Genomic DNA, 54,731 nt, shown 5'->3' with positions numbered 1-54,731 from the left:
CATTTCAGGATCGACGTTCCCCGTCGGTTCGTCGGCGACCAGCAGTTGCGGGCGCGCGATCACCGCGCGCGCGATCGCGACGCGCTGTTGCTCGCCGCCCGACAGTGTCGCCGGGTGCGCCTCGGCGCGGTCACCCAGGCCGATCCAGCTCAACATTTCGCCGACTGGCCCCGACAGATCGTCTTCGCCGACCCCCGCGATCCGCAGCGGCAGCGCGATATTGTCGCGTGCCGACAGATGCGGGATCAGGCGGAAATCCTGAAACACCACCCCGATCCGGCGGCGAAAGCCGGGCAGGCGCTGGCGCGGCATGCTCACCAGATCTTCGCCGAACAGCCGGACGATGCCGCGGCTTGGTCGCTGCGCGAGGTAGAGCATCTTGAGCAGCGAGGTCTTGCCCGCGCCAGAGGCGCCGGTCAGGAAATAGAAGCTGCCCGGTTGCAGGTTGAAGCTGATGTCGCTCAGCACTTCGGCATCGGGGCCATAACGCAGGCCCACGCCGTCGAATTCGACCATCGCGCCACCGGGGCGCGGAGCGGCGGCGTCGGTCATGGCGTCACGCGCACGCGGTTCGGCGCGGGAAGCGTGGGACATAATCGGGGCGCGGCGGCGCTCATGCCCCGCCTGTTACACGGCTATAGTGTCAGGTAAAGCGGGGAGTGGGCGGCGTGCGACGACGCGGCACTTGCAACACCGCGAATCAGCGTGTTTAGAAGGGGACCATGATCCTCGCCTGCCCGTCCTGCCGCACCCGTTATGTCGTACCCGATACCGCGATCGGGCCGACCGGGCGCACCGTGCGCTGCGCAAGCTGCCGTCACAGCTGGTTTCAGGAGCCCGCGGCGATCGATCCGACCGCTTCGGCGGCCGTCGACGCGCCGGTCGCGGCTCCGGCAAGCGAGCCCGCACCTGCACCCGTTCCTTCCCATCCCGAACGTCCGGTCCCGGTCGCCGAACCTGCGCCGCCGCCGCCGCCCGAAGCCTTTGCCGCCGACCCGGCGCCGCGGGCGGCGCCCCCGGTCGTTGACGAAGCGCCGCTGCCCTTCCGCCGCCCGCGGCGCAATCCGGCGAAGCGCTGGACGCTGATCGCGGCGAGCGCCGCCGTGCTGATGATCGCGGCAACCGCTGGACTCACATATTTCGGCCTGCCCAGCTGGGCGCAAGGCCTAGGGCTTCCCGGCATGGCTGCCGAACCCGACCTGGTGATCGAGCTGCCGCCCAACCAGGACCATCGCGAGCTCGCCGACGGAACGATCTATTTCGCCGCATCGGGGGTGATCATCAACCCGACCGACCGCGAACAACGCGTGCCGCCGATCCTCGCCGAACTGCGCGATGCGCAGGGGACGATCGTCTATAGCTGGACGATCAAGCCGCCGGTGCGGATGCTGCCGCCCAACGAAAAGGTCAATTTCAGCGAAGCAAAGCTCGACATCCCGCGCCGCGCGACGCAGCTGACCGTCAGCTGGGCATTGCCGAAAAGCTAAGTTCTTCCAGAGGTATGGCGTGACGTCGCGGCGTCACAGGCTCAATGCAGCACCCAGCGACAACAGGAAACTGGTCACCGTCGCGACGATGATCGGTGCAAAGCTCCGCCACCCCTGATCGAGCAGCAGGTGCAGCCGCGCCTTCATCGCGGTGGCGACGATTGCGAGCAGGAGGAGTGCCTGCGCGCTGGTCGCCGCGCCATCCTGAACGGATGAGGGGATTTCCACGAGCGAATTGAGCGCGGCGATCGCTAGAAAACCGACGATGAACCACGGCAGCCGCAGCGGGATCTTGCGCGCGCCATCGCCTTCGCCGCGCCGTCCCAGCCACAGCGCCACCAGCATCAGCATCGGCGCGAGCAGCGCGACGCGGGCCAGCTTGACGATCGTCGCCACCTCGCCCGCGGGGGCTGAGAAGGAGAAACCGCCGCCGATCGCCTGCGCGACGTCATGGATTGACGCCCCGATCAGGAAGCCCGCCTGCGCGTCGGTGAGGTGAAGCTCGGCGGCGAGTACGGGATAGAGTGTCATCGCGAACGCGCTGGCGACGGTGATCCCGACCAGGGTCAGCGTGAAGCGCGCCTGGTCGACGCGCTTGTCACCGATCAGCGAATAGAGTGCGAGCGCCGCCGATGCGCCGCAGATCGCGGTGGCGCCGCCCGCCAGCAGCGCCGCGTGGCGGTCCTGCGCGAACAGCCGCGCGGTCGCGACGGTCATGACGATCACCGCGACCATGATCAACACCAGCAGCGCGAAGGGTAGCGGCCCCAGTTCGGCGAGCTGATCGGCGGTGATCCGCGCCCCGACGAGCACGATCCCGATCCGAAGCGCGGTCTGCGACATCAGGTCGAGCCCCGCGTGGGTGCGCCGGTCCTGCGACAGAAAGCTCATCGCGAGGCCGATCAGCAGCCCCATCAGCACCAGCGGCGCCGCATAATGATCGGCGAGCCAAGCGGCGGCGAGCGCCGCGATGGCGGTGACGAGCACCCCGGGCAGATAGTCGCGCCAGCGCCGCCGGACGGGCGGATGCGCTTCGAGCTGCATTTCGCCATACAGGTCGGCGGCCATCGGCCAGCTTCGTTCGGATGATGCGTTCACGCCGCGGTCCCCATGCCCATGGCGCCGCTTCGCACATTGCCGCGCCGCGGTCGATAGGCCATTGCTGCCGGGCCGCGCTCTTGCTAGAGGCCGCGCTCTATTGGCACCCGTAGCTCAGCTGGATAGAGCGCTGCCCTCCGAAGGCAGAGGCCAGGGGTTCGAATCCCTTCGGGTGCGCCATTTCTTGTGATCGCCAGAGAATCCGCCGTTCGTGCCGGTTCATCAAGCGGCGGCGGCGGTCGGTGTGGCTGCTGCGCCGCAACCGTCCTCGGCGTCTTCCATAACGTCGCAGCGCGCACTGGCGACCAGCACCGCTTCGTGCAGTTTTGCGGTAACGATCGCGGCGGTGGCGGGGTCGAGATCGTCGAACCCGACCTCGATCTCGAACATGCCGTCGCACAAACGTGCCGCCAATGTGGCGGGAATCAGCGACCGCTGCGCGAACACGCCGATGATGCGCGGCAGCGTTTGCGGATCGGGATAGGCGACGATCCGGAACTGCCGCGTCACGCCGCGATCCGGCCCGCCGATGCGATCAGCCGCTCGGCGGTTTCGTCGGCAACGGTCGCGGGCGACAGGCCGCGGCGCGAAGCCTCTTCCAGGATGGCGGCGACGCGCGGGCCGATCTGCGCGACCCGGCCTGCCACGCTCGCGGCGCTTTCGCCGAGATATTCCGCCGAAACGCTGATGATCCCGCCGGCGTTGGCGACATAGTCGGGGACATAGGTGATGCCGCGATCGCGCAACATGGCCCCTACCTCGGGGGCTGCGAGCTGGTTGTTGGCGCCGCCGCACACGAGCGTGGCCTTCATCGCCGCGACGGCTGGTTCGTCGAGAACGCTGCCCAGCGCGCAGGGGACAAAGATGTCGCAATCGACCGACGCGATCGCGTCGGCGGCAACGACGCGCGCGCCGAGGATCGTCGCCAGCCGGTCGCGGCGCCCCGGTGCGACATCGGCGATAACCAGCCGCGCCCCCGCATCGGCGAGGCGGCGGCAGAGTTCGCCGCCGACATTGCCCGTCCCCTGCACCGCGACGGTGAGCCCTTTGAGGTTGCAGCCCAGCGCGAAGGCGGCACCCGCCTCGATCGCGCCGAACACGCCCGCGGCGGTCCATGGCGACGGGTCGCCGCCCGCCGCGGCGCCGACCGCGGCCAGCCCCGCGACATGGCCTGTTTCGCGCGCTACGTCCTGCATGTCGGCGACGGTCGTGCCGACATCTTCGGCGGTGACATAGCGTCCGCCCAGCGCCTCGACCGCGCGGCCAAAGGCGGCGAACAGCGCGGCGCGGTCGAACGGGCCGTCGGGGCGGCGGAGCACCGCCTTGGCGCCGCCAAAGGGTAGCCCGGCCATCGCATTCTTGTAACTCATCCCCTCGGCGAGCCGGAAGGCGTCGGTGAACGCCTGGTCCAGGTCGGGATAATGCCACAGGCGGCAGCCCCCCGCGCCCGGGCCAAGCGTCGTCGAATGGACCACGATGACGCCATCAAGCCCGGCACTCCTGTCCTCCAGGCGGACGGTTTCGACCGCGGGCAAACGACCCGAAAATTGCACAACCATGATGGCCTCCTGTTCTGCGCCCGTTATTGCAGACCGGAGCAGGTCAATCTTGCTCGATATTTCGAGTTTTTGGCGCTACGACGGTCAGAGTTTCTCACAATTGAGAAAATTGAGGTTGAAATGACCGATCTAGATCCCTTCGAGAAGAATATCATCCGCGAGCTGCAACGCGATGCCAGCCTGACCACCGCGGAGCTTGCCGAACGCGTCGGGCTGTCGCCGTCGCCCTGCTGGCGCCGCATCGACCGGCTCGAACGCGACGGCTATATCAAGGGGCGCGTCGCGGTCGTCGACCGGCGCAAGGTCGGGCTGCACGCGCATATCTTTGCGCAGGTCAAGCTCAACGCGCACGGCCGCGCCAACCTCGATGAATTCAGCAACGCGATCGCGGCCTTTCCCGAAGTGCTCGGCGCCTATGTGCTGATGGGCAATATGGACTTCATGCTGCGCATCGTCGCGCGGGACATCGATGCCTATGAAGCGTTTTTCTTCGACAAATTGAGCAAGCTGCCCGGAGTGCAGGAAATCAATTCGACCGTGGCGCTGTCCGAAATCAAATCGACGAACGAGCTGCCGATCCTTTGAGCCCGACCCGTTTGACTCGCGCGCGCGGGTGCGCCAGATGCCCCATCGTGCCGATGTCGGCGCCGCGCGAGAGGGAATAGGAGCGGATGTACGACCTGCTGACCGGCCTGTCGGTGATCGAAGCCTCGTCCTTCGTCGCCTCGCCGACCGCCGGGCTCTATTGCGCGCAGATGGGGGCAGAGGTCATCCGCGTCGACCAGATCGGCGGCGGCCCCGATTTTCGGCGCTGGCCGGTGACGGAAAGCAATGACTCGCTGTATTGGGAAAACCTCAACCGCGCCAAGAAATCGGTCGCGCTCGATCTCGGGCGGGGCGAGGGGCGCGAGCTGCTCCAGGCGCTGGTGCGTGCGACGGGCCAGTTCATCACTAATTTCCCGGTCGGGGGCTTTCTGGCGCACGAAGTGCTGGCGGCGGAACGGCCTGACCTGATCACCGTCCGCATCATGGGCTGGGCCGACGGGTCGCCCGCGCTCGACTATACGGTGAACAACAGCGTCGGCTACCCGATGCTCACCGGCACCGGCCCCGAACCGGTCAACCATGTGCTGCCTGCATGGGATTTGCTCAGCGGCGCCTACGCCGCGTTCGCGCTGCTCGCCGCGATCCAGCGGCGGGCTGTTACGGGCAAGGGCGGCGAGGTGCGGGTACCGCTGTCCGATGTCGCGATCGGCACCGTCGCCAATCTCGGCGGGGTGGCCGAAGTGCTGTACAGCGGTGCCAACCGTCCGCGGCTTGGCAATGCGGTTTATGGCCTGTTCGGGCGCGATTTCGTCACCGCGGACGGCCAGCGGACGATGATCGTCGTCGTGACGCCGCGCCAATGGACCAATCTGGTCGCCGCGCTGGAGCTGGGCGATGCGATCGCCGCGATCGAAGCGGCACGCGGAGTCTCCTTTGCGACCGACGACGGGCTGCGCTTCACCCATCGCGACGCGCTCTATCCGCTGTTCGAACGCGCAATCGCTGCTCGCCGCCACGCCGACCTCGCCGCCGCCTTCGACGCGGGCGGGATCGTCCATTCGCCCTATCGTACGATGCTCGATGCCGTGCAGGATCCGGCGCTGGTCGCGGACAATGCGATCTTCGGGCAAGCCGACAACCCCAGCGGTTTTACCTATCCCGCCGCGGGCGCCTTTGCGACCTTGCCGCACGATGCGCGCCAGCCGCCGCGCCCGGCGCCGCGCAACGGCGAACATAGCGAAGAAATTCTGATGGATCGTCTGTCGCTGCCGTCCGGCGAGCTTGCCCGGCTGATCGATGCCGGTATCGTCGGCATTGCCTGAAATCTGGAGAATGACATGACCCTGCGCCGCGCCGCCATTGTTGCCCCGATCCGTACCGCCGTCGGCAAATTCGGCGGTGCGCTCGCCAGCCTCGATGCCGGACAGCTTGGCGCGGTGGTGCTCAAGGCGCTGGTCGAGCGGACGAAGATCGATCCGGCACGCGTCGACGATGTCGTGTTCTCGCAAGGCTATGGCAATGGCGAGGCGCCGAGCATCGGCCATTGGTCGTGGCTCGCCGCGGGCCTGCCGCTCGAGGTGCCGGGCTATCAGCTCGACCGCCGCTGCGGATCGGGGCTGCAGGCGATCGCCAACGCCGCGATGATGGTCCAGACCGGCATGTCCGACGTCGTCGTTGCGGGCGGGGTCGAATCGATGTCGAACGTCGAACATTACAGCATCGATGTGCGCAAGGGGGTGCGCGCCGGCAATCTGGTGCTGCACGACCGGCTGACGCGCGGGCGGTTGATGTCGCAGCCGATCGAGCGTTTCGGGGTGATCAGCGGGATGATCGAGACCGCCGAAAATCTGGCAAAGGATTATGGCATCACGCGCGAGGCCGCCGATGGCTATGCGGTGCGGAGCCATCAGCGCGCCGCGGCGGCATGGGCGAAGGGCCTGTTCGACGACGAGCTGGTCCCGGTCGCGGTGCCGCAGCGCAAGGGCGATCCGGTGATCTTTGCCCATGACGAGGGCTATCGCGCCGACGCGACGCTCGAATCGCTCGGCGCACTGCGCGCGATCGAGGCGAAGACGATCCCGGGCGCGGTGGTGACCGCGGGCAATGCCAGCCAGCAGAATGACGCCGCGGCCGCATGTCTCGTCGTCGCCGAGGACAAGCTCGACGAGCTCGGGCTCGAACCGATCGCCTGGTTTCACAGCTGGGCCGCGGCGGGCTGCGACCCCAGCCGGATGGGGATCGGTCCGGTACCGGCGGTGGAGCGCCTGTTTGCACGCACCGGGCTGGGGTGGAGCGACATTGACCTCGTCGAATTGAACGAAGCGTTCGCGCCGCAGGTGCTCGCAGTGCTGAAGGGCTGGGGGTGGAGCGACGAAGACAGCCGGAACGACATCCTCAACGTCAACGGCTCTGGCATTTCTCTCGGTCATCCGATCGGCGCGACCGGCGGACGGATATTGGCGAATTTGACGCGCGAGCTCGTGCGCCGCGACGGGCGTTACGGGCTGGAGACGATGTGCATCGGCGGCGGGCAGGGCATTGCCGCGATCTTCGAGCGCGCGGTTTGAGCAGCGCATGACCAAGCGCCAGCCGGTCAAATTGAACCAGACCCTTCCTCCTCGTCACCCCGGACTTGATCCGGGGTCCATTGCGACGCCGAAGTCATGGACCCCGGATCAAGTCCGGGGTGACGAAGAAAAAGCGGACGAGCCGTGACGATCTGTGCGGATCTGAACAGCGCAATGGCTGCCGCACAGGCCTATCGGGTGACGGCACAAACCGCGCTCGCCGCACGGCTGGCCGAACGGCCGATCGATCAGGAGCAGCGCGCGGCGCACGGCTTTGCCTGGGTCGCGACGACGGTGGCGGCACTCGAAGCGGTGCAGGGCTGGGTCGAGGCCGGACAAGGCGCCAACCCGCTCGACGCCAAGATCGCGACGCTCGCCTTTGCCGAAGGGATCGGCCAGCTCGTCGGCGGCCTGCCGATGGGGCAGAACGAGATGTTCCGGCCCGCCGACCTTGGCATAGGCCTCGGGGCGCGGACACTCGCTGATGCTTGCGCCGACCTGCTCGACGCCGACCATGCCGCGCTGCGCGCCGAAATCGTGGCGGCGCTGGCGAGTGGCGATTGGCCCAGCGAGACGCTGCATGATGGCGACCTCGATGCGATCCGCGACCAGTTTCGTCGTTTCACCGACGCCGAAATCATACCGCACGCGCATCGCTGGCACCTTGCCAACGACCTGATCCCCGATGAAACGGTCCGCGCGATGGCCGATCTCGGCACCTTCGGCGTCTGCATCCCCGAGGCGTTCGGCGGGCTCGGCCTCTCGAAGCTGGTGATGTGTATCGTCACCGAGGAATTGTCGCGCGGCTGGATCGGCGCCGGGTCGCTCGGCACGCGGTCGGAAATTGCGGGCGAGCTGATCGCGACAGGCGGCACGGATGCGCAGAAGGCGGAATGGCTGCCAAGGATCGCGAGCGGCGAAATTCTGCCCACCGCAGTATTCACCGAACCCGATGTCGGATCGGACCTCGGCTCGCTGCAAACCAAAGCACGGCGCGAGGGCGATCATTGGGTCATCGACGGCGCCAAGACGTGGATAACCCACGCCGCACGATCGGATCTGATGACCCTGCTCGCGCACACCCTACCGGGTGCAAGGGGCTATGCCGGGCTGTCGATGCTGCTTGTCCCAAAGCCGCGCGGGACCGAAGCCGATCCTTTCCCCGCCGACGGGATGTCGGGCAGCGAAATCGAGGTGCTCGGTTATCGTGGCATGCGCGAATATGCGCTGCAATTCGACGCGATGACCGCGCCCGCCGACGCGCTGCTCGGCGGCGAAGAGGGGCAGGGGTTCAAGCAGTTGATGCGGACGTTCGAAGGCGCACGCATCCAGACCGCGGCGCGCGCCGTCGGCGTGGCGCGGCGCGCGCTCGAGCTGGGGCGCGATTATGCCTTGGACCGCAAGCAGTTTGGCCGGGCGATCGTGCAGTTTCCGCGCGTCGCCGACAAGTTGGCGATGAGCCTGGTCGATTTCGTCACCGCGCGCGAACTGAGCTACGCCGCCGCGCGGGCGAAGGACAGCGGCAAGCGCTGCGATATCGAGGCGGGGATGGCAAAGCTGCTCGCCGCGCGCACCGCCTGGTCGAACGCCGACGCCAGCCTGCAGATCCATGGCGGCAACGGCTATGCGCTGGAATATGAAATCAGCCGTGTGCTGTGCGATGCCCGCATCCTCAACATTTTTGAAGGCGCGGCGGAGATTCAGGCGCAGGTGATCGCGCGCGGGCTCGTCGAACGGCGCAACTGACGCCAGGTGCAGGCTATTCGTCAGACATCAAACAATTTGAGCGCAAAAAAATAATTTGCCTTGGGACAGGGGGAGTGCGAAGGGCGCCAATCGCCGCGAAGCGAGTATTTTTGGGGGAAAACTTTCGTTTCGGTCGAGCGTTGCGCGGCCGGATGTTGCCGCCACCAAACTTGATTTCGACTCGTGATGCTCTATTCAAATCCCGTGCACGGCGACCCCGACAATTACATCAGCCTGCTGTCTGTCGCGCAGATTGAAACGCTGCGGCACGTTTATGAGCACAAAAATTCCAAACAAATCGCGCGCCTGATGAATGTTTCGCCGCATACGGTGGACGAAAGGGTACGGCGGTCGCTAAAAAAATTGAATGCTTCCAACAGGATAGAGGCGGCGCGCATTTTGGCGGTTAACGGTGTCTTCGATCATGTTACCCCTTATCAGCCTTTGACATATCAATTGATCGACCTAGGCGACGCACCCGCGCCCCCCGATGCCGAGCCGGGGCGCAGTTCGTTGCGGCGACTGTTCGACATCGGTTCGCCATTTCCGACCGCGTCCCAGCCGGCCAACCGGCATGGGTTGATGGAAAGGATTATCTGGCCAATCTTGATTGCATTCGCGACCATTTTGGCTTTCTCCGCTCTCTATTCGATCCTTGTCGGACTTGGCCGGGTAATGACCTGAGTCCGAACCGAATGCTACGGGGGGGAAACCGGTGGCATTCTTTTTCAAGGAAAAAGAAAATGCTGAATGAACGAGTTTCGGCAGCCAAGAAAATCGCCGCCGACCTGCACCAGGCCGAAGACGCCATCGACGAAGCGATGATCCGTATCGCCCAGCTGGCCGCCACCCTACCCACCGCGCGCCGCGACACCAACATGTCGGCGATCGTCGGCCAGACCGCGATGTCCAAGGTGGCCCATGCGCTCGCCGCCGCCGGCGAAGTCCGCCAGCTGCTCACCGACGCGCATCTCGCGCTGACGGTAACGCAAAAGGAAGTGGGCCTCGGAACGCGCATGTTCGGTGCCGGGGTGAAGCCTCCTGCCGCCAAGCTTGTCGACGAAGGCAGCAACGATCAGGCTAATGCCGAGGTTGCTGTCGTGCCGTTCGCAAAGGCCGTTTGATCATCAGGAAGGGTTAGCAGCCACAATGTGGTCCGTGGCGATCTACTATCTGGTACTGTTCATGACGGTTGCCGTCGCGATCCGACGCGGCGGCCCGTTGGAACGGTGGGCGGCCTATACTGCCCTGATCGCCTCGATCCTTACCAGCGCTCTAGCGCCGTTTCCGGCTTGGACCGATATTGAACTCAATATCTTTGTGATCGACCTGTTGGTTCTGCTCAGCTTCTGGTCCATTGCCTTGAAGACGCAGAATTTCTGGCCCTACTGGATCACCGGGTGGCAATTAATCGCCATTTTCGGTCATCTTCAGAAGTTTATGTTCGCAGAGATACTGGCGCGGCCTTATTGGCTCCTGTCAGCATATGTATCGTACCCGATCCTGCTGTTGATCATCTATGCAGCAAGTTCGTCCAACCGGAACCGTGACGCTACGGCCTGATGTTTGTGGCACCCCAAGGGGTTTCCGCGCATGCAGCAATTTTCGAACCAAGAAGTTGCCGAGCTAAAGTCGCGCATCGACGAGATCCACGAGCTGCTCGCGGGCCGCGGTAGCGAATTGTCGGCGACCCCCACTTATCGTAACGGTGCCGGCGATGCTTCGCCGCAGTCGGTGCTGCTCAACCAGCTGTCGCTCAGCATCCAGATGCGGCGCATCCGGCGTAATCATTTCGCCAGCGCGGAACTGGCGGGGCCGATCTGGGACATGATGCTCGATCTGATGCTGGCCGAAAGCCATGGCCGCGCGCTTAGCGCCAGCGATCTGGCGACCGGCGCCGGGGTGCCGCTGTCGTCAGGGCTGCGGATGATCACCACGCTGGAGCGGCTTGGGCTGGCGCAGCGTTCGATCGACGAACGCGACCGCCGCCGGACGATCGTCCGCCTGACCGACAGCGGCAGCGAACGCATGGCAAGCTATTTCGAGAAAATCGGCGTCGCCTGGCAGAACAACCGGACACTCGCCGCCTGACCTCCCCCCGACGACCGGGTGCGATGCCGAGCGGGTCGCACGCCGCACCCGGTCGCTTTTCCTCTCTCTCGCTTATTCGGTCATCTGGCGCATCATGCGATCGACCTTGGCCATCGCCTCGCGCTTGATCTGGCAGATGCGCGCCGCGCTGACGTCGAGCGTCAGGCCGATTTCGTGGAGGTTGAGCTCCTCAAAGAAATAGAGCTGCAAAACCATCTGTTCGCGGTCGGACAGGCAGGTGATGCATTGGCGCAGCGCGCCCATCAGATCGGCCTGTTCGCATTGCTCGCCCGCACCGATGTCGTCGTCGGGCAGCAGGAAGGCGCCGACATCGATCAGCTCGTCGAGCGAGGTTGAGCGCCCGTGGGTCGCGTTGCGTTCAAGCGCGAAATAATCTTCGGGCGACATGTCGAGCGCCGCCGCCATTTCGGCGGCGACCGGCGCGCGCATCAACTGCTGTTCGAGCGCGGCGCGCGTCGCCTGGATGCGTTTCGCCGCGACCATCGCCGACCGGCCGACATCGGCCTCGCGGCGGAGCTGGTCGATCATCGCGCCGCGGATCCGCGTCGTCGCATAGGTCGCAAAGGCAAAGCCGCGCTCCTCGTAATTCTCTCTCGCCTCGATCAGCGCGATGAGTCCGGTCTGGATTAGATCGTCGAGCTCGCTCGTCCGCGAGACGCGCGAAAAAACCTGCCACGCGATCTTGCGGACCAGCGGCGCATATTCCTCGACCAGCGCTTCGACGCTTTCGCCATAGCCGCGCGCGCGCGGCGCACGGGCCATCGACGCGGCGAATTGCTCGGCGGGCTCAATTCTCATGCGGTTGGTCCTCCATTTGGGCGTCGGGCCCGGTCGCGAGGCGCGGCACCTCGGCACCGATCGTCGCGACGATTTCGGTCTGCTTGCTGGCCGGGATCTCGAGGTAGGAGATCACGGCGACGTCAGGGAAAGTCGCGCGCACCAGTCGCGACAGCGCCGAGCGGCAGATCGGCGAGGCGACCAGCGCAAAGCTGCGCGTCTGGAGCAGCAGCGGCTCGACCGCCTGTCCGACCTGTTCGATGATCTTCATCGCCATGCCATGCTCGAACGGCCATTCGGCCCCCGGATTGGCGCGCACCGACTGGTTGAGCAGCACTTCGATTTCGGGGCTGAAGGTCACGACGGGCAGCGGCATCCGGCTCGGCACGATCGTCTGGACGATCAGCGCACCGATGCGCTGACGCACCGCCTCGACCAGGTCGACTTCGCCGAGCTGCTGCGCGGCAGTCGCAACCATCGCTTCGGCAATCTTGCGGAAATCGCGCAGCGGGACGCGCTCGACCAGCAGCGCCTTGCACAGGCTGGCGACGCGCGGCAGCGGATAGCCCTGCGGGCTGAGGTTCTGCGCGAGCTGCGGATAATGGATTTTGAGGTTGTCGATCAGCGCCTGCGCATCGTCGATCCCGAACAGGTCGGCGGCGGCGCCGACGATGCTGTTGTTGAGGTGGGTCGCGACAACGGTCGCCGGATCGACCACGGTGTACCCCGCCGCGATCGCGTCATTCTGCGTCGCCTTCGGAATCCACAGTGCATCGAGGCCAAAGGTCGGATCCTTGCACGGGCGTCCCGCGACCTTGGTGATCAGGTCGCCCGAATCGAGCGCCAGCATTTCATGCGGGAACACCTCGTCCTCGCCGACGATCACCCCGGCGACCGAGATGCGATAGACGTTGCCGGGCAGCGACAGATCGTCGCTGACCTTGACCGGCGGGACGACAAAGCCGAGTTCTTTCGACAATTGGCGGCGGATGCCGGTGATCCGCGTCATCAGCGGCGCACCCTTGCGGTCGTCGACCAGGCTGACGAGCGCATAGCCGATTTCGAGCTGGCAGGCGCTGGCGTCGCTGACGTCGGCCCATTCGATCAGCGACGGGTCGGGCGCGATGGCGACCGGGGGCGGCGCTTCGGCGACGGCGACCGCGGTGCGGCGCAATTGCCAGCCGACGGCGAAGGAGAGCGCGGCGGCCGGCAGCACCAGCAACTGCGGCATCGCCGGAACCATGCCCAGGATGAAGAGGATCCCGCCGACCGCCATCCACACCGACGGGGCGGCGAACTGGCTGCCGATCTGGCCATTGAGGTCGAGCGGCGAGGCGACGCGGGTGACGATGGCGGCGGCGGCGATCGACAGCAACAGCGCGGGGATCTGCGCCACCAGCGCATCGCCGATTGCGAGCGTGACATAGGTGCTGCCCGCTTCCGAAAAGCTGAGCCCATGGCTGAAGATGCCGAGGATCAGGCCGCCAATGATATTGACGAACAGGATGAGCAGCCCGGCGATTGCGTCGCCCTTCACAAATTTCGAAGCACCGTCCATCGAGCCGTAGAAATCGGCCTCGGTGGCGACTTCGACGCGGCGGGCCTTGGCTTCGTCGGGGGTGAGCAACCCGGCGTTGAGGTCGGCGTCGATCGCCATCTGTTTGCCGGGCAGGGCGTCGAGGGTGAAGCGCGCCGATACTTCGGACACGCGCCCCGCGCCCTTGGTGATGACGACCATGTTGATGATCATCAGCACGAAAAAGACGAACAGGCCGACGACATAATCGCCGCCGATCAGCACTTCGCCAAAAGCTTCGATGACGTGCCCCGCCGCGGCGGTGCCTTCGTGGCCATGGACCAGCACGACGCGCGTCGAGGCGACGTTCAGCGCCAGCCGGAACAGGGTCGCGAGCAGCAACACGGTCGGGAAGGACGAAAAGTCGAGCGGCTTCGCCGCCGACAGCGCGACCATCAGGATCGCGAGGCTGATCATGATATTGGCGACAAAGCTGATGTCGAGGATCAACGGCGTCACCGGGACGACCATCAGCCCGACGAGGATGAGCATCCCGACGGGGAGGGCCGACGCGCCGGCGATGCGGCCGACATTGCCGAGATTCAGGCCGCCGGTCATGCCGCGCCGCCCGACATCGAAGCGAGGCGCCTATACGCATCGGCGGCAAAGCCCATCGACAATTTTCGTGGCATCGGCTGGATATCCATCATCTGCAGTGGGGGACGTCCCCCGCCGCCCGCCAGCCCGCTCGAACTGCTCGCCGAAGCGTGCCAGCCAGCGGGGGCGAAGGGTTTCATATTTTCGATCTTGCCGCCGTTCTCGAGCTTAGCGCGAAAGCGGTCGCGGATTTCGGACAGGCTGCGCATGCTGCCGTCGGGGGCGTAAAAGACCGACCGGTTCGCGGCCGCGGCCTCGGGCATCATCGGTGCGCCGGGCTGGTCGGGATTGGTGTCGAGCGCGCTCAGGAATTTGGCGGCGCCGCCGCTGCCGAGGAAATGGGCGAGATAGAGGTCGACGGGCTCGGCGCTGCGCCCGATCCGGCTTTCCAGATAATCGCGATTGTCGCCGGTAAGCGCGGCCGCCATCGTCGATGCCGCCGCAGGGTCGTCGCGCAGGTCGAAAATCTGCTGGCGCAGCGCCGGGTCGGTGACGGTCAGCCGCCCCGATGCGTCGCGGCCGATCGCGTCGGCGGCCCAGGCCATGCCATGATTGGCGCCGTGGCGGTCGAGCGTCGCGAGCCAGGTCTGCTTGGTAAATTGATAGAGGCCGCGCGCCGATGATGTCGCTGCCTTGGCAGTCGGATTATAGCCGCTTTCAACCCGCGCGACGTCGACCAGATAGTCGAAATCGACGCCCGTCCGCGCCGACGCCATTTGCATCGCATCCATGACGGGTGCGGCGACGCGGCGCGCGGCTTGGGGATTGTTGATTGCGTTCATAATCTGGTTCCGCTGATGCAGCAGGGCTGTCTCAGCAAACCAAAAGCAATCATCGTGCCATTTACGGTTAACGGCAGAAACCTAAAGTTTAATCAGTAGCTTAACGCCGCTCCGCGCTGATGAGTACCGCGGATTTCATGGTTCCTGTCAATCCGCTGACGCGTCCAGTCTTTCAGGACGTTGACCCGGATGGCCGCGGCCTCCAGCTGGCGCAGCGTCTTGCCGATCAGCATTTCGGCGCGCTGTTCGCTGCCGCGCGGGATGCCCGCGCCGCGAAACAGGATGACCGCGGTCGCCAGCTCTTCGGTCGCGGCGATGATTGCGCCGGCGTCGTGACCGTCGAGCGCATCGACCAGCGTGTCGAGCCGCGATTGCACGTCTTCGAGCATCATTCGACCCCGCGCGTGTGGAAATCGATCATCGCGCTGGCGATGATCGCGGGGTGGACGCCGTAGCTGCCATTGGCGATCGCCGTGCGCAGCGCAGCGACGCGCGTGACATCGACCGGCGGTGCCTGCGTCGCGAGGCTACCCGCGAGGCGGATCAGGCCCGCAGCGGGCAGGCTGTCGGGTACCGCGGCGAGCTGCTTCGGCGCTTGCGCCGCGCGCGTCGCCGTTTCGCTGGTGGCGCTGCGCAGCGGGGTCGTGCGGACAATGCCGCCGACGGGTCCGATCTTGCTGCTGTCACCCGACATAATCGCCTCCATCCGGTGCCGTCAGAAAAGTGACGACGCGGTTCACGAAGGCTTTAACGGACGCCGCCCGGCGCGATTAAGTCGGTTCGCCGCAAAAAAGACAAAAGAAAGGCCCGGCAATGTCGGAAAGCCGACATCGCCGGGCCAGAGGGCAGGGTAAGCCAGCCCGAGGCTGGGTGAGGGGTGCGGGTCAGTCGTCGAGGCGGGCGCGGCCGGGGCCGATCACAGTGGCGCTGAGCGAAGACTTGGCGTCGTTGCCGCGCAGCGCGATCGTCTCGCCGACGCGGCCGTCTTCGGCCGCGACCGCGGCATAGCTGATCGAAAAACTTTCGGTATCGATGGTGACCCGGACATTGTCGCCGCGGCGAATGACCGGCGCGCTGGCGGCGGGACGGCTGTAACTGGCCGCGGCCGGCGCCGCGCCGGCCGGGCCCGTCATCGGGACACGCAGGCGCCAGCCCAGCGACGCGCAGCGAACAGCCAGCGCGTTCGCATCGATTGCGGTTACCGAAGCCTGTTCGGGACAGCGCGCCAATTTGATGCGGCGGTCGACCGGCGTCGCGGTGCGCCCCATCGCCTTGGCGACCATGTCGGTCAGCACGTCGATCGTCTGCCAATCTTCATTGGCGGGCTGGGCATGAGCGGGAATGGCGGCGGTACATGCGGCAAGGCCCAGCGCCAGGCGGGCGGTGATAGGGTGGGACACGATCCATCTCCTCCGGTCCAAAATGGTCAGCGCCATTTTTGCAGGAAGCGTGCCAGTCGCGGTTTGCGGCGCGATTGGCGTCCGCACGGCGGCACATCGTCGGTTTTTTGACGAGCGCCTTGGTCGCCTATTGTGGCGCTTATCTAAATATCTAGAAATCAACAATAAAATGCGTTTGGCACGGCGATTGCATCGTTCTTTGTGTTTTCCGCGCGTCCGTGCCTCCACCCGGCCCGGACCTCGGCGAAAGGAATTTGATGATGGCATCCGAGAAACTCTTTGGCCTGCACGCGACGGCGCTTCAGCTGCGCAGCCAGCGCATGATGATGCTCGCGTCGAACATCGCCAATGCCGCGACGCCGGGGTACAAGGCGCGCGATCTCGATTTTTCGAAAGCACTCGACCTGGCGCAGCAGGGCGGTTCGACCGCCGATGCGATGGCGGGCGCGATTGCCTACCGTGTCCCGGTGCAGGCATCGCTCGACGGCAACACCGTCGAAATGGCCACCGAGCAGACCGCCTTCGCCGAAAACGCGCTCGCTTACCGCTCGAGCCTGTCGTTCCTCAGCGGCCGTGTCAACACGCTGACCCGCGCGATCAAGGGCGAATGACGATGAACGGGAACTTCTCGGTCTTCGACATCAGCGGCCGCGCGATGTCGGCGCAGCTCGTCCGGCTCAACACCACCGCCTCGAACCTCGCCAACGCCGGGACGATCGCGGGCAGCGAGGCCGAAGCCTTTCGCTCGCTCAAGCCCGTGTTCCGCACCGTCATGGATGGCCAGGGCCGCGCGACGGTCCAGGTCGACCAGGTGACGACGTCGAAAATGGCGCCGTCGAAACGCCACGATCCGTCGAACCCGCTCGCCGACAAGGACGGCAATATCTGGGAAGCCGCGGTCGATAGCGCTGCCGAGCTGGTCGAGATGGTCGAAACCGCGCGCCAATATCAAAACAATGTCCAGGTCCTGGAAACCGCCAAGGGCCTGATCAACGAAACCCTCAGGATGGGACAGTAAGATGGCCGTCAACAGCGTCACCAACGCCAACAATGTCGTGCTTCAGCCGAAGGGCGCCGGGCAGCAGATGGGGCAGAGCGATTTTCTGCGCCTGATGACCGCGCAGCTGTCGCAGCAGGATCCGTTCAACCCCGTCGATAACCAGCAGATGGTCGCGCAGATGGCGCAATTCTCCAGCCTCGCCGGGATCAGCGAAACCAACACGACGCTGCAACAGATTTCCGAACAGCTCGCGGCGCAGACCCAGCTGCTCAAAGACATCAAGGCCGCCACCCCGGCGCCGACCCCCACCACGCAGGAAGGATAAGACTATGTCATTCTACACTTCGCTTTCGGGCCTCAAGGGCGCCCAGACCGACATGTCGGTCATCTCGAACAACATCGCCAACGCGGGATCGATCGGGTTCAAGCGCAGCAAGGCGCAGTTTGGCGACATCTTTGCCGCCTCGCCGACCCAGTCGACCAAGATGGTCGCGGGGCAGGGCACGCGCCTCAACGGCATCACCCAGCAATTCACGCAAGGATCGTATGAATCGAGCGAAAAGACGCTCGACATGGCGATCGTCGGTGAAGGCATGTTCGTCGTGAAGGGCGAACCGCCGCGCGAACAGGTGACCTACACCCGCAACGGCGCCTTTACCGCGACCCCCGACCGCAATGTGATCGATTCGACCGGCCAGAAACTCCAGCTTCTGCCCGTCGATGCCAGCGGCAACGTCACCAACAACACGCTGGCCGGCGCGTTCGACTTTGTGCTGCCCGCGGGCGCGCCGAGCGATCCCACCGCGCAGCTGGTCAATGTGTCGATCGGTCTCGACGGGCTCGTGTCGGCGACCTTTGCCAATGGCGAATCGCAGGTGCTGGGCAAGGTCGCGATGGCGACCTTCCCCGCGATGGAGGGGCTGCGCCCTGTCGGCGATGCGCATTGGCAGTCGTCGGGCGAAAGCGGCCCGCCGACGATCGACGCCGCGACCAACGGCCCGATGGGCGCGATCCGTTCGGGCGCGCTCGAGCGTTCGAACGTCGATATCACCGAAGAACTGGTGATGCTGATCGGTGCGCAGCGCAATTTCCAAGCGAATGCGAAAGCCATCGAGGGCGCGTCGCAGCTGTCGCAAACCATCATCAACATGCGCTGATCCGGCGCATTTAGCCGACTGCCGGGAGCTTCCCAATGGACCGCCTCATCTACACCAGCCTCACCGCGATGCGGGGCAGTCAGGCCCGGCAGACGGCGATCGCCAACAATCTGGCGAACGCGCAGACGCCCGGGTTTCGCGCCGACATGGCCGAGGCGCAGGCGCTGTGGCTGAACGGCAGCGGCGCGGGTGCCCGCGCCATGGCGTCGGAAGAAGTGCTGGGCGCCGACATGCGCGCCGGCACCGTCACCGCGACGGGCCGCGATCTCGACATCGCGGTGCAGGGCGACGCGCTGCTCGTGGTGCAGGCGAAGGACGGGACCGAGGCCTATACGCGGCGCGGCGACCTCCAGGTGTCGCCGAGCGGGCTCCTCACCACAGGCGACGGCCACCCGGTTCAGGGTGCGCAGGGGCCGGTGACGCTTCCGCCCGCCGACGCGGTCACGATCGATGTCGAGGGCCGGGTGTGGATCGTTCCCGCAGGCGGTGATGCCGAAAATCCGCAAGAGGTCGACCGGCTGCGGCTGGCGACCCCGACCGGGTCCGACGTGGTCAAAGGTCTCGACGGGCTGTTCCGCGTGCGTGGCGACGGCATCCTGCCCGATGATCCCGAAGCGCGGCTGATTACCCGCTCGATCGAAGGCTCGAACGTCGCCGCCACCACCGCGCTGGTCGAAATGATCGAGGCGAGCCGCAGCTGGGATACCCAGCTCAAGCTGGTCAGCGACGCACGCGACATGGACAACGCGACCGCCAATCTGATGCAGCTCCCCCGTTAAGGAGAATATGAAATGAGCTTCGGTGCCTTGCACGTCGCACGAACCGGTCTGGATGCCCAGGGCTTCCGGATGCAGGTGATCGCCAACAACCTCGCCAACGTGAACACCACGGGCTTCAAGCGCGACCGCGCCAGCTTTGAAACATTGAGCTATCAGTTGATGACCGCGCCGGGCGCGCCGTCGTCGGCCGAAAACCGCTATGCGACCGGGCTCAACCTCGGCACCGGGGTGTCGCTCGGCGGCACGTCGCGGATCGACACGCAGGGGACGTTCGCCGCCACCGGCAACGGGCTCGACATCGCGATCGACGGCGCCGGATATTTCCAGGTCGAAATGCCCGACGGCCGCACCGGCTATACCCGCGCGGGCAATTTCGGCCGCGCCGCCGACGGCACGATCGTGACCTCGGACGGCAAGCCGCTCACCCCCGCGATCCAGATTCCCGAAGATGCAAGCAATGTGTCGATCGGCGTCGACGGCACCGTGTCGGCGACGGGCGCCGACGGCACGCTCACCGAACTGGGCCGCATCGAACTCGCGCGCTTTGCCAATCCGGCAGGCTTGCAGGCGATCGGCGACAATATGCTGATCGAAACCGCCGCTTCGGGCGCGCCGCAGGTGGGCGCCGCGGGGCAGGAAGGTCGCGGATCCTTGCGCGGCGGGATGCTCGAGGGATCGAACGTCAACGTCGTCGAGGAACTGGTCGACATGATCGAGACCCAGCGCGCCTACGAGGTCAATTCGAAGATGATCCAGGCCACCGACGAGATGATGAAAAATGCTGCGCAAACGCTCTAAATGTCTGCTCGGCGCGGCGTTGGCCCTCGCGCTCGCGCCCGTTGGCGCGGCGGCAAAGGACAAATTGCCGCCTGACGCCTTTGCCGCGGCGACGCCGGTGCCCCCGGCGCCGCTGCCCGGCAACGGCTCGATCTTTCAGGGCAGCTACACCCCGCTGACCTCGGGCGGTCGCGCCGGGCAGGTCGGGGACATTGTCACCATCCAGCTCGTCGAACGCACCGCCGCGACCAAAAGCAACGCTGCCGGCACGCAGCGCGACGGCAATATCGGCCTGACACCGCCGACCACCGGGCCGCTGTCGCTGTTCAACCCCAGTGACATCGCGATGGGCGGCGGCCAGCAGTTCAAGGGCAAGGGCGACGCGTCGCAATCGAACGCCTTGTCGGGCGAGGTCAGCGTGACGATCGCGGCGGTCTATCCCAACGGCACGATGCTGGTGCGCGGCGAAAAGCTGCTCACGCTCAACCGCGGCGACGAACGTGTCCAGATTTCGGGGATCATCCGCGCGATCGACATCGGCCCCGACAACCGCATCCTGTCGACCCGCGTCGCCGACGCCAACATTCGTTACGTCGGCAAGGGCGAGATCGCCCGCGCCAGCCAGCAGGGTTGGCTGCAACGCTTTTTCTCCATCATCAGCCCGTTCTGAAGAGGATACTTTCTGTGACCCAGCGTCCCACCCTGTTCGCCCTGATCGGGCTTCTGTTGGCCAGCCTCGCCTTTGCGGCGCCGGCGCAGGCCGAACGCATCAAGGACATGGGTCAGTTCCAGGGACTGCGCGCCAACCAGCTCACCGGCTACGGCATCGTCGTCGGGCTCGCGGGAACGGGCGACGACAGCCTCGACTATTCGACGCTGGGCATGAAGGGCGCGATCTCGCGCTTTGGCCTGACCTTGCCGCCGGGGGTCAACCCGGCGCTGAAGAATGCCGCGGCGGTGATGATTACCGCCGAACTGCCGCCCTTTGCCAAACCCGGCCAGCGGCTCGACGTCACCGTCTCGGCAATTGGCAAGGCGAAAAGCCTGCGCGGCGGCACGCTCGTGCTCGCGCCGCTCTATGGCGCCGACGGCCAGATTTACGCGATGGTCCAGGGCAATCTGGTCATCGGCGGGCTCGGCGTCGATGCTGCCGACGGGTCGAAGGTCACCGTCAACGTCCCGTCGAGCGGCCGCATCGCCGGCGGTGCGACGGTCGAGCGCGCGGTCGATACCGGCTTTGCGTCCAGCGACTGGCTGACGTTTAACCTCCACCAGTTCGACGCAACCAATGCCAAGCGTGTCGCCGATGCGATCAACGCGGCGATCCCGAACAGCGCGTCGATGATCGACGGCGCCAGCATCGCGATCCGCACCGGCGGCAACGGCGACGACCGCATGCGATTGATGTCGCAGATCGAAAATCTCGCCGTCCAGCGCGCCGAACCGCCCGCCAAGGTCATCGTCAACGCCCGCACCGGTACGGTGGTGATCAACGGCGCGGTCCGCGTCGGCACCGCCGCGGTCAGCCACGGCAAGCTCACCGTCTCGATCAAGGAGCAGCCGACGGTCGTCCAGCCCGCGCCGTTCAGCCGCGGCGAGACAGCGGTCGAACCGTCGAGCGAGATCGAAGTCGCCGAAGACGTTCGCCCCGCCTTCTTGATGAAACCGAATGCCTCGCTGTCCGAACTCGTCGATTCGATCAACCGCCTGGGCGTGTCGCCCGGCGATCTGGTCGCGATCCTCGAGGCGCTCAGCCAGGCGGGTGCCCTCACAGCAGAATTGGTGATCATATGATGATGCCCATATCTTCGACCCCCGCCACGCGGTCGTTCGTACCGGCCTCGGCCACCCCGACCCTCGCGGGCGGTGGCGGCGACGGCGGACTGCGCAAGGCCGCGGAACAATTTGAAGCGGTGATTCTGCGCCAGCTGATGGCATCGATGCGCCAGGCAAAGCTTGGCGAGGATATGCTGGGGTCCAGCGCCACCGACAACTTCCGTGAAATGGCCGATGCGCGCACCGCCGATTCGATCGCCGCGATGCGCCAGTTCGGCATCGCCGACATGGTCGAGCGGCAGTTCCGCGGACAGCTGGGCAATGCGGCGGGAGGCGTGCAATGACCGACCTCCTCGGCATCGGCTATAGCGGGCTGAAGGCCTATTCGCGCGCGCTGTCGACCGTCGGCGACAATATCGCCAACGCCCAGACCCCGGGTTATGCGCGGCGACGGCTCGAAATGATGGAGCCGGTCAGCGGCAGCGATTCGCTGTTCTATCGCGGCAATGTGAACCCCGCGGGGGTCGAGATCCGCGGCGTCAGCCGTTCGGTCGATGCCTGGCTGATCGAGGATTCGCGGCTGTCCTCGGGCGATTCGGAACGCGCGGCAACCAAGCTCGGCTGGCTCGGCAAGGTCGAAGGCGCGCTCAGCGACGAAACCAACGGCATCAAGACCGGGCTGACCAAGCTGTTCACCACCGCCGACCAGCTGACCGCCAATCCCGCGAACACGACGCTGCGCAGCCAGTTCCTGCAGGCCGCCGATGATATTGCATCGGGGTTTCGCACCGCCGCGGGCCAGCTCGACAAGATGAGCGACGGGATCGAGGGCGCGGCGGCGAGCACCGTTGAAGATTTCAACGCCAATCTGAACGCGCTCGAACAGATCAACATCGGGCTGCGCAAGGCGCGGCCGGGATCGACCAATCAGGCGAGCTTGCTCGACGAACGCGATCGGCTGCTCGACAAATTGTCGTCGCAAGCCGGGGTCAGCGCGACCTTTGAAAGCAATGGCTCGGTGACCTTGCGCGCCGCGGGCTCGGGCGACCTGCTCGTCGGCGGCGGTGCGGTCAATCCGATCGCGGTCACCGCGGCGGCGGACGGGCGCCTGTCGTACAGCGTCGGCGGATCGCCGCTCACCGTGACGACGGGTTCGCTCGCCGGACAGGCGGAGGCCGCCAATCATGTTGCCGACCAGCGCGCTGGGCTCGACACGATGGCGACATCGTTCGCGGCGCAGCTCAACGCGGCCCATCAGGCGGGCACCGACGCCAATGGCAATGCGGGCCAACCGCTGTTCGCGGGCGCAACGGCTGCCACGCTGACCGCGACCGCGCTGACCCCCGATCAGGTGGCGGCGGCCAACGGATCGGGCAGCAACGGCAATATGCTGACCTTCGGTGCGATGCGCGGCGCGGGCGATCCCGAAACGCGCTGGTCCGGACACCTCGCGACGCAGGCGCAGACGACGGCCGCGGCGCGGGCGCAGGACGCCGCGGCGGCGACGCGCGCCGATGCATCGGCGGCGGCGCGCGACGGGGTCAGCGAGGTCGATCTCGACAAGGAAGCGGCCGAGCTGCTGCGCTTCCAGCAGGCCTATCAGGCGGCGGCGCGGACCATCCAGGTCGCGCGCGAAACCATGCAAACGCTCTTGAGCTCGATCTAGGAGGGCGACGACGATGATTAACGCCGTGGGCAATCGCATGACGCGCGAAATCGCGCGCCAGCAAAAACTCGCCGAGCAGATCGAACGGACGCAGATCCAGATTTCGAGCGGCAAGCGGCTGCAGCGCATGTCAGACGATCCGGTGTCGGCGCGGCGGATCGCGACGATCGGCACCAGCCAGGCCAGCATCGCCGCGTGGGATACCAACATCAACGCCGCATCGGCGCTGGTATCGCAGGCCGACGGCGTGATGAAATCGGTCAGCAATCTGATGACCCGGGCGCGCGAGCTGACGCTCGCTGCGGCAAGCGGTACCGCCAGTCCCGCCGACCGCGCGACGATCGCCGCCGAACTCGGCACGATCGCCGACGAAATGGACAGCCTCGCGGCGACGCGCGATTCGAACGGTGAGCCCTTGTTCGCCACCGGTGCGGCGCGCGTCATGCGCTTTGATTCGGATATCAGCTTTGCCCCGGTTCCCGCGGCGGCAGATGTTTTCGTGATCGCGGGCAACAGCCTGTCGACCGGCATCCGCGATGCCGCCACTGCGGTGGCCGTCGGCAACAAGCCCGCGATCGACACGGCGATCACCGCGCTGGACAATGCGATCGGCCATGTTGCCGACCGCCATGCGGGCATCGGTCTGGCGGGCGGGCGGCTCGATCGCATCGGCGACGAGCTGGCGGCGCGAGGCATCACGCTCAAGGACGAGCGCTCGTCGGTCGAGGATACCGACCTGTCGGTCGCGATCGCCGAACTCAACGCGCAGGATCTGACGCTGGCTGCCGCGCAGGCGGCCTTTGCCAAGATCAACCGGCAGACCTTGTTCGATCTTTTGCGCTGATCGCGCTCAATTTAGCGGCGCGGCTGCCGTTAAGTATAAAGACGTCTTTTGAATTTGGGGCTTTCGGCCCGGATGGAGTTGACCCCGCATGTTTCCCGCAATCGGCATCGTCGTCCTGATCCTGCTGGTGTTCGGGGGTTTCGCTTTGACGGGCGGCAACCTTGGCCCCGTCATGCACGCCCTGCCGCACGAAATGCTGATCATCGGCGGCGCCGCGATCGGGTCGCTGATCATCGGCAATTCGGGCGCTGACCTCAAAGCCCTCGGCGGCGGCCTCGCCAAGGTGTTCAAGGGACCGCAGTATAAGAAGCAGGACTATCTCGATTGCATCCTGCTCGTCTCGACGCTGATGAAGATGATGCGGACCGAGGGGCCGGTCGCGGTCGAACCGCATATCGAGGATCCGAAAAACTCGGCGCTGTTCCAGCAATATCCCAAATTGCTGAAGGACGACACGCTGATCCACCTGATCTGCGACACGCTGCGCCTCGTCGTCGTGTCGTCGGGGACGCTCGATCCGCACGCGGTCGAGGACGTCATGGACGCCGCGCTCAAGAACCATCACCATCACGCGATCAAGCCCGCCGACGGTTTGCAGAATCTGGCCGACGCGCTCCCCGCGCTCGGCATTGTCGCCGCGGTGCTCGGCGTCGTGAAGACCATGGGGTCGATCGACAAGCCGCCCGAGATTCTGGGCGGCATGATCGGGTCGGCGCTCGTCGGCACCTTCCTTGGCGTGTTGCTCGCCTATGGCCTGGTCGGCCCGTTCGCGACGCGTGCGCGGACCGTGATCGAAGGCGATGGCGCGATCTATCACACGGTGAAGCAGCTGATCATTGCCTCGCTGCACGGTCATCCGCAGCCGCTGGTGATCGAGGCGGCGCGCTCGGGGGTCGAACATTCGAACCAGCCGAGCTTTGCCGAAGTGTTTGACGGGATGCGGGGTCGGTAATGGCAGCGCGTCCCAACACCCCGCCGCGCCCGATCATCGTCAAGAAGATCATTCAGGAGGCCCATGCCGGTCATCATGGCGGGGCGTGGAAGGTCGCCTATGCCGATTTCGTGACCGCAATGATGGCCTTTTTCCTGTTGATGTGGCTGCTTGGCGCCACGACCGAAAAGCAGCGCAAGGCACTCGCCGACTATTTCGCGCCGACGATCGTCCAGTCGAAACAGGACACGGCAGGATCGAACGGTTTCTTTGGCGGCGATTCGCTCGTCGCCGCGGACAAATATCCGCATGGTGCGGCACAGACCGGCACCAAATCGATGACGATCCCGCGCGACGCCACCGGCGGGCCCAAGGAAGCATCGGGCCGCGAGCGTGAGCGGCTGAAGTTCCAGCGCGTCGCCAAGGCGCTGACCGAACGGGTGCAGGCCAAGGGCGAACTCCGGCGCTTTGCGCGCAACCTGCGCTTCACCGAAACGATTGAAGGGCTGCGCATTGACGTGATCGACGACGCCGATTTTTCGATGTTCGCCATCGGCACCAGCCAGCTGACCCCCGCTGGCGTGCGGTTGTTCAGCGAAATTGCCGGACCGGTCGCCGAAATGCCGAACCAGGTCATGGTGCGCGGGCACACCGATGCCGCACCCTGGTCGGCCAAGTCGGGAACCAACAATTGGCGTCTGTCGGTCGACCGCGCCGAGGTCACGCGCCACTTCCTCGAGTATCGCGGGATCGACAAGACGCGCTTCCAGCGCATCGAAGGGGTCGCCGATCGCGAGCCCTATGTCCCCACCGACCGATTCGATCCGCGCAACCGCCGCATCTCGATCACCCTCGGCTGGCGCACCGCCTCAGGTAATTAGTGCCAATCTGGCAGCATATCGGATCGTTAATGACGCAATTGCGCCGCCATTACATCCAATCTGGCAATAACCCTTTGTTTTGAATGGGTTATGGCTGATTGGATAATCTTTTGTTTACCACTTTCGTCAATTTCTGGGTCCATCGAAAAGGCGCCGATTGGGGGGCGCGGTGGAGACCGAAATGACCGTGGGGCAGAATCATAACGCAGCGCTCGAGACGCTGATCATCGGCAGCAGCGCGGCAGCCGTGCAGCTGCGCGACATGATCCGCCGCGTCGCACGGTCCAACGCTTCGGTCATGCTCTGCGGCCCGTCGGGATCGGGCAAGGAACTTGTCGCCCGCGCCATCCACGACGAAGGTGTCCGTTCGGGCAAGGCCTTTTCCGCGATCAACTGCGGCGCGATCCCCGGCGACCTGATCGAATCCGAATTGTTTGGGCATGAAAAGGGCAGCTTCACCGGCGCCCATGCCCGCCGCATCGGCCATTTCGAAGCAAGCGAAGGCGGCACTTTGTTCCTCGATGAAATCGGCGACATGCGGTTCGACATGCAGGTCAAACTGCTCCGCGTGCTCGAAGAACGGACGATCGTCCGCGTCGGCAGCAGCGAGGTGAAGGCCGTCGACGTCCGCGTCATTTCGGCCACCCACCAGGATCTCGGCGCCGCGATCGCCGATGGCAAATTCCGCGAAGACCTGTTCTTCCGGCTCGGCGTGGTTGTGCTCCAGGTCCCCAGCCTGGCCAGCCGCGCCGAGGATATTCCCGCGCTCATCCGCCATTTCCAGCGCAAGATGCCGGGCGAAGCGAAATGCCGCTTCGACGCCGATGCGATGGCGCTGCTGATGCAGCACCGCTGGCCGGGCAATGTCCGCGAACTCCGGAATTTTGTCGAACGCGCCAGCGTGCTGCACGGCGGTGAAACGCTGGGCGCCGACGATGTCGCGATCCTTTTGAACCCCACCGCAGCGCTTGCGCCGCGGCAGGCTGTCCCCAGCAGCTTTGCCGCGGTGCAGGCCAGCGCGGATGAACCCGCCCCCGCGATGCCGCATGCCAAGGCACCCGCGCCGGGCCGCCCGATCGACCTCAAGCGCGAGATCGAGACGATCGAGCTCGAACAGATCCACGTCGCGCTCGACCTTGCCGACGGCATCATTTCCGAAGCCGCGCGCCTGCTGACGCTGAAGCGCACGACCTTGATCGAAAAGATGCGCAAATATGGGGTTCAGCAGCAGGCGGCCTGACCGGCGCCCGCGACACGAGTTTCAGCACCCGCTGAAAAATAGGGGGCTCTGGTCCGCCCCTGACCACCCGGCCGCCCGTCCCCACCCAGGGCGGCCGGGTACCCAGCGGGATCTTTTGAAACGGCATCGGCCCGCTCCCCCAACCCCGGGGAGCGGGCCGATACTGTTTCGAAGATGCGCGAGCGCGGTGGGTTCAGCGCAGCTGGCGCCACGCGGCGCTGACCGTCAGCACGCCGTCGAGCAGCTCGGCCAGCGCCTCGCCGTCATTCTGGGCCACCGACTCGTCGAGTTTGCGGCGCATGCTGCGATAGACGCGCGACAGCGATTCCGCGACATCGCCGCCGGCTTCGCGGTCGAGTCCGGCGTCGAGCCCGATCAGGATCGTTCGCGCACGGTGCGCGGGTTCGGTCGCCGAAATGCGCTGGCCCTGCCGCACCATCGATCCGAGCACGCCGATCGCGGTTTCCAGCTCGTCATAGAGCATCGTCACCAGCTCGATCGGATCGGCGGCGGCGGCGCGGCTTTCGTGCTGCAAGCGGCGATAGAGTCCGGTCGCCCGGACGGTCGAAGCGGTTGCCGTCACGTTCGATGTCCCTAATCATTGCCCTGGTTGGACCAGAGCTTGATCTGTTGTTCGAGATAGGTCTGCGTCGCCTTGAACGCCGCCAGCTTGGCGTCGAGCGCGCCATATTGTTTCTCCAGCCGGGCGCGATAGGCGTCTTCGCGTTCCTCGATCGCCTCGAGCCGGTCGGCCAGCGTTTCCTTCTGCGCCTGGAGCGACTTCGATACGCGGTCCATGGTGCCATTGGCGCCGACCGCCTTGTCGCGAATGGCGTCCAGCGCAAAGGCGATGCCGGGATCGCTGAATTCGGTGTGCGTCGCGTCGCGTCGCGGGTTGAACAAGGCTTCGACCGCTCCGGCATCGGCGGCCAGAACCTTGTCGAGCTTGCTATTGTCGATCGAAAGCAGCCCTTCCTTGGTCGTCGAGATGCCAATATCGGACAGCTTGTTGATGCTGCCGTGGCTCGAGATCACCTTGTGCAGCAGCCCGCCGAGTTCGCGTTCGAGTTCGCGCAGCGAGCTTGTCGCACCGGGCAGCTTCGACGCCGCCACCATGCTTTGCTTCAGCTGGTTGTACACCGCGACAAAGTCGCCGACGGTCTGCTTGATCATGTTCAGCGGGCGGCTGGCGCCGATGTCCACCGGCTGGCCCGGTGCCGCCTTTTTCAGCGTCAGCGACATGCCCGGCACGACGTCGTCGATGATGTTGTTCGCGCGGCTGAAGGCGACGCCGTCGATGGTGAATTCGGCATTGGCGGCGCTCTGGCCCAATGTCATCGTGCCCGTGCCAAAGGCGCTCAGCCCCGGGTCGGCGCCGGCGTCGGCGGTCAGCGTGAAGGCGCTTGCCGCCCCCGTCGGGCCTTTCAGGATCAGGCGGTGACCGCCGTCGTCGGCGATGATCGACGCGGTGACCCCGGCGCCGCTTGCGTTGATTGCATTGGCCAGTCCGTCGAGGCTGTTGTTCGCGGCGTCGATCGTGATCGTCTTGGCGACCCCGCCGACCGACAGCGTCATCGTGCCCGTGCCGATCGCGGCGGTGCGGTCGGCGACGACGCCCGAATAATTTGTTTGCGCCCTGGCAAGCTGGTTGACCACCACCGTGGCGGCAAAACTGTCGGCGGACAGCCCCGCGCGGCTGGTCGCGCCGAGCACGCTTTCGTCCGACACCGTCGGCGTGCTGCGCAAGGTGCCGTCGCTCACCATCTGGCTGAGCGAGTCGGCAAAGCCGTCGAGATCGGATCGCGCCTTTGCCAGCGCGCTGATCCGCGTCTGGTTCGCCTGCGTCAGCGTCGCCATATGCTTGATCTTGGGATCGCGCGACGCGTTCGACAGGTCGGTGACGAGCTGTTTGGTGTCGATGCCCGATCCAAAGCCGAGGCTGTTTGCAATTGAACTGACCATCGCGAAATATCCTTCGCACCTGTTAACGGCGGCGCGGCGGCGATTTTAAGCCTGGCGGCGACCGTCGGGATCGAAGCGATGCGTCGGCGGCACGTCGACCACCGGCTGCCCATGGCCTTCGGCAACCATGCGTTCGAGCTGAAAGACAAAGGCGAGCACGGTCGCAACCGCGACGAACAATTCGTCGGGAATCACGCGCCCCGCGCGCGCGGTGAAATAGATGGCGCGGGTCAGCGCCGGATATTCGAGCAGCGGGACATTGGCACCGCGCGCCAGCTCGCGGATCGCCAGCGCGACGTCGCCGCGCCCGCGCGCGACCACCACGGGGGCGGCGTCGATGCCGGGACGATAGCGCAGCGCGATCGAAAAATGGGTCGGGTTGGTCAGCACGACCGTCGCTTCGGACACCGCCTTGCGCGCCGAACCGCTCAGCATCTCGTGCGCGCGCTGGCGCTGCGCCTGCTTGAGCTCGGGGGCGCCGTCGGACTGGCGCATCTCTTCCTTCACTTCCTGCTTGCTCATCATCAGCCGCTTGTTGCGCTGGAACCATTGCGCCGGGACGTCGATCAGCGCGATGACGACCAGCCCGCCGGCCAGCACCAGCATGGCATGGCCGATCGCTTTACCGGCCTGCCCGATCGCGCCGAGCAGATCGGCCTGCGCCATCGTCATGATCGCGGGCAGGCTGCCATCGACCAGCCAGTAACCGATGGTGCCAAGCAGCAGGACCTTGGCCAGCGCCTTGCCGAGCTCAGTCGCGCCTTGCAGCCCGAACATGCGTTTGAACCCGGCCATCGGGTTCATCCGGTTGCCCTTGAATGCCAGCGCCTTGCTGCGCCAGCCGAACGAGCCGAGCAGCGCCGGCCCCGCGACCGCGGCGCCCAGCGCGAGCGCGAACAGGCTGGCGAGCGGGAGCAGGATTTCGACCCCGTTGCGCATCAGTGCCTCGGCGGGGGAAAAGTCGCTGACGTCGGCGGCGGTCAGCGTCAGCCCGCGGCGCACAAGGTCGCTCGCCGATTGGACGAACCAGCCGCCCGCCGCGACGATCCATCCGGCGGCGGCGAGCATCATCAGCGCGGTCGCCAGCTCGCGCGACATCAGCACATCGCCCTCGCGCGCCGAATCGGCCAGCTTCTTGGGCGTCGGCTTTTCGGTTTTCTGGTCCTGTTCGGGTTTGCTTGCCATGGCTTACAACCCCGCGAACATCCGCGCGCCGTCGAGCGCGTCGGACAAAATGCGGGCGATCGCTTCAGCCATCGCCGGGGTGGCGACGCCCAGCAGGACGATCCCGGCGAGCAGGGTCGCGGGAATGCCGACCGCGAACAGGTTGAGCGCGGGCGCCGATCGCCCGATGACGCCCATGATGATCTGAACCAGGATCAGGACAAAGCCGACCGGCATCGCGATCGTCAGCGCCGCGGCAAACATCAGGCTGCCGAACCGCAATATCCCGCCGATCGCCTCGAACGAGGGGAATGCATTGCCGGGCGGCAGCGCGACATAGCTGTCGACGATGATGCCGATCAGCACCAGATGGCCGTCGGCGGCCAGGAACAGGGCCGTGGCCATCATCGACAGGAACTGGCCGATCGCCGAGCTCGACGCACCGCTCAGGGGATCGACCATCGATGCAAAACCCAGCCCCATGGCGTTGCTGATCGCTTCACCGGCGAGCAGCGCGGCGGCGAGCCCCATTTGCAGGACAAAGCCGATGCCAAGCCCGATCACGACTTCGCCGATGATGAACAGCAGGCCGGGGACCGACACGATGCCTTCGGGGGGCAGCGCCATCCCCGATGCGGCGACCGCGGGAACGCCGACCGCCAGCGCGATCACCAGCCGCAGCTGGATCGGCACACTGGTCGCCCCGAACACCGGCGCGGCGATGAACGCGGCGCCGGGGCGGATCATCCCCAGCATCCATAGCTGGAGCATCGCCTCGATATTCGGGATGTCGGCGGGGTTCATCGACGTGCGGCTGTCTGTCGGGTGTCAACCGGCCTTCCCCCTTGATGGGGGAAGGATACGCAGCCTTGCCGCGACGCGGCTAGGCGAAGTTGGATGGGGGTGAGGGCGCGTCCTTGCACCATCGCTTCAGGCAGAGAGCGCACCCCCACCGCTGCGACTAAGCCAGCAAGCTGGCAAGTCTCGCTGCCTCCCCCATCAAGGGGGAGGAAAAGGGAGGTGGCGGGTCGAATCGACATGGTCCCTAGCGGACGACGTTGGGAATCTGCGCGAAGATGTCGCGGGTGAAATCGGTGAGCAGCACCAGGATGCTGCCGCCGAAGATCGCGAGGCAGATCGCCGCGACGATCAGTTTGGGGACAAAGGTCAGCGTCTGTTCGTTGATCGACGTCGCCGCCTGCACCATGCCGAGCAGCACCCCGATGACGAGCACCGGCAGCAGCAGCGGCGCTGAGGCGAGCGCGAGGATCCACAAGGATTGCTGCGCCATGCCGATGAAATAGTCGGTTTCCACGGCTTAGGTCCCGAACGAGGCGGCGAGCGAGCCCATCGTCAGCGCCCAGCCGTCGACGAGCACGAAGAGCAGCAGCTTGAACGGCATCGAGATGATCGTTGGCGACAGCATCATCATGCCGAGCGACATCAGCGCCGACGCCACGATCAGGTCGATGACGAGGAAGGGCAGGAAGATCAGGAAGCCGATCTGGAACGCGGTCTTGAGCTCGCTGGTGACAAAGGCCGGGAGCAGGATCGAGAACGGGACGTCCTTGGGGCTGGCATAGGCCGGTGCCTTGGCAATCTTGGCGAACATCATCAGGTCGGACTTGCGCGTCTGTGCCATCATGAAGCCATGGAGGGCGACCCCGGAGCGCGATACGGCTTCGCCGATATCGATCTGTTCCTGACCATAGGGTTCGATCGCGACGCGGTTCACTTCGCTGATCACCGGCTGCATCACGAACAGCGACAGGAACAGGCTCAAACCGACCAGCACCTGGTTCGGCGGCGTCTGTTGCAGGCCGAGCGCGTGGCGCAGGATCGACAAGACGATGATGATGCGCGTGAAGCTGGTCATCATCAGCAGCAGCGACGGCAGCACCGTCAGCAGGCTCATCAGCACCAGGATCTGCAACGACAGCGACAGCGGGCGGCCGTCGCCGCCAATGTCGTTCACCGCGCGGCTGAGCCCGTCGGCAGCTTGCGCATAGGCGGCGGGCGCTGCGACCAGCAGCGCGGCGCCGCCGGCGAGCGCTGCGGCGCGAAGCCAGAAACGGCGATCAGTCGACATGGAAATCCCCCTGCGCGTCGTCGGCGATGCGGGTGATCCCGTTACGCGACACCGCGACCAGGATCCGCTGACCGGCAAATTCGACCACCGCCAGCTTCGATCCCGGGCCCAGCGGCAGGACGTCGACCATTTCGACCGCGCGCGCCTTCGCCGCGCCGCCGACGAGCGGTACGCCCATCTGGACGCGCTTCCACAGCCACAGGCTGCCCCACGCCATGCCGCCGATCAGCGGCAGCAGGATGAGCAGGCGGAGGATATATTCGAACATCAGCCTCTCCGTTCAAAGCCTTCGAGGCCGCGCGCGGGCGCGACGACTTCGGCGACCTGGATGCCGTAACGACCATCGACGCTGACGATCTCGCCCTTCGCGATCAGCGTGCCGTTGGCATAGATGTCGAGCAGGTCGGTCGCGGCGCGGTCGAGTTCGATTACGCTGCCCTCGTCGATCGCGAGCAGCTCGGCGAGCGTCATCGAGGTCGATCCGACCTCGACCGACACGCGCAGCGACACCCCGGCGAGCAGGTCGAAATTGGGCGCCGCGGCGATATTCTTGCTGTCGCGGCGCTCGGTGCGCGGCGCCGTCGGCGCGTCACTCAGATCAGTCATGGTTCGGTCCTTTTTCGATTTGTTCGATCATGATGGCGGCATTGCCATTGGCTTCGCCGATGCTGCCGAGGGCAAAGCTGCGCCCGGCGACGGTTATCGGGACATGGCGCGGCATTCCGATCGGGATGATGTCCCCGACCGCGAGCGCCAGCAGTTTCACCAGGCTGATTTCGGGGCGCGCCAGAACCGAGCGGACGGGCAGGCGCACCTCGCGCAGCGTCTTGTGGAGCGCGCTCGCCCAGACCGGGTCGGCGTTGCCCGGGATTTCGGCGACCGGTTCGGCCCCGGCAATTCCGCGCAACGCGGCGAGCGGATAGGCGCAGGCGATCGTCCGCCCCTCGAGCGGCGCCCCGCGCAGGATGAAGCGCTGGACGAACAGCTCGTCGTCGGCGCGCACCGCGGCAAGCTTGGCGGGGTCGCCGGTCACGCAATCGAGCTCTGGCTCGAGGGTCAGCTTGTCGCCCCATGCTGCCGCGAGTTGCAGCCCCATGTCGCGGCCCAGCCGCGCCGCAAAGCGGTCTTCGGCATCGGTCAATTCTTCGCGCTCGCTGGCAAGGCTGCCCTTGCCACCATAAAAGATGTCGACGAGCTGGAGCAGCAACGGCCGCGGTGCGCCGAGCAACACCGGTCCCTTGAGCGGCGGCGCGTGGTAGCGCCAGAAGATCGCGGGAGCGCTCGCCGCGGTCCAGTCCGCGAAGCTCATCGTTTCGGCGCTCGCGCGTTCGACCTGCACCGATGGCACGCCGAGCGCGCGGATCAGGTCGCGGAGCGAGCGGGCGAACTGGACCGCGACGCTGTCGAGCGCCGGAAAGGCATAGCTGTCCGCAGCCTTGCGCAGCAGCAACGACGCCTTGGCGTCAGCCGCCTCGGTGGTCGGGGCGGCGGGCGGCTTTACGGCTTTGACGGATTTTTCGCGCACGCTCACTGGATCACCAGGCTCGTGAAATAGACATTGTCGATACCACCAAAACCCTCTTTCTCGCGCAGCACATCGTTGATCGCAGCGGTCAATTGCCGCTGCAGCCGTTGTTTCCCCTGCGATGTCGAGAGCAACGCCGGATCCTGTTCGGACAGGACCATAAGCACGACCGAGCGGATCGGCACGGCCTGGCGTTTGATATTATTGATAACCTTGCCGTCATAAAAGGTCGAAAGGCTGATACCCGCCTGCAAAAAGCCCGAACCGTCGGCGAGGTTGGTCGTGAAGGCATCGGGGATCGCAAAGTAAGTGACGTCATATTTGCGCGGGTCGACCTTGAAGCGGTCGTTGGGCACCGACACGGTGCCGACCTTCGGTGCGGCTTCCTTGTCTTCGCCCTCGGTGGCGGCGGGTTCCTCGCCGGTGCTGCGCAGGACGAGCTTGGGATAATTATCCTCGGGCTTGGCCTCGTGCGCCGACAGCGCGCCGAAATAGATGCCCGCGCCCGCCCCGGCGCCGATCAGTGCCACGGCGCTGACGCCGATGAACAGCAGCTTCTTGAACTTGCCCTTCTTCTTGGGCGCGGCTTCGTCTTTTTCCTTGCTCATGCTTCTACCCTTTGTGGTCAGGCAAAGCGGCCGCGGCGGTCGGCGGCCTCTTCGGGATCACGCGCCTTCACGCGTTCGGTAACGGTTTCGATCAGATGGCTGACATCCTGCGCGGCGCCCCGGGCCTGGCCCTGCGACTGGCCCTGCATCTGGCGCCCCGTGTCGCCGGGGGTGCAGGTCACTTCGCTGCCGGTCACGCGGACGCCCTGCTGGCGCAGGTCTTCGACCAGGCGGCCCTGCGCAGCGGTGACGATGGTCGCGGTCGCTTCATGCTGGGTGTCGAGCTTCAGCGCCACGCCCTCGTCACCCACGAGCATCGCGACGTCGAGGCGGCCCAGGTGCCGCGGCATCAGGCGAAAACTGATGTCGCCGCTGTCCGACTTGGTTGCCGCGATGTCGTGCGCCAGCTGGTCGATCCATGCGCCATCGCTGGCGAGGTCGAGCACGCGTTCGGCGATCGTGACCGGCGCTGCGGCGCTGGCCAGCGTCGCAGCCCCCGTGCTCGTCGGCTGCGCGAACTGGACCGTCATGGCCGGTGCGACTTCGGTGGGCTTGGCCGCGACCGCTTCGCCAGCGATAACCGCCGGGCCCGGCTGCGGCGCGGCGCGCGGCTTGCTCGCCGCTGGCGCCGCGATCGCGCTTTCGATCTCGGGCGCCACGCGCGTGGCCTCGGCGCTGCGCGGTTTGTCTGCGGCGGGGGCGGAGGCGGTGGCGACGGTCGCGGCGGTCGGTGCCGTGTCGGCGACCGGAAGCTTGCCGGGCTCGCTCGCCTTCATCGGCTTGCCCTGGCTAGCCGCAGCCTCGGGCGCTGCAACGACCACCGCAGCGACGACCGCCGCAGCGGCAGGCGATGCCGCGACCGACGGCGCGGCGGGTGGCGGGGCTGGCGTCGCGGCAAGTGTTTCGGGCGCCGCCGCCGTTTCGGCAGGCTTGGCAACACCGCTGCCGGTTTCCGCCACTGCTTTGCCGTCGGTCGGGGCTTCGGTGTCGAGCGCCTTGAGCGGCTTTGTTTCGGGCTTAGCGGCGCTGCCGTTCAACACGATCAGCAGTTTCGCCGCCGATGCCGCGGCGGTGTCGGCGTCGGTCGTGGACGCAGCGTCCCTGGTCATGGCCGTCGGCGCTTCGGCGGTAGTTTCCGGGGCAACGACGTCGCCCGCAGCCGCCGCCGGGGCGACCACGACCGCCGCTACAACCGCAGCCGCCGCTGGCGTCACCGGCGTCATCGGCATTTCCGACGCTGCGCTCGTCACGGGCGTCGCCGTCATCATGGGCGTCACGGCCATTGCCGGCGCCACCGTCATCGCGGGGATCGCCGGTGCCGCCGCGGCTCCGGACGGCGCAGGCGAAACCGATGCCGCAGGCGCGGCCTTGACCCCCGCGCCATCGACCTTCGGCACGGCAGCGAGCAATTGCTCAAAGCCACCGTCTTCGCCGCTGCCGCTCGGCGTCTGGCCGATCGTGCTCAGGAAGGCAGCAAAGCCCGCGGGCATCGATGCCTGCGGATTGGGGAGGGAAGCCGCGCCCATCATGCCGCGCCGCCTTCGATCAGGCGCAGGCGCATGCCGCCGCGCGCGCGGTGCGGGCGGTTGGCGTCGCGGCGGCGCTCGGCTTCGGCTTCGGCCGATTTGCGGCTGCGTTCGTACAGGCGGACCGCCGATTCTTCCTTGGCCATCGCGCTTTGCGCCAGCATTCCGGCCTGGTCGCGGCGGGCGCTGGCGTTCACCAGCGGCGCGGTCAGATTTTCCTGCGCGATGTCGAGCCGCATCGCGAGCTCGCCGATCGTGTTGAGCGCGCCGCCCGCGACGGCACCCTTGGCCATCGCCAGATCGACGCGCAGCGTTTCGAGCCGCTTGGCCAGCTCGACCAGGCTGGCGAGTTCGCCCGTGGCGCGCGCGAGATTCGCTTCGGCCATCTGATGTTCGACGGTGCGCACGCGGATGATGCGTTTGCGGCGTGCGGTGCGGGCGGTCATGCGGAATATCCTTCAATCAGGGTCTGGCGGGAAATGTCGAAATCGACCTGCACCTTGGCGGGCTGGGTTACGAAGGCGAGCTGGTCGGCATGGCGCGCGATCGCGGTGTCGAGCACCGGATCGCCGCCGGCGACATAGGCGCCCATCAGCATCAGATCGCGATTCTCTTCATACGCCGACCACAGCTGGCGAAAGCGCGCGGCGGCGGCGGCATGTTCGGGATCGACCGTGTCGACCATCGTGCGCGACAGCGACCGCGCGACGTCGATCGCGGGATAGACGCCCTGTTCGGCCAGCTGGCGCGACAGGATGATATGGCCGTCGACGATCGCGCGCGCCGAATCGACGACGGGATCGTCGATGTCGCCGCCGTCGGCGAGGACGGTGTAGAGCGCGGTGATCGACCCGCCGGTTTCGCGGTCGATGCCCGCGCGTTCGCAGAGCGAGGGGATCAGCGCGAACACCGACGGCGGATAACCCTTCATCGTCGGCGGTTCGCCCAATGTCAGCCCGATCTCGCGCTGCGCATGCGCAACGCGGGTCAGGCTGTCGATCAGCAGCAGCACCTTCTTGCCGTCGGCGCGAAACGCCTCGGCGATCGCGGTGGCGCGCATCGCGGCGCGCAGGCGCAGCAGCGGCGGATGGTCGGCTGGAACCGCGACCACCACCGACTTCTTGCGGACTTCGGGCGGCAGCTTGGTTTCGACGAAATCGCTGACTTCGCGGCTGCGTTCGCCGATCAGCCCGACGACGATGACGTCGCATTCGGTCCCGGCGATCATCTGGCCCATCAGCACCGATTTGCCGACGCCCGACCCCGCGATGATCGCGACGCGCTGACCCTCGCCGACGGTCAGCAGCGCGTTGATCGCGCGCACGCCCATGTTGAGCGGACGGGTGACGCGGCCACGGCGCAGCGGATTGACCTTGCGCCCGGCGAGCGGCCACTGGAACTGCGACTTGATCGGCGGACGCCCGTCGAGCGGATTGCCCTGTGCGTCGATGATCCGGCCAAGCAGCGCCTTGCCGCATGCGACCATCGAGCTCGCGCCATGCGGTTCGACCGGCGCGCCGGTGACCAGCGGCATATTGGTGTCGAACGGCAGGACCAGGCTGCTCTGGCCGCGAAAGCCGACAACCTCGCCATAGACATAATCATTGTTCGCCGACTTGATCCGGACATTGCTGCCCAGCGGCTGCGGAAAGCCCGACACTTCGAGCATGATGCCCTCGTGCGAGACGAGGGTGCCGATGCGGCGCGGGCTGGCGCCCGTCAGGTCGATCGGGTCGAGCAACTGCTGCGCAGAGAGGGCAAGGCGGCGCGTCATGGGGCAGCCCCTTCGCCCAGCGCAACGCGCAGTTCGTCGAGATAGACGGCGCGGCCATGCTCGATCCAGCCGGTCGAGGTTTCGATGCGGACGGTCCCGCGCATCATGCCCGGGTCGCTGGCGAGCGCCAGCGGTAGAGCGCAATCGCTCAGCAGCGCGGCATCGTCGGGGTGAACGCACAAGGTCCGCGCCTTGTCGGCGTCGGCGACCATCGCCGCGGCGGTCTCGGCCTGCGCCTGCAGCCACGCGGCGTCGATCGGGGCGTCGGCGACGATCTGATGCACCAGCCGTTCGACGGTGTGCGCGATCAGCTGCGCCAATTCTTCGCTCGGTTCGTCCTGCAACGCTTCGGCCCCGGCGAGCAGCGCGAGCAGTTGGTGGCGTTCGGCGACATAGGCTGCTTCGGCGACGCGTTGCCCTTCGGCCAGACCGCGAGCGAACGGGTCGTCGAGGTCGAGTTCGGCGGGACCGCTCGCGGCGGGCTGCGGCGGGCGGGGACTGCCGTCGAAGGCGAGCGGACGAAAACCGCTGCTGCGCGCCATCGCCGCGGCCAGGGTGACGGGGGCAAAGCCGGTTTCGGCGGTGCGATCAGACATAATCGTCGCCCCCGCCCGCGATCATGATCTCGCCCGACGCGGCCATCTGGCGGACGATCGTCATGATGCTCTTTTGCGCATCGTCGACGTCGGCGCGCTTGACCATCGTCATTTCGGCCATTTCGTCGCGGATCGTTTCCGACGCGCGCTGCGACATGGTCGACAGGCACAGGTCGATCATCTCGTCGTCGGTGCCCTTCAGCGCGACCGCCAGCTGCGCCGCGTCGACCGAACGCAGGACCGAACCCAGGCTCTTCTTGTCGAGATCGCGCAGATTTTCGAAGATGAACATTTCTTCCTCGATCGCCTGGGCGAGCTGCTTGTCGGTCTTCTTGAGCGCGCGGATCGTGCGTTCGCTCAGCGACTTCGGCATCTTCTTCATGATCTTGGCGACGTCGCTCGGGCCGCCGATCGCCTGTTTGGCGACGCGCTGGCCATCGACATTGGCGCTCGCGAGCACCGATTCCAGATCCTCGATCGCCGCGGCGGGGACCGAGGTCAGCATCGCGGCGCGGAGCACCAGATCGGCCTGCAGGATTTCGTCGAGCGTTTCGATGGCGCGCGCGGCGACATCGGGGACCAGCACCGACAGGATCAGCGCGCCGACCTGCGGATGTTCCTGCGCCAGCAGCCCGCTGATTGCATCGACATCCATCCAGCGGAGAATCTCGAGCGACGCGGCGCTGCGCTGCGGCGCGACCGCGGCCAGGATATTGTCGGCGCGGACGTTGCCGACGGCCTGGTTGATGACGGTCCGGATGCGGACGTCGGCGCCGATCGCCAGCGCGCTGACATCGCGGCTGCGCACGACGAAACGGTCGAGCGCCTGGCCGATCTGCTGTTCGCTGGCGTTGGCGGTGTCGAACATCGATTTCGCCAGCTGGCGAACTTCGTCGGGCTCCAGATGCTTCAGGATTGTCGCGGCTTCATTTTCGTCGAGCAGCATCAGCAGGATCGCGGCGGCCGACGATCCTTCGATGGTCTGGTTGGCAGGCGGCGCCATGGTTTCGGCGGCATCAGGCACGGGCGCCCTCCTGCATCAGCTGGCGGACGACGAGCGCGGCGCGGGCCGAATCCTGGCGGACAAAGGCGCGGACCAGGTTGGCGCGCGTTTCATAGCTTGGCGCCTGTTCGATCATCTCCAGCGTGATCTCGCGGCCCGCGGCGGGGCTGGCGAGCGCGGGACGTCCGTCGGTCGCGGCGAGCAGGCTTTCCTCGAGCGCCGCATTGCGTTCGGCGCGTTCGGCGGCGCGCGCCTTGGCGGCGCGGATCAGCGGGCGACCGATGAACAGGAAGGCGAGCAGCGCGGCGAGGATCGCGCCGACCTGCTTGACCAGCGGCAGGAACCACGCCTGATCATAGAAAGCCGGTTCCTCGGTTTCGACCTGGACGAAGGGCCGCTGGCTGATCGCGACCTGATCGCCGCGGGTGGCGTCGAACCCGATCGCGCCTTTGACCAGGCTGTCGATCTTGGTCATGTCGGCCTGGGTCAGCGCCTTCTTGCCCTGATTGAGCGCGACCGCGACCGAGACGCGGCGCAGCTTGCCCTGCGGCGAATGCGTCACCGAAATCTCGCGGCCGACTTCAAAGGCGCGCGCGGCATTTTCATTGCTCGCCGTTTCGGGGGCCGCGCCGGCGGTGGGTGTCGGGGTCGGTGCATTGGCGGTGACCGTCGTCGCCTGCGGCGGCTGGTTCGACAGCGCACCGGGGATGCCGACCGCGGCGGGCGGCGCGCCCTGACCGCTGACGGTGCGCGTGATCTGTTCGCTGGTCATCGCGCGATCATTTTCGGGAAAGCTTTCACGCGTCGCCTGGCTTTCGGACATGTCGACGTCGGCGTGGACCTCGACGCTGTAATTGCCGACGCCGAGCATCGGGCCGAGCAAGGTGTCGAGCGCGCGGCGGAACCGGTCCTCGACCTGCACCTGCAACTGGAACGCCTTCATGTCGCTGCCCGATGCGGTGTCGGACAACAGCGCGCCGCGCTGGTCGATCACCGAAACCTGATCGGCGTTCATGCCGGGGACCGACGACGCGACGAGGAAGCGGATCGCCTGCACCTGGCCATCGCTCAGCGAGCGGCCGTTCTGCAGCGTCAGCATCACCGACGCGGTCGACGGCTTGTCGTCGCGGACGAACAGGCTGGGCTCGGCAGCGGCGACATGGACGCGCGCGCTTTTGACGGCGTCGATCGTCTCGATCGTGCGGGCAAGGTCGGCCTCGCGCGCCGACCGCAGCGCTTCGCCCTCGATCGCGCGGCTCGACCCCATCGGCAGCGCCGCGATCAGGCTGTCGCCGCTCGGCGCCGCCTTGGGCAGGCCTTGCCCGGCCAGCGCGATGCGCGCCTGGTGCAATTTGTCGGCATCGACGGTCAGCGCGCCGGTGCTCGCGTCGATGCTGTGCGCGATGCCCTGCGTCTGCAGTGCGTCGGCGACGGCGGCCTTGTCGCTGTCGTCCAGCCCGGCGAACAGCTGCGCCTGCGGGGCCGACTGCATGGTGAACCAGGCGAGCGCGGCGATGCCGATCGCCGACGTCATGGCAATTGCGGGCAGCGCGCGCTGTACCGCGGGCTGGCGGACGAAGCTGGTCAGCGGCGCAAGGCGGTTGCCCGCCGCGGGGGCGGGCAGGCGGTTTGCATGGCCATCGTCGACGGGCGAAAGGATCTGGGTATCGGCCATGGATTACACCGGCATGTTCATGATGTCGCGGTACGCGGACAGCAGCTTGTTGCGGACCTGCAACGTCGTTTCGAACCCCAGCGAGGCTTTCTGGCGCTCGATCATCACGCTGACGATGTCGTGGGTGTCGCCGCGCTCATAGGCTTCGGTGATCGCGCTCGCCTTCGACTGCTGGGCGTTGACCTGTTGCAGCGCATTGTTGATCGCCGCGCCGAAATCGGGGGTTCCGCCAGCGCCCTCGACGCCGCCCTCGACGCCGCCGATGCCGCCGCGACCGGCGGCGCGTTGCAGCGCCTGGTTCTGATTGAGGATCGAACTGCGCATCTGCAGCAGTCGGCTCGGGTCAATCGTGCTCATTGCTTTCCATCCGTCCTGAGCGCAGCGGTGCGCCGTACGCAAAGAACCATGCAAAGCTCATGCCAAAAAAATTAATTGTTATATTTCAATATTTTGAATTGTAACGAAGGTCGCCGTAAACAACCTTCGGCATTTTTTTGACGGCGCGGCCTTAAGCGCCTCGACCGCCCGCCGTTACTGCTTTTCGTGACCGCTCCTCGAGCCCTCACATCACGGGAATGGCCATCGAGGCCGGAAAGGAACAAAGATGACTGTCATCAACACGAATGTGAGCGCGCTTCGCGCCCAGAATAACTCGCGCGTTGCGGGCAAAATGCAGTCGCAGGCGATGGAACGCCTGTCGAGCGGCAAGCGCATCAACAGCGCCAAGGACGACGCCGCCGGCCTCGCCGTTGCGACGCGCATGTCGGCTGCTTCGCGTGGCTTCACGCAGGCGATCCGCAACGCCAACGACGGCATTTCGCTCGCCCAGACCGCCGACAGCGGCGCCGCCAGCATTTCGGACATCCTCGTCCGCATGCGTGAACTGGCGATGCAGGCTTCGAACGGCACGCTCGCCGACGCCGACCGTACGCTGGTTCAAGAGGAAGTTACCGCGCTGATTTCGCAGATTGGCGACATCACGACGCAGACGACCTTCAACGGCAACGCGCTGCTCAACGGCAGCGTCGCGACCGGCTTTGACATCCAGACCGGCATCAACAGCGGCGAAAACGTGAACATCACGGTCGCCAGCCTGACCGCCACCTCGCTGGGCGTCAACGCCCTGTCGGTCGCCACGGCCGCCGGCGCCACCGGTGCCCTGGCAACGCTCGACACCGCGATCACCACGGTCGCCACCGAACGCGCCAACCTCGGTGCGCAGCAGAACCGTCTGAGCGCAGCTGTCGATAATTTGACGGCCCGCGTCACCAATCTGGACGAATCGCGCTCGCGCATCGAAGACGCCGACTTCTCGGCGGAATCGACGAAGCTGGCCGCGGCCGGGATCCTGTCGCAGGCATCGACCGCGATGCTCGCCCAGGCGAACCAGAGCCAGCAGGGCGTGATGAACCTGCTCCGCGGCTAACATCCGCGAACGACTTTCAGGCTATATTCGGTTGGTCCCTTAGATAGCCTGATCCGATGCCCCGGCCCCCACAGCCGGGGCATCAACTTTTTTGCGCGAAGGCGCGGTACCAGCCCGCTCCCGGCGCCAGCCGGAAAACAAACGCCTTCAGTGAAAATCGCGTGACTTGGGCAGGATGCGGACATCGCGCGGATGACCATGCTTTGCGGCATAGCCGCGCGGCAGTTGCGGATGCGCAACCTCGTCGGCGCGGCAGAGGTCGGGGCGTATCTCGCGCCCGTCGCCCAGCGTGTCGAGCATCGCGGTGCGATCGACGATGCGCGTTGCCATCAGGTGGATGACGCCCTCCTTGCTCCGCTGCACCTCGCCCTCGGCCAGCATCAGCCGCGACGCCATGACGGCGCGGCGGTAGCGTTCGAAATGCCGCGCCCAGAGCAGGATGTTGACGACCCCGCCCTCATCCTCGATCGTGATGAAGATCGCATTGCCCTTGCCCGGGCGCTGGCGGATCAGCACGACGCCCGCGGCGCGGACGATCGACCCGTTTTTCGCCGCCGCCACCTGCGCGGCGCTCAGCACGCCTTCGCGGTCGAAATCGCGGCGCAGAAATGCCATCGGATGGCCTTTCAGCGACAGCCGCGTCGTCTGATAATCGGTCAGCACTTCCTCGACGAGCGGGGTGGGGGGCAATTGCGCGTCGCTTTCGGCGCCCAGTTCGTCGACTTCGGCGGCGCCGAACAGTGGCAGCACTCCCTGACGGACACGCCGTGCATCCCACAGTGCCAAGCGACGGCCCTGCCCCATCGACCGGCAGGCATCGGCCTCGGCCAGCAGGCGCAGCGCCCGCGCGGGCAGGTTCGCGCGGCGGGCGAGTTCCTCGACGTTGGCAAAAGGGGTGTTTCGCGCCGCCGCAATCTGCGCCGCCCAAGCCTCGCGAAACCCGTCGACCTGCCGAAAGCCGAGCCGTAGCGCCAGGCTGCCGTCATCCCTGCGCTCAAGGCTGCTGTCCCACCCACTCGCATTGACATCGACCGCGCGCACCTCGACCCCATGCTCCTGCACATCGCGCACCAGCTGCGCGGGGGCGTAAAAGCCCATCGGTTGCGAATTGAGCAGCCCGCAGGTGAAGACGGCGGGGTGGTGGCATTTCAGCCACGATGAGACATAGACGAGCTTGGCGAACGACTGGGCGTGGCTCTCCGGGAAGCCATAGCTGCCGAAACCCTTGATCTGATTGTAACAGCGTTCGGCAAAGGCGCGATCGTAGCCGCGGCGGATCATGCCGCCGATCATCTTCTCTTCATATTGATCGATGGTGCCGACGTTGCGAAAGGTCGCCATGGCACGGCGCAGGCCATTGGCTTCGTCAGGGGTGAATTCGGCGGCGACGATGGCGAGTTTCATCGCCTGTTCCTGGAACAGCGGGACTCCAAAGGTCCGGTGAAGAAGATTGTAGAGCTCCCGGGGATCGTGCGGTGGTGCGGGTGACGGATACTCGACCTTCTCTTCGCCATTGCGACGTTTCAAATAAGGATGGACCATATCGCCCTCGATCGGTCCTGGCCGGACGATCGCGACCTGGATGACCAGATCGTAAAATTCCTTGGGCCGCAGTCTGGGCAGCATGTTGATCTGCGCGCGGCTTTCGACCTGAAAGACACCGATACTGTCGCCCTTGCACAGCATGTCGTAAACGACCGGGTCTTCCGCCGGGACCGACTTGAGGTCGTGGTCGCTGAGTTGGTGGAGCCGCATGAGGTCGAAACATTTGCGGATGCAGGTCAGCATCCCGAGCGCGAGGATATCGACCTTCATCAGTTTCAGCTCGTCGATGTCGTCCTTGTCCCATTCGATGAAGGTGCGATCCGCCATCGCGGCATTGTGGATCGGCACCGTTTCGTCGAGCCGATCCTCGGTCAGCACATAACCGCCGACATGCTGCGACAGGTGGCGCGGGAAGGTGAGCAGTTGCGCGACGATCCACTGCAGTCGTGCGATGTCATCTTGCTCGGGATCAAGCCCGGCTTCGATGAAGCGCTCGACCGGCATCTCGCTGCCCCAGCTCCCCCAACTCGTGTCGGCGAGCCGCGCGGTGACATCCTCGCTGAACCCCAGCGCCTTGCCTGCTTCCCGCACCGCGCTGCGCGGGCGGTAATGGATCACCGTCGCGGCGATGCCTGCGCGCCGCCGCGTGTAGCGGCGATAGATATATTGCATCACCTCCTCGCGCCGCTCATGCTCGAAATCGACGTCGATGTCGGGCGGCTCGCGCCGTTCCTCTGACAGGAAGCGGGTGAACAGCAGATTGTTCGCGATCGGATCGATCGAGGTGATCTCGAGCAAATAGCAGACGAGCGAATTGGCCGCCGACCCGCGCCCCTGGCACAGGATCGGCGGGTCTTGCGTGCGGGCATAGTTCACGATGTCGTGGACGGTCAGGAAATAGCAGGCGAAATTGCATTTGCCGATGAGCGAAAGCTCTTCGTCGAGGACCTCCTGCCAGCGCTGCGGCAATCCCTGCGGGTGGAGCCGGTTCGCGGCATCCAGCACCCTATGTTCGAGCCAGCTTTGCGGGTCCCAACCTTCGGGAACCGGCTCGTGCGGATATTCATATTCCAGTTCGCGAAGTGAAAAGCCGATGCGATCGAGAATTCTGGCGCTCTCATCGACGGCGTGGCGGCAGGAGCGAAAGAGGCGGCGCATCTCTTCGGGTGATTTTAGATGGCGCTCGCCATTGGCGCGCAACAGGCGGCCCGCTTCGTTCAGGTTCGTGCCTTCAAGAATGCAGCTTAGCACATCGTGTAGAGGCCTTTGCTCGCGCGTTGCGTAAAGCGCGTCATTGGTCGCGAGCAGGGGAATGCCGACGCGGTCGGCCAATGCTGCAAGTCGGGTAAGGCGCCGCCGGTCCGCACCGCCATATGGCATCGTCGCGCCCAGCCATAACGCCCCGGGTGCCGCCCGGGCGAGGCGTTGCAGCAGCGCCTCATCCTTTTCCGTCGCCATCGCGATCAGGATCATATCCGCGCAGTGAATCAGCAGATTCCTGAATTTCATCACGCAATCGCCCTTGGTGGTGCGGCGATTGCCGATGGTGAGCATCCGGGTCAGGCGGCCCCAGCCGTGGCGCGTGGTCGGATAGGCGATGATGTCGGGGGTGCCGTCGTCGAAGACGAGGCGCGCGCCGACCACGAGTTTGAAGGGCGGTAGCTCTATCCCCTCTGCGTCGGCTTTCTCGCGTAGCTTGCGCAGCCCGGTGAGCGCCCGCACCACCCCCGCCACGCTGTTGCGGTCGGCGATGCCGATGCCGGGCATGCCGAGCCTGATTGCTTCGGCGACCATCTCATGCGGGTGTGAGGCGCCGCGCAGGAAGCTGTAATTGGTCGCCGCGACCAGTTCGGCGAAGGCGGGTGGTGCGGGCTCGCCCGTCATGCGAACACCCCATGGATATACCAGCGCGGATCGGGCTTTTCGTCATAAAGCCCGTGGCGAAACAGCCAATAGCGGCGGCCGCGGTCGTCCTCGACGCGGTAATAATCGCGCGTCAGCCCGCCATTGTCGCGGCGCCGCCACCATTCGGCGGCAATGCGTTCGGGCCCTTCGTAACGGCGGACCGCATGCGCCTGTCGGCGCCAGCGAAAGCGATGCGGCGGGCCGTCGGGAACCTCGGCGATCACCTCGATCACCTGCGGTGGATCGAAAAGATAGAAGGGGCGCAGCGGCGGTTCGCCGGGTTCGGGGGCGGACCAAGGCATGGGTGGCGGCGCGTCGATCGCGGGCAGGGCGAGCTGCGCCTGTTCGGGGATATGGGTATCGGCGGGGCGCAAGGCGCGGACCCGCGCGCGCCCGAGCCGTGTCGTGAGCCGGTCGGTGAGTTCGTCCATTGCTGCGCCCTGGCGTACTGCGCGCGCCGCGCCGCCCTCGAGCTTCAGCTGCGTTGCGCCGAGTGCTTCGAGGCGCGGCACTTCGAGGCGGATCATGTCGAAACCGAAGCCGGGGTCGAGCGGATCGGCGAGGCCGTCCATGCGTTCGGCAAACAGGCGCATGACAAGGCCGGAGTCGCGCGTCGCATGGCCGGTCTCGACCGCGATACGTCGCGCCAGCCCATCGCTGCGAAAGAAGGTCGCGCCGAAATGGCGGCCGCCCTGGCCGCGTTCGGCAAGCTCTGCGATCGCCTCACCAACCAGCTCGGCAAGAATGCGGGTGGCGTGGGGCAGGCTGGCGACGGGTTCGGCAAAGCGGCGTTCGGTGGCGACCGGCGGCGGCGCGACGCGCGGGTCGAGCGGGCTGGGCGCATCGCCGAGCAGGCGGCGCAACGCCATCGCGGCATCGGCACCGAAGCGCGCGGCGAGGTTCGCCATCGGACGGCTCGCGAGGTCGCCAATCGTCTTCAATCCGGCGCGGACGAGCGCGGTCGTGGCTTCGGCGTCGAGTTCGAGCGCGGCGACGGGCAGGCGGCGGATCGCGGTGGCCTCGTCGGGAGCGGGCCGTGTCTGATAACGTGCGAGCGCCCGGGCGGCGTCGGCGGTGGGGTCAAGCGCATGGCGCAAGGTCATCCCGAGCCGGGTCAGCCGCTGGTCGATGTCGTCGATCAACCCCGCCTCGCCATCGAACAAATGGGAGCAGCCGGTGATGTCGAGGATCAGCCCGTCGGGGGCATCGAGCGCGACGAGGGGGGTGTAGCGCGCACAGCCCTGCGCGAGTCGGTCGAGCCAAGCGTGATCGAGGATCGGATCGTGCGGCACGATGGCGAGGTCGCCGACCTGCGCCCGCGCGTCGGCGAGTGGCATGCCGACACGCAGCCCGAGCGCCTGCGCGCGGGCATCGACGCTCGCGATCCGCAGCGCGCCGCGCTGCTTCTCGGCAAAGATAAGCGGGAGGTCAGGCGGCTTCGGCGCCGAGCGGGTGAACCGTTCGGCGGGCAGCCAGGGGAAGAACAGCGCCAGATAGCGCCGCGTCCCGGAAAGCTTGCTCATCTTTATCCCAATCGAGTCGCCAGCGCGTTCCGGCAGGGCCGCCGCGCCAGCGCAGCAGTTCAAGGTCGAAGGCCGGGGCGCCGGGGGCGTGGGCTTCGAGTTCGCGCGACGGTGCGGCGACGATATTCCAGCGCGTTTCGGCGACGCTCGGCGTCGGCACGGCATTCAGGCGCAGCATCAGCAGCGTCGTTCCTGCGTCGCGCGCGCCCAGCGTCAGGCGGCGCCCGGCGGTCAGGTCGAGCAACGGAAACTTCCCCCAGCTTTCGACGATCACCGCTGCCGATCCGGCGCAGCGTACCGCATCATTGGCGCAGGCGAGCAGCATCTTGGGATCGGCGGTCTCAACGAGAAGAAGCCGGTCGGGGTCGCCGCCGAGTTCAGCGATGCCGGGGGCATAGATATGCCCGGTGCGGCGTCCGGCGTCGACGGTGCGCAACCACAGGAGCGGCGCATCGCCGCCGCTGCGCAGCGCGACCAGTGTGGCAAAGGCCGCGGCGCTGGTGCCATCGAGCGCATCGGCCGCGAAAAACTCGTGCGTGCGCCCGACCGTCAATCCGCCGCCGATCGCCGCGTCGAACGCGTCATGCCCCGTCGCCAGCCAGCCTTGGGTCGGCAGGCTTGCGGGGCCACCGCTGGCGGCCAGCCGGGCGATGCGCTGGCGCAGCCCGGCGAGAGGTTGAGACGACTCGCGCATATATGTTCCTGATTTGTTCTATTAGCGCGCGAGCGAGGGGGAATGTCAAGATGAGTCGGGCTTTCCAACCTGTCGTCATGCCGGACTCGATCCGGCATCCCTGCAGCCCGTCGTCATGGACCCCGGATCAAGCCCGGGGTGACGAGGGTCGTCAGGGGGTGGGGGAAGCCGTCCCTGCGCCGCTATCGCCGCCGAGCGCGCGGAACAGCGCGATGCGGGTCTGGACGAGCAGCAGCTGCGTCGCGATTTCGCTGCGCCGTGCCGCATAGAGGCTGCGCTGTGCGTCGAGGCTGGCGAGGAAGCTGTCGACTCCGCCCTTGTAACGCGCATCGGTGAGCGTCGCGGTGTCAGCGGCGGCGGCGGTGTTCGCGGCGGCCGCGCGCACCCGGTCGGCGATCGTCCCCTGCACCGCCAGCGCATCGGCGACCTCGCGGAACGCGGTCTGGATTGCGCCTTCATAGCTTGCGAGCGCTGCGTCGCGCTGCGCCTCGCTGACCGCTACTCCGGCGCGGCGGCCCCCGGCGTCGAAAATCGGCGCGGTCACGTCGCCGCCCGCCGACCAGCTGAACGATCCGCTGTCGAAGAGGCTGGACAGCGCGTCGCTGGCAAAGCCGAGCAGCCCGGTCAGCGAGATCGACGGGAACAGCTGCGCGCGCGCGACGCCGATGTCGGCGTTGGCGGCGCGCAGGCCATATTCGGCCTCGATCACATCGGGGCGGCGAAGCAGGATTTCGGAGCTGACTCCTGCAGGCAACCCCACGACCGAGGGTGTGACTTCGGTGAGGCCCGCGGGGAGCAGCGCGCGGTCGACATCGCCGCCGACGAGCAGGCGGATGAGATTTTCGTCCTGCGCGAGCGCGGTCCTTTGCTGCGCGATCGCATCCTCCGCTGTCGCGAGAATCTGTTCGGCTTGGCGCAGGTCGGTGCGCGGCGCCACCCCGCCGTCGAGCCGTGCCCGCGTCAGCCGCACGCTTTCGCGCGCGTTGGCGGCGGTGTCCTCGGCGATCTTCAGGAGGTCGCGGTCGGCGCCATAGGTCGCCCAGGCGTCGGCCAGGCTGGCGATCAGCGCCAGCCGCACGGTGCGCGATGCCGCCTCGGTCGCCAGCGCGCGGTTGCGATCGGCCTCGGTGGCATTGGCGAGCTTGCCGAACAGGTCGAGCTCGAACGCCGTGACTCCGCCGCGCAGCGAGAAGTCGCCGCTGCCGCTCGCACCATTGCTGTCCGAATAGCCCGCGCCGCCGCTGATCCCGATTTCGGGAAATTGCCCAGCGCGGGTGATGCGCGCCTGCGCGCGCGCCGCGGCGACATTGGCATAGGCGATGCGAAGATCGCGGTTGTTCGCGAGCGCTTGCTCGGCCAGCGATTGGAGGCGGGGATCGGTGAAGACGCTCTGGTACGACAGGACCGGCAGCGCCGCCTCGCTTTGCAGCAGATAGGCATCGCCGACGGGCCAGCTCTGCGGCACCGGCGGGGGCGGGAGCACGGTCTTGGGCGCCAGCGAGCAACCCGCAAGCGCGAGCGTCGTCGCAAGCAGCAGCGTGCGGGCCGCGATCATGCCGGTACCCCCGCCGCGCCATCGTCCGTCTTCCTGCCGAAGCGCGCACGCAGCGCGGCAAGCCCGTCGCGCACCCCGCGGCGGACGAGAACGAAGAACAGCGGGATGAAGAAGATCGCGAGCAGGGTCGCGGTCAGCATGCCGCCGATCACCGAGGTGCCGATCGCGATGCGGCTGTTCGCCCCGGCGCCTGAGGCCAGGGCCAGCGGCAAAACGCCGAAGATGAAGGCAAAGCTCGTCATCAGGATCGGGCGCAGGCGGATGCGCGCCGCGATGATCGCTGCTTCGATCACCCGCTTGCCTTTTTTCTCTTCCTGCTCGGCAAATTCGATCATCAGAATCGCATTTTTGGCGGCCAGACCCATCGTCGTGAGCAGCCCGATCTGCAGATAGACGTCGTTTTCGAGCCCGCGTAGCGTGACCGCGAACACTGCGCCGACCAGCCCGAGCGGGATGACAAGCAGGACGGCGACCGGGATCGACCAGCTTTCGTACAGTGCCGCCAGGCACAGAAACACGACCAGCAACGACAGTGCATAGAGCAAGGGCGCCTGTCCCGACGACAGCCGTTCCTGATACGAGGCGCCGGACCAGGCGACGCTGGTGCCGGGAATTTCGCCGGCCAGCGCCGCGATTTCGTCCATCGCTTCGCCCGAACTGGTTCCCTCGGCGGGCTGACCCGAAATTTCGAACGCGGGAATACCCTGAAAACGCGAGGTGGTGCTGGGGGTCGTCGACCAGCCGATCTGGGCGAACGCCGAAAAGGGCGACATGCCGCCATCGGCAGAGCGCACATACCATTGGCTGAGGTCTTCGGGCTTGGCCCGATAGGGTGCGTCGCCCTGGACATAGACGCGCTTCACCCGGCCTTCGTCGATGAAATCATTAACGTAACGGCCGCCCCAAGCGGTCGCCAGCGTGCTGTTCACATCGGCGTTGCTCAGGCCATAGGTGGTCAGGCGCTGGGTATCGATATCGATCTTCAGCGTGGCCAGATCGGGTAGGTCGCTGAGCCGGACCGACGACAATTTGGGATTGGTGTTCGCCGCGGCGAGCAGCCGGTCGCGCGCCGCGGCAAATTCTTCGCGCGTCAGTCCGCTGCGGTTCTGAAACTGCATCGTGAAACCTGACGTATCGCCAAGGCCGCGGACCGCGCCCGGCACCAGCGCAAAGACCTGTGCATCGCGCAGCCCCGAAAAGGCCCGGCGCGTGCGCTCGGCAATCGCGTCGGCGCTGTTTTCCTTGCCCGGGCGGTCGTCCCAATGTGCCAGATTGACGAAGCCCTGGCCGGTGTTCTGCCCCGACGCGCCGCCACCGCCACCGCCGGCGTTCAGAAAAAGCGATTCGATATTCGCCTTTTCGGCGCTCAGCATATGGTCCTCGATCGCGTCGCGGACCTCAAGCGTGCGTTCCTGCGTCGCACCTGCGGGCAGGCGAAACTGGATCTGGACGCGGCCCTGGTCTTCGCCGGGCAGGAAACCGCCAGGCAGGCGCAGGAACAGAAAGGCGAGCAGCACGACAATGATCATGTACAGGCCCAGAAAGCGCCATTTGCGATCGACGACCTTTTCGACGCTGCCGACATAGCTTTCGGTGGTACGCTCGAACCGGGTGTTGAACCATGTTTTCGCGCGGGTCAGCGCCGCATCGACGCGCGGCCAGCGGCCCGGCGGCGTTTCACCGTGCGCGCGGGGTTTGAGGAGGGTCGAGGTCAGCGCCGGGCTGAGCACCAGCGCGACGAACACCGATAGCACCATCGCCGACACCACCGTCACCGAAAACTGGCGATAGATGACGCCGGTCGATCCGCCGAAAAAGGCCATCGGCAGGAACACCGCCGACAGCACAAGCCCGATCGCGATCAGCGCGACCTGCAATTCCTTCATCGACTGAATCGTCGCCTCACGCGCCGACATGCCGGGATTTTCTTCCATCAACCGCTCGACATTCTCGACGACCACGATCGCGTCGTCGACGAGCAGGCCGATGGCGAGCACGAGCCCGAACAGCGTCAGCGTGTTGATGCTGAACCCGGCAAGGTAGAAGACGCCAAAGGTACCGAGCAGCACGACGGGTACCGCGATCGCGGGGATCAGCGTCGCGCGCCAGCTTTGCAGAAACACGAACATCACGATGATGACGAGGAGGATCGCCTCGAACAGCGCCTTTTGAACTTCGCTGACCGACAGGCGGATAAAGGTCGTCGTGTCGTTGATATAGGCATAGTCGAGCCCGTCGGGCATGTTCTGCGCCAGTTCGGTCATGCGTGCCTTCACGCGCTCGACCGTCGCCAGCGCGTCGGCGCCGGGCGACAGCGAGATCGCCATGCCCGAACTCGGCTGGCGATTGAGACGACCGACCGAGCCGTAATTTTCGGCGCCGATTTCGACACGTGCGACGTCGCGAATCCGCACCGCCGAACCGTCGGGCAAGGTCTTGAGCACGATATTCTGAAACTGTTCGGGGGTTTGCAGGCGCGACTGGGCGGTGACAGTGGCCGTCAGCAACTGACCCCGCGGCGACGGCAGGCCGCCGACCTCGCCCGCGGCGACTTCGCTGTTCTGGGCGCTGATCGCCGCAACCACGTCGCTCGGCATCAGCGATACGGCCGCGAGCCGCTGCGGGTTCAGCCAGATCCGCATCGCGTGCGGCGAACCGAAGATATTGACGTCGCCGACCCCCTCGACCCGCGACAACGGGTCTTGGATATTGGTCGTCAGATAATCGGAGACGTCATAATTGTTGCGCGTGCGCGTCTTGTCATAGACGCTGACAATCAGCAGCGTGTCCGAATTGGACTTGCTGACCCGCACCCCCTGCTGCTGGACCTGCTGAGGCAGGCGCGACACAGCAGACTCGATCTTGTTCTGCACCTGCACCTGCGCGATGTCGGGATCGGTGCCCTTGTCGAAAATCGCGGTGATGCTGGCCTGCCCGCGCGAACTGGATTGCGAGCTGAAATAGAGCAGCCCGTCGATGCCGGTCAGTTGCTGTTCCAATATCTGCGTTACGCTGTTTTCGACCGTCTCCGCCGATGCGCCCGGATAGCTCGCCCGGATGTTCACCTGCACCGGCGCGATGTCGGGATATTGTTCGATCGGCAGCGCGCGCAGCGCCCCGAACCCTGCAAGCATGACGACGATCGCGAGCACCCAGGCAAAGATCGGCCGGTCGATGAAGATACGGGACATGGGGGGCTATTTACTCTTTTCTGCTGTCTTGGCCGCCGCGGGCGCCCCCACCCGTTGCGGCGTGCTGGCGGGAACGGCGCGAATGTCGGCGCCGTCGCGAAGATTGCCGACCCCCTGCGTGATGACGCGGTCGCCGGCCTTCAGCCCGCTGGTCACGATCCAGTTGCTGCCGGCCGTGCGCGACGTTTCGATCTTGCGCCGCACCGCCTTGTTGTTTGGTCCCGCCAGATACACAAATGCCGATCCGTCGAAGTCGCGCTGTACAGCTTGCTGCGGAACCAGGATGGCGGTGGGATCGACCGCCTGCTCGAACGTCGCCGTGACGAACATGCCGGGCAACAAAAGCCCCTGTGGATTGGGAAAGCGGGCACGCAAGGTCACGGTGCCCGTGGCCTCGTTCACTGTCATTTCGGAAAATTCGACGGTCCCGGTCAGCCCATAGGCGCTGCCATCTTCCAGCTGCAGCCGCACCGCGGTGCTGCCGGGTGCGGCACCCCCCGCCGCGATCGCGCGGCGCAGCGCAGTGAGTTCGGCGCTCGACTGCTGCATATCGACATAAATGGGGTCGATGCGCTGGATCGTCGTCAGCGGCGTCGGTTGGCTCGCGCTCACCAGCGCGCCCGGGGTGGCGAGGCTGCGGCCGATGCGACCGCTGATCGGCGCGGTGATCGTCGCATAGCGCAGCGTGATGCGCGCGGTTTCCAGCGCCGCTCCATTTTGCGCCACCGCGGCGCGCGCGACGCGGGCTTCGGCCAGGGCGTCGGTATAATCCTGTTCGGCGATCGCCTGCATCTTGGCGAGCGGGGCGAAACGGCGAACGCGCTCGTCGGCGGCCTGCGCGCTGGCGCGGGCGCTGGCGAGGTTGGCGGCGGCCTGATCGACGGCGGCCTGATAGAGGCTGGCGTCGATCTGGTAGAGCGGTTGCCCGGCGCGCACGAAACCGCCTTCGGTAAACAGGCGGCGGCGGATCAGGCCGCCCACCTGCGGCCGGACTTCGCTGGTTTCGAAGGCCACCGTGCGCCCGCCGAGCGATGTTGTTACCGGGACCGCCTCGACCCTCGCAACGACAAAACCGACTTCCGGCGCCCCGCGACCGTTCTTGCCGGCCTCTTCCTCGCTCGAACAGGCGCCGAGCGACAGGGTCGCGGCGCATAATGTTCCGGCCAGCAGCAGCGACCTTTTGTCCAGCATATGGATATTCTCATGTCAGCACGCCGCGCGGCGGGGAGGGGTTGGCGCCTATTCAACCCATTGAATTGACGCATGCAAGGGCAATGCGGGTGATTGCGACAATTTAAGACAATTTTCTTCCGCCGACCGCTTGGGCGCATCGGCCGCTATTTGGGTGGTGCGACCGACTGGCGCTGGACAAAAGTTGACGCAAGTACCGCGGTTTCCTGCTCGTCGATCTTGCTGGCGGACGGCAGAAAGTCGGGGACAAGCGTTCGCGCAGCGCGCACCCCCATTTCGCGGATCGGCCAGCGCACGGTGCTGAGCGCGGGCCAGATATGCGTCGCGGTCGGGCTGTCGTCGAAGCCGATGATCGACAGCGCGCCGGGGACGTCGATCCGCTTGGCGTGCGCGACGCTCATCACCCCGGCGGCCATTTCGTCGTTCGAACAGAAGATCGCGGTCGGCGGCTCGGATAGCGACAGCAGCGCCTCGCCGGCCT

Annotated in this window: 59 protein-coding genes and 1 tRNA gene (2 of these 60 cut by a window edge); 26 read left to right on the top strand and 34 right to left on the bottom strand. The window is 66.2% G+C overall.

What is annotated here, in order from left to right:
• Positions 1-552: the 5' portion of a cell division ATP-binding protein FtsE gene (ftsE, locus tag FFS18_RS02295; protein WP_120217632.1), read on the bottom strand. Its footprint begins 180 nt before the window's first position; the window shows 552 of its 732 coding nt (coding positions 1-552); the start codon lies at positions 550-552; its stop codon lies off the left edge, out of view.
• Between the two features lie 170 nt (positions 553-722).
• On the opposite strand from ftsE, the gene FFS18_RS02290 reads away from it, so the two are divergent.
• Entirely contained in the window at positions 723-1,487 is a 765-nt protein-coding gene (locus FFS18_RS02290) for a zinc-ribbon domain-containing protein (RefSeq protein WP_137869607.1), read from the top strand.
• 33 nt (positions 1,488-1,520) lie between these two features.
• Here the strand turns inward: FFS18_RS02290 and FFS18_RS02285 are convergent, their stop codons facing one another.
• A complete protein-coding gene (locus tag FFS18_RS02285) occupies positions 1,521-2,555 on the bottom strand; it encodes a YeiH family protein (protein ID WP_137869785.1) in 1,035 nt (344 codons plus the stop codon).
• A gap of 133 nt (positions 2,556-2,688) precedes the next feature.
• Between FFS18_RS02285 and FFS18_RS02280 the strand changes: the two genes are divergently transcribed.
• Positions 2,689-2,765 (top strand) — tRNA-Arg (locus FFS18_RS02280).
• A 42-nt stretch (positions 2,766-2,807) separates the two neighbouring features.
• Here the strand turns inward: FFS18_RS02280 and FFS18_RS02275 are convergent.
• Both FFS18_RS02275 and FFS18_RS02270 read right to left on the bottom strand, forming a co-directional pair.
• Entirely contained in the window at positions 2,808-3,095 is a 288-nt protein-coding gene (locus tag FFS18_RS02275) for an ACT-like domain-containing protein (protein ID WP_137869606.1), read from the bottom strand.
• Complete coding sequence (locus FFS18_RS02270; protein ID WP_137869605.1) at positions 3,092-4,144, bottom strand: Leu/Phe/Val dehydrogenase; 1,053 nt, start codon at positions 4,142-4,144, stop codon at positions 3,092-3,094. The genes FFS18_RS02275 and FFS18_RS02270 overlap by 4 nt, the downstream gene beginning before the upstream one ends.
• A gap of 120 nt (positions 4,145-4,264) precedes the next feature.
• Between FFS18_RS02270 and FFS18_RS02265 the strand changes: the two genes are divergently transcribed.
• The 9 genes from FFS18_RS02265 to FFS18_RS02230 all read left to right on the top strand — a co-directional run bounded on the left by FFS18_RS02265 (position 4,265) and on the right by FFS18_RS02230 (position 11,094).
• The gene (locus FFS18_RS02265) at positions 4,265-4,729 is read left to right on the top strand and encodes an Lrp/AsnC family transcriptional regulator (RefSeq protein ID WP_137869604.1); all 465 of its coding nucleotides are present in this window, start codon (positions 4,265-4,267) and stop codon (positions 4,727-4,729) included.
• Between the two features lie 86 nt (positions 4,730-4,815).
• A complete protein-coding gene (locus FFS18_RS02260) occupies positions 4,816-6,012 on the top strand; it encodes a CoA transferase (protein WP_137869603.1) in 1,197 nt (398 codons plus the stop codon).
• A 15-nt stretch (positions 6,013-6,027) separates the two neighbouring features.
• Positions 6,028-7,257 carry an acetyl-CoA C-acetyltransferase gene (locus FFS18_RS02255; protein ID WP_137869602.1) on the top strand — a complete coding sequence of 410 codons (1,230 nt, stop codon included), beginning with the start codon at positions 6,028-6,030 and terminating at the stop codon, positions 7,255-7,257.
• A 7-nt stretch (positions 7,258-7,264) separates the two neighbouring features.
• Positions 7,265-7,405 carry a hypothetical protein gene (locus FFS18_RS17335; protein ID WP_171005194.1) on the top strand — a complete coding sequence of 47 codons (141 nt, stop codon included), beginning with the start codon at positions 7,265-7,267 and terminating at the stop codon, positions 7,403-7,405.
• Between the two features lie 26 nt (positions 7,406-7,431).
• Positions 7,432-9,003: an acyl-CoA dehydrogenase family protein gene (locus FFS18_RS02250; protein WP_137869784.1), complete on the top strand. Its 1,572-nt coding sequence runs from the start codon at positions 7,432-7,434 to the stop codon at positions 9,001-9,003.
• A gap of 186 nt (positions 9,004-9,189) precedes the next feature.
• Positions 9,190-9,687, top strand: a complete 498-nt coding sequence (locus FFS18_RS02245) for a response regulator transcription factor (protein WP_210423392.1) — start codon at positions 9,190-9,192, stop codon at positions 9,685-9,687.
• A 59-nt stretch (positions 9,688-9,746) separates the two neighbouring features.
• Positions 9,747-10,127: a hypothetical protein gene (locus FFS18_RS02240; RefSeq protein ID WP_137869601.1), complete on the top strand. Its 381-nt coding sequence runs from the start codon at positions 9,747-9,749 to the stop codon at positions 10,125-10,127.
• Positions 10,128-10,152: 25 nt separating this feature from the next.
• On the top strand, positions 10,153-10,566 hold the full coding sequence (locus tag FFS18_RS02235; protein WP_137869600.1) for a hypothetical protein: 414 nt from the start codon (positions 10,153-10,155) through the stop codon (positions 10,564-10,566).
• 30 nt (positions 10,567-10,596) lie between these two features.
• Complete coding sequence (locus tag FFS18_RS02230) at positions 10,597-11,094, top strand: MarR family winged helix-turn-helix transcriptional regulator (RefSeq protein ID WP_137869599.1); 498 nt, start codon at positions 10,597-10,599, stop codon at positions 11,092-11,094.
• A 72-nt stretch (positions 11,095-11,166) separates the two neighbouring features.
• Here the strand turns inward: FFS18_RS02230 and FFS18_RS02225 are convergent, their stop codons facing one another.
• From FFS18_RS02225 to FFS18_RS02200, 6 genes are all read right to left on the bottom strand, one after another.
• On the bottom strand, positions 11,167-11,913 hold the full coding sequence (locus FFS18_RS02225) for a sigma-70 family RNA polymerase sigma factor (RefSeq protein ID WP_120217620.1): 747 nt from the start codon (positions 11,911-11,913) through the stop codon (positions 11,167-11,169).
• Positions 11,903-14,026 (bottom strand): flagellar biosynthesis protein FlhA, encoded by a 2,124-nt coding sequence (gene flhA / locus FFS18_RS02220; RefSeq protein WP_137869598.1) that lies wholly within the window; start codon positions 14,024-14,026, stop codon positions 11,903-11,905. Before flhA ends, FFS18_RS02225 begins: the two co-directional genes overlap by 11 nt.
• The gene (locus tag FFS18_RS02215) at positions 14,023-14,847 is read right to left on the bottom strand and encodes a transglycosylase SLT domain-containing protein (RefSeq protein WP_137869597.1); all 825 of its coding nucleotides are present in this window, start codon (positions 14,845-14,847) and stop codon (positions 14,023-14,025) included. Before FFS18_RS02215 ends, flhA begins: the two co-directional genes overlap by 4 nt.
• Before the next feature lie 92 nt (positions 14,848-14,939).
• Complete coding sequence (locus FFS18_RS02210) at positions 14,940-15,239, bottom strand: hypothetical protein (RefSeq protein ID WP_137869596.1); 300 nt, start codon at positions 15,237-15,239, stop codon at positions 14,940-14,942.
• Positions 15,236-15,541 carry a flagellar biosynthesis anti-sigma factor FlgM gene (gene flgM / locus FFS18_RS02205; RefSeq protein WP_171005193.1) on the bottom strand — a complete coding sequence of 102 codons (306 nt, stop codon included), beginning with the start codon at positions 15,539-15,541 and terminating at the stop codon, positions 15,236-15,238. The genes FFS18_RS02210 and flgM overlap by 4 nt, the downstream gene beginning before the upstream one ends.
• Before the next feature lie 190 nt (positions 15,542-15,731).
• The gene (locus FFS18_RS02200; protein ID WP_232014739.1) at positions 15,732-16,247 is read right to left on the bottom strand and encodes a flagella basal body P-ring formation protein FlgA; all 516 of its coding nucleotides are present in this window, start codon (positions 16,245-16,247) and stop codon (positions 15,732-15,734) included.
• Between the two features lie 260 nt (positions 16,248-16,507).
• Here FFS18_RS02200 and flgB point away from each other — a divergent pair, with 260 nt between their 5' ends.
• From flgB to FFS18_RS02130, 14 genes are all read left to right on the top strand, one after another.
• Positions 16,508-16,858: a flagellar basal body rod protein FlgB gene (gene flgB, locus FFS18_RS02195; RefSeq protein WP_408021885.1), complete on the top strand. Its 351-nt coding sequence runs from the start codon at positions 16,508-16,510 to the stop codon at positions 16,856-16,858.
• Complete coding sequence (gene flgC, locus FFS18_RS02190; protein WP_120217613.1) at positions 16,855-17,265, top strand: flagellar basal body rod protein FlgC; 411 nt, start codon at positions 16,855-16,857, stop codon at positions 17,263-17,265. The genes flgB and flgC overlap by 4 nt, the downstream gene beginning before the upstream one ends.
• A gap of 1 nt (position 17,266) precedes the next feature.
• On the top strand, positions 17,267-17,572 hold the full coding sequence (locus FFS18_RS02185) for a flagellar hook assembly protein FlgD (protein ID WP_137869594.1): 306 nt from the start codon (positions 17,267-17,269) through the stop codon (positions 17,570-17,572).
• Between the two features lie 4 nt (positions 17,573-17,576).
• Positions 17,577-18,404, top strand: a complete 828-nt coding sequence (locus FFS18_RS02180) for a flagellar hook-basal body complex protein (protein WP_120217611.1) — start codon at positions 17,577-17,579, stop codon at positions 18,402-18,404.
• 35 nt (positions 18,405-18,439) lie between these two features.
• Positions 18,440-19,183, top strand: coding sequence for a flagellar basal body rod protein FlgF (locus tag FFS18_RS02175; RefSeq protein ID WP_137869593.1), 744 nt, complete (start codon positions 18,440-18,442; stop codon positions 19,181-19,183).
• Between the two features lie 12 nt (positions 19,184-19,195).
• Entirely contained in the window at positions 19,196-19,981 is a 786-nt protein-coding gene (gene flgG, locus FFS18_RS02170) for a flagellar basal-body rod protein FlgG (protein WP_137869592.1), read from the top strand.
• Positions 19,962-20,630, top strand: coding sequence for a flagellar basal body L-ring protein FlgH (locus tag FFS18_RS02165; protein WP_137869591.1), 669 nt, complete (start codon positions 19,962-19,964; stop codon positions 20,628-20,630). Before flgG ends, FFS18_RS02165 begins: the two co-directional genes overlap by 20 nt.
• Positions 20,631-20,644: 14 nt before the next feature.
• Positions 20,645-21,754, top strand: coding sequence for a flagellar basal body P-ring protein FlgI (locus FFS18_RS02160; RefSeq protein ID WP_137869590.1), 1,110 nt, complete (start codon positions 20,645-20,647; stop codon positions 21,752-21,754).
• Positions 21,754-22,080 carry a rod-binding protein gene (locus FFS18_RS02155; RefSeq protein WP_502704164.1) on the top strand — a complete coding sequence of 109 codons (327 nt, stop codon included), beginning with the start codon at positions 21,754-21,756 and terminating at the stop codon, positions 22,078-22,080. The genes FFS18_RS02160 and FFS18_RS02155 overlap by 1 nt, the downstream gene beginning before the upstream one ends.
• Entirely contained in the window at positions 22,077-23,402 is a 1,326-nt protein-coding gene (gene flgK / locus FFS18_RS02150) for a flagellar hook-associated protein FlgK (protein WP_137869589.1), read from the top strand. The genes FFS18_RS02155 and flgK overlap by 4 nt, the downstream gene beginning before the upstream one ends.
• Positions 23,403-23,415: 13 nt before the next feature.
• A complete protein-coding gene (locus FFS18_RS02145; RefSeq protein ID WP_137869588.1) occupies positions 23,416-24,246 on the top strand; it encodes a flagellin in 831 nt (276 codons plus the stop codon).
• 88 nt (positions 24,247-24,334) lie between these two features.
• Complete coding sequence (motA, locus tag FFS18_RS02140; RefSeq protein WP_137869587.1) at positions 24,335-25,198, top strand: flagellar motor stator protein MotA; 864 nt, start codon at positions 24,335-24,337, stop codon at positions 25,196-25,198.
• On the top strand, positions 25,198-26,058 hold the full coding sequence (locus FFS18_RS02135; RefSeq protein WP_137869586.1) for a flagellar motor protein MotB: 861 nt from the start codon (positions 25,198-25,200) through the stop codon (positions 26,056-26,058). The genes motA and FFS18_RS02135 overlap by 1 nt, the downstream gene beginning before the upstream one ends.
• A 181-nt stretch (positions 26,059-26,239) precedes the next feature.
• Positions 26,240-27,298 (top strand): sigma-54 interaction domain-containing protein, encoded by a 1,059-nt coding sequence (locus FFS18_RS02130; protein WP_137869585.1) that lies wholly within the window; start codon positions 26,240-26,242, stop codon positions 27,296-27,298.
• A gap of 193 nt (positions 27,299-27,491) precedes the next feature.
• On the opposite strand, the gene FFS18_RS02125 is transcribed toward FFS18_RS02130, so the two are convergent.
• The 17 genes from FFS18_RS02125 to fliE all read right to left on the bottom strand — a co-directional run bounded on the left by FFS18_RS02125 (position 27,492) and on the right by fliE (position 41,577).
• Positions 27,492-27,881, bottom strand: a complete 390-nt coding sequence (locus FFS18_RS02125; RefSeq protein WP_120217601.1) for a flagellar export chaperone FliS — start codon at positions 27,879-27,881, stop codon at positions 27,492-27,494.
• A gap of 11 nt (positions 27,882-27,892) precedes the next feature.
• Positions 27,893-29,260 carry a flagellar filament capping protein FliD gene (fliD, locus tag FFS18_RS02120; RefSeq protein WP_137869584.1) on the bottom strand — a complete coding sequence of 456 codons (1,368 nt, stop codon included), beginning with the start codon at positions 29,258-29,260 and terminating at the stop codon, positions 27,893-27,895.
• A gap of 45 nt (positions 29,261-29,305) precedes the next feature.
• Positions 29,306-30,445 (bottom strand): EscU/YscU/HrcU family type III secretion system export apparatus switch protein, encoded by a 1,140-nt coding sequence (locus FFS18_RS02115; protein ID WP_137869583.1) that lies wholly within the window; start codon positions 30,443-30,445, stop codon positions 29,306-29,308.
• A gap of 3 nt (positions 30,446-30,448) precedes the next feature.
• Positions 30,449-31,228, bottom strand: a complete 780-nt coding sequence (gene fliR / locus FFS18_RS02110) for a flagellar biosynthetic protein FliR (protein WP_120217598.1) — start codon at positions 31,226-31,228, stop codon at positions 30,449-30,451.
• A 241-nt stretch (positions 31,229-31,469) separates the two neighbouring features.
• The gene (locus FFS18_RS02105; protein ID WP_088440544.1) at positions 31,470-31,715 is read right to left on the bottom strand and encodes a flagellar biosynthetic protein FliQ; all 246 of its coding nucleotides are present in this window, start codon (positions 31,713-31,715) and stop codon (positions 31,470-31,472) included.
• Between the two features lie 27 nt (positions 31,716-31,742).
• Positions 31,743-32,513 (bottom strand): flagellar type III secretion system pore protein FliP, encoded by a 771-nt coding sequence (gene fliP / locus FFS18_RS02100; RefSeq protein WP_120217595.1) that lies wholly within the window; start codon positions 32,511-32,513, stop codon positions 31,743-31,745.
• Positions 32,503-32,781: a flagellar biosynthetic protein FliO gene (locus FFS18_RS02095; protein ID WP_120217594.1), complete on the bottom strand. Its 279-nt coding sequence runs from the start codon at positions 32,779-32,781 to the stop codon at positions 32,503-32,505. The genes fliP and FFS18_RS02095 overlap by 11 nt, the downstream gene beginning before the upstream one ends.
• Complete coding sequence (fliN, locus tag FFS18_RS02090) at positions 32,781-33,119, bottom strand: flagellar motor switch protein FliN (RefSeq protein WP_120217593.1); 339 nt, start codon at positions 33,117-33,119, stop codon at positions 32,781-32,783. Before fliN ends, FFS18_RS02095 begins: the two co-directional genes overlap by 1 nt.
• On the bottom strand, positions 33,112-34,044 hold the full coding sequence (locus tag FFS18_RS02085) for a FliM/FliN family flagellar motor switch protein (protein WP_137869582.1): 933 nt from the start codon (positions 34,042-34,044) through the stop codon (positions 33,112-33,114). Before FFS18_RS02085 ends, fliN begins: the two co-directional genes overlap by 8 nt.
• Complete coding sequence (locus tag FFS18_RS02080) at positions 34,041-34,646, bottom strand: flagellar basal body-associated FliL family protein (RefSeq protein ID WP_137869581.1); 606 nt, start codon at positions 34,644-34,646, stop codon at positions 34,041-34,043. Before FFS18_RS02080 ends, FFS18_RS02085 begins: the two co-directional genes overlap by 4 nt.
• Positions 34,647-34,663: 17 nt before the next feature.
• Entirely contained in the window at positions 34,664-36,175 is a 1,512-nt protein-coding gene (locus tag FFS18_RS02075; RefSeq protein ID WP_137869580.1) for a flagellar hook-length control protein FliK, read from the bottom strand.
• Positions 36,172-36,618 (bottom strand): hypothetical protein, encoded by a 447-nt coding sequence (locus FFS18_RS02070; RefSeq protein ID WP_120217589.1) that lies wholly within the window; start codon positions 36,616-36,618, stop codon positions 36,172-36,174. Before FFS18_RS02070 ends, FFS18_RS02075 begins: the two co-directional genes overlap by 4 nt.
• Entirely contained in the window at positions 36,615-37,946 is a 1,332-nt protein-coding gene (locus tag FFS18_RS02065) for a FliI/YscN family ATPase (protein ID WP_120217588.1), read from the bottom strand. Before FFS18_RS02065 ends, FFS18_RS02070 begins: the two co-directional genes overlap by 4 nt.
• The gene (locus FFS18_RS02060; protein ID WP_137869579.1) at positions 37,943-38,542 is read right to left on the bottom strand and encodes a FliH/SctL family protein; all 600 of its coding nucleotides are present in this window, start codon (positions 38,540-38,542) and stop codon (positions 37,943-37,945) included. Before FFS18_RS02060 ends, FFS18_RS02065 begins: the two co-directional genes overlap by 4 nt.
• On the bottom strand, positions 38,535-39,566 hold the full coding sequence (fliG, locus tag FFS18_RS02055) for a flagellar motor switch protein FliG (protein ID WP_232014738.1): 1,032 nt from the start codon (positions 39,564-39,566) through the stop codon (positions 38,535-38,537). Before fliG ends, FFS18_RS02060 begins: the two co-directional genes overlap by 8 nt.
• Positions 39,559-41,220, bottom strand: coding sequence for a flagellar basal-body MS-ring/collar protein FliF (fliF, locus tag FFS18_RS02050; RefSeq protein WP_120217586.1), 1,662 nt, complete (start codon positions 41,218-41,220; stop codon positions 39,559-39,561). The genes fliG and fliF overlap by 8 nt, the downstream gene beginning before the upstream one ends.
• Before the next feature lie 3 nt (positions 41,221-41,223).
• Entirely contained in the window at positions 41,224-41,577 is a 354-nt protein-coding gene (gene fliE / locus FFS18_RS02045; protein ID WP_120217585.1) for a flagellar hook-basal body complex protein FliE, read from the bottom strand.
• Between the two features lie 247 nt (positions 41,578-41,824).
• Between fliE and FFS18_RS02040 the strand changes: the two genes are divergently transcribed.
• Positions 41,825-42,646 carry a flagellin N-terminal helical domain-containing protein gene (locus tag FFS18_RS02040; protein WP_120217584.1) on the top strand — a complete coding sequence of 274 codons (822 nt, stop codon included), beginning with the start codon at positions 41,825-41,827 and terminating at the stop codon, positions 42,644-42,646.
• Positions 42,647-42,793: 147 nt separating this feature from the next.
• Here the strand turns inward: FFS18_RS02040 and FFS18_RS02035 are convergent, their stop codons facing one another.
• The 7 genes from FFS18_RS02035 to FFS18_RS02005 all read right to left on the bottom strand — a co-directional run.
• On the bottom strand, positions 42,794-46,075 hold the full coding sequence (locus FFS18_RS02035; RefSeq protein ID WP_137869578.1) for an error-prone DNA polymerase: 3,282 nt from the start codon (positions 46,073-46,075) through the stop codon (positions 42,794-42,796).
• Positions 46,072-47,619: a Y-family DNA polymerase gene (locus tag FFS18_RS02030; protein WP_137869577.1), complete on the bottom strand. Its 1,548-nt coding sequence runs from the start codon at positions 47,617-47,619 to the stop codon at positions 46,072-46,074. Before FFS18_RS02030 ends, FFS18_RS02035 begins: the two co-directional genes overlap by 4 nt.
• Complete coding sequence (locus tag FFS18_RS02025) at positions 47,525-48,313, bottom strand: ImuA family protein (protein WP_120217581.1); 789 nt, start codon at positions 48,311-48,313, stop codon at positions 47,525-47,527. The genes FFS18_RS02030 and FFS18_RS02025 overlap by 95 nt, the downstream gene beginning before the upstream one ends.
• Before the next feature lie 151 nt (positions 48,314-48,464).
• Positions 48,465-49,868, bottom strand: coding sequence for an efflux transporter outer membrane subunit (locus FFS18_RS02020; protein ID WP_137869576.1), 1,404 nt, complete (start codon positions 49,866-49,868; stop codon positions 48,465-48,467).
• On the bottom strand, positions 49,865-53,059 hold the full coding sequence (locus FFS18_RS02015) for an efflux RND transporter permease subunit (RefSeq protein WP_137869575.1): 3,195 nt from the start codon (positions 53,057-53,059) through the stop codon (positions 49,865-49,867). Before FFS18_RS02015 ends, FFS18_RS02020 begins: the two co-directional genes overlap by 4 nt.
• A gap of 6 nt (positions 53,060-53,065) precedes the next feature.
• Positions 53,066-54,250, bottom strand: a complete 1,185-nt coding sequence (locus FFS18_RS02010) for an efflux RND transporter periplasmic adaptor subunit (RefSeq protein WP_137869574.1) — start codon at positions 54,248-54,250, stop codon at positions 53,066-53,068.
• A 146-nt stretch (positions 54,251-54,396) separates the two neighbouring features.
• Positions 54,397-54,731, bottom strand: the 3' portion of a protein-coding gene (locus FFS18_RS02005; protein ID WP_137869573.1) for a LacI family DNA-binding transcriptional regulator. 715 nt of this gene lie beyond the right edge of the window; the window shows 335 of its 1,050 coding nt (coding positions 716-1,050); its start codon lies off the right edge, out of view — the gene reads right to left on this strand; its stop codon occupies positions 54,397-54,399.

The organism is Sphingopyxis sp. 2PD (assembly GCF_005503695.1).
Taxonomy (GTDB): Bacteria; Pseudomonadota; Alphaproteobacteria; order Sphingomonadales; family Sphingomonadaceae; genus Sphingopyxis.
This window is presented reverse-complemented; position numbering and strand designations above follow the sequence as displayed.

Coding starts and splice junctions, on each gene's coding strand:
- FFS18_RS02210 (WP_137869596.1), bottom strand. CDS start 15,239: ATGATGCTCGAAGACGTGCAATCGCGGCTCGACACGCTGGTCGATGCG.
- fliE (WP_120217585.1), bottom strand. CDS start 41,577: ATGAGCACGATTGACCCGAGCCGACTGCTGCAGATGCGCAGTTCGATC.
- FFS18_RS02235 (WP_137869600.1), top strand. CDS start 10,153: ATGTGGTCCGTGGCGATCTACTATCTGGTACTGTTCATGACGGTTGCC.
- flgK (WP_137869589.1), top strand. CDS start 22,077: ATGACCGACCTCCTCGGCATCGGCTATAGCGGGCTGAAGGCCTATTCG.
- FFS18_RS02265 (WP_137869604.1), top strand. CDS start 4,265: ATGACCGATCTAGATCCCTTCGAGAAGAATATCATCCGCGAGCTGCAA.
- fliP (WP_120217595.1), bottom strand. CDS start 32,513: ATGTCGACTGATCGCCGTTTCTGGCTTCGCGCCGCAGCGCTCGCCGGC.
- FFS18_RS02225 (WP_120217620.1), bottom strand. CDS start 11,913: ATGAGAATTGAGCCCGCCGAGCAATTCGCCGCGTCGATGGCCCGTGCG.
- FFS18_RS02155 (WP_502704164.1), top strand. CDS start 21,754: ATGATGCCCATATCTTCGACCCCCGCCACGCGGTCGTTCGTACCGGCC.
- FFS18_RS02010 (WP_137869574.1), bottom strand. CDS start 54,250: ATGCTGGACAAAAGGTCGCTGCTGCTGGCCGGAACATTATGCGCCGCG.
- flgC (WP_120217613.1), top strand. CDS start 16,855: ATGACGATGAACGGGAACTTCTCGGTCTTCGACATCAGCGGCCGCGCG.
- FFS18_RS02260 (WP_137869603.1), top strand. CDS start 4,816: ATGTACGACCTGCTGACCGGCCTGTCGGTGATCGAAGCCTCGTCCTTC.
- fliF (WP_120217586.1), bottom strand. CDS start 41,220: ATGGCCGATACCCAGATCCTTTCGCCCGTCGACGATGGCCATGCAAAC.
- FFS18_RS02230 (WP_137869599.1), top strand. CDS start 10,597: ATGCAGCAATTTTCGAACCAAGAAGTTGCCGAGCTAAAGTCGCGCATC.
- flhA (WP_137869598.1), bottom strand. CDS start 14,026: ATGACCGGCGGCCTGAATCTCGGCAATGTCGGCCGCATCGCCGGCGCG.
- FFS18_RS02215 (WP_137869597.1), bottom strand. CDS start 14,847: ATGAACGCAATCAACAATCCCCAAGCCGCGCGCCGCGTCGCCGCACCC.
- FFS18_RS02080 (WP_137869581.1), bottom strand. CDS start 34,646: ATGAGCAAGGAAAAAGACGAAGCCGCGCCCAAGAAGAAGGGCAAGTTC.
- flgB (WP_408021885.1), top strand. CDS start 16,508: ATGGCATCCGAGAAACTCTTTGGCCTGCACGCGACGGCGCTTCAGCTG.
- fliR (WP_120217598.1), bottom strand. CDS start 31,228: ATGAACCCCGCCGACATCCCGAATATCGAGGCGATGCTCCAGCTATGG.
- FFS18_RS02245 (WP_210423392.1), top strand. CDS start 9,190: ATGCTCTATTCAAATCCCGTGCACGGCGACCCCGACAATTACATCAGC.
- FFS18_RS02065 (WP_120217588.1), bottom strand. CDS start 37,946: ATGACGCGCCGCCTTGCCCTCTCTGCGCAGCAGTTGCTCGACCCGATC.
- FFS18_RS02105 (WP_088440544.1), bottom strand. CDS start 31,715: ATGGCGCAGCAATCCTTGTGGATCCTCGCGCTCGCCTCAGCGCCGCTG.
- flgM (WP_171005193.1), bottom strand. CDS start 15,541: ATGTCGGGTGACAGCAGCAAGATCGGACCCGTCGGCGGCATTGTCCGC.
- FFS18_RS02075 (WP_137869580.1), bottom strand. CDS start 36,175: ATGATGGGCGCGGCTTCCCTCCCCAATCCGCAGGCATCGATGCCCGCG.
- FFS18_RS02255 (WP_137869602.1), top strand. CDS start 6,028: ATGACCCTGCGCCGCGCCGCCATTGTTGCCCCGATCCGTACCGCCGTC.
- FFS18_RS02240 (WP_137869601.1), top strand. CDS start 9,747: ATGCTGAATGAACGAGTTTCGGCAGCCAAGAAAATCGCCGCCGACCTG.
- FFS18_RS02015 (WP_137869575.1), bottom strand. CDS start 53,059: ATGTCCCGTATCTTCATCGACCGGCCGATCTTTGCCTGGGTGCTCGCG.
- FFS18_RS02185 (WP_137869594.1), top strand. CDS start 17,267: ATGGCCGTCAACAGCGTCACCAACGCCAACAATGTCGTGCTTCAGCCG.
- FFS18_RS02130 (WP_137869585.1), top strand. CDS start 26,240: ATGACCGTGGGGCAGAATCATAACGCAGCGCTCGAGACGCTGATCATC.
- FFS18_RS02165 (WP_137869591.1), top strand. CDS start 19,962: ATGCTGCGCAAACGCTCTAAATGTCTGCTCGGCGCGGCGTTGGCCCTC.
- fliN (WP_120217593.1), bottom strand. CDS start 33,119: ATGACTGATCTGAGTGACGCGCCGACGGCGCCGCGCACCGAGCGCCGC.
- FFS18_RS02025 (WP_120217581.1), bottom strand. CDS start 48,313: ATGCGCGAGTCGTCTCAACCTCTCGCCGGGCTGCGCCAGCGCATCGCC.
- FFS18_RS02030 (WP_137869577.1), bottom strand. CDS start 47,619: ATGAGCAAGCTTTCCGGGACGCGGCGCTATCTGGCGCTGTTCTTCCCC.
- FFS18_RS02095 (WP_120217594.1), bottom strand. CDS start 32,781: ATGTTCGAATATATCCTCCGCCTGCTCATCCTGCTGCCGCTGATCGGC.
- FFS18_RS02035 (WP_137869578.1), bottom strand. CDS start 46,075: ATGACGGGCGAGCCCGCACCACCCGCCTTCGCCGAACTGGTCGCGGCG.
- FFS18_RS02135 (WP_137869586.1), top strand. CDS start 25,198: ATGGCAGCGCGTCCCAACACCCCGCCGCGCCCGATCATCGTCAAGAAG.
- FFS18_RS02250 (WP_137869784.1), top strand. CDS start 7,432: ATGGCTGCCGCACAGGCCTATCGGGTGACGGCACAAACCGCGCTCGCC.
- FFS18_RS02180 (WP_120217611.1), top strand. CDS start 17,577: ATGTCATTCTACACTTCGCTTTCGGGCCTCAAGGGCGCCCAGACCGAC.
- FFS18_RS02020 (WP_137869576.1), bottom strand. CDS start 49,868: ATGATCGCGGCCCGCACGCTGCTGCTTGCGACGACGCTCGCGCTTGCG.
- FFS18_RS02270 (WP_137869605.1), bottom strand. CDS start 4,144: ATGGTTGTGCAATTTTCGGGTCGTTTGCCCGCGGTCGAAACCGTCCGC.
- FFS18_RS02290 (WP_137869607.1), top strand. CDS start 723: ATGATCCTCGCCTGCCCGTCCTGCCGCACCCGTTATGTCGTACCCGAT.
- FFS18_RS02175 (WP_137869593.1), top strand. CDS start 18,440: ATGGACCGCCTCATCTACACCAGCCTCACCGCGATGCGGGGCAGTCAG.
- FFS18_RS02070 (WP_120217589.1), bottom strand. CDS start 36,618: ATGACCGCCCGCACCGCACGCCGCAAACGCATCATCCGCGTGCGCACC.
- FFS18_RS17335 (WP_171005194.1), top strand. CDS start 7,265: ATGACCAAGCGCCAGCCGGTCAAATTGAACCAGACCCTTCCTCCTCGT.
- FFS18_RS02285 (WP_137869785.1), bottom strand. CDS start 2,555: ATGGCCGCCGACCTGTATGGCGAAATGCAGCTCGAAGCGCATCCGCCC.
- motA (WP_137869587.1), top strand. CDS start 24,335: ATGTTTCCCGCAATCGGCATCGTCGTCCTGATCCTGCTGGTGTTCGGG.
- FFS18_RS02060 (WP_137869579.1), bottom strand. CDS start 38,542: ATGTCTGATCGCACCGCCGAAACCGGCTTTGCCCCCGTCACCCTGGCC.
- fliD (WP_137869584.1), bottom strand. CDS start 29,260: ATGGTCAGTTCAATTGCAAACAGCCTCGGCTTTGGATCGGGCATCGAC.
- FFS18_RS02040 (WP_120217584.1), top strand. CDS start 41,825: ATGACTGTCATCAACACGAATGTGAGCGCGCTTCGCGCCCAGAATAAC.
- FFS18_RS02115 (WP_137869583.1), bottom strand. CDS start 30,445: ATGGCAAGCAAACCCGAACAGGACCAGAAAACCGAAAAGCCGACGCCC.
- flgG (WP_137869592.1), top strand. CDS start 19,196: ATGAGCTTCGGTGCCTTGCACGTCGCACGAACCGGTCTGGATGCCCAG.
- FFS18_RS02145 (WP_137869588.1), top strand. CDS start 23,416: ATGATTAACGCCGTGGGCAATCGCATGACGCGCGAAATCGCGCGCCAG.